Raw genomic sequence first — 57671 nt, 5'->3', positions numbered from 1 at the left:
CCTTTGACATCTCAGCATCTGATGTTCAATGGCTGACCACTGGTTTCTTGCTGGTCAATGGGATCATGATCCCGATCACCGCATGGCTGATCAACAAGTTCAGCTCGAGAAGTCTTTACTTAACGGCAATGAGCATCTTCCTTGCAGGAACGATCGCTTGTTTTGCTGCACCGAACTTTTCTACATTATTGATTGGCCGCTTAGTGCAAGCTGCCGGTGTAGGGATCTCGATGCCGCTTTTGCAAAATATCATGTTGTCGATCTTCCCACCAGAAAAACGCGGTTCAGCCATGGGCATGTCAGGAATCGTTATTGGGTTAGCACCAGCCCTAGGCCCAACGTTATCTGGTTGGATCATTGATCATTATGACTGGCGCTATTTGTTCGGAATGGTCATTCCGATCGTCGTTTTAGTCTTAGTCTTAGCGCTCTTTCTAATGAAGAGTGTGATTGAATTGTCGCATCCGAAAATCGATCTGTTCTCAGCGATTTTATCAACCCTTGGTTTTGGTACATTGCTCTATGGCTTTTCAAGCGTCGGCGACAAAGGGTGGGGCAGTATGGAAGTAATCGGTTTTCTAGCAGCCGGTGTCTTTTTCATTGCTTTCTTTGCATGGCGTCAATTGCACATTGAGCATCCATTCTTAGAGTTGCGCGTGTTCAAATCAACGACCTTTACCTTGGCGTCGATCCTTTCAGGGGTCACGAATATGGCGATGATCGGTGCTGAAATGGTTCTCCCATTGTATATCCAAAACATTCGTGGTGAATCAGCGTTTCATTCAGGATTGATGTTATTACCAGGTGCGTTGATCATGGGGATCATGATGCCGATCACTGGTGCGATCTTTGATAAGTATGGTGCAAAACGTTTAGCTATCACCGGGATGTTTATCTTGACTGCCGCAACCTTACCATTTGCTTTCTTAACAAAAGATACACCGATTTTGCATATCATCATTCTTTATGGGATTCGGATGTTCGGGATCTCAATGGTGATGATGCCAGTAACGACTTCAGGAATGAATGCCTTACCTGGTCATTTGATCAGTCACGGTACCGCGGTAAACAATACGTTCCGTCAAGTAGCCAGCTCAATTGGTACGGCTATCTTGATCAGTGTCTTGACGAACGTCACCAAGGGCAACTTGCCAAGTGATTCTTTGCTGGATGCAACGCCTTTGGCATACAAAGAAAAAGCAATTGAAGCGACTTTATCTGGCTACCATGCCGCCTTTTATGTGGCAGCGGTCTTTAGCTTCTTAGGATTCTTGATCGCCTTCTCCTTAAAGAAAAAAGAACCACGATTGACGGTTCTTGAAGGAGGTGCGGACAAATGATCTTGCTTTTGATCGTTCTTAGCGTGTTAGGGTTTGCGGTACTGAATGTCTTTGCCAAAAACAAGCTGCAAACAGGTTTATCATTGGTCTTAGGTCTAGTCTTCGTGGCAAGTGTCGTCGCATTGATGGCCAATTTGACCTATCATTTTGGAATGGAAAAAGAAACGACTGCTAAAACAACCCCACTGGTTTCTAGTGCCGATAACGAGAATTTTGATTTGCTATTGTATCAGCCATTAGGAGATGGTACGGAAAAAATCTACCTGTATAAAACGGATGCTGATCAAGAGGAACCAAAACAAACCGGTACTGATAAAGTGACCAATGTCGTGGAAACAGGGGCTGATTCAGCTCAATTAGAAACAAAAACGACGCGCTGGGTCTATAAAAGTGACCTATCACGCTTCTTGTTCGGAATCGCTGATAACGATGGCCAATATGTCAGCCGTACCAATACGTTCTCATTGCCAGATTCATGGGAAGTCTTGAGTGTGGATCAAGCAAAAAAACTGGCTTCTTTAGCGAAAGAACAAGCGGACACCATGAAAACACAAGGACAAGCCTATGTTCAAGAAAAAATGCAAGCTGCATTAATGGCTGATCCAACTATGGATGAGGCAGCCCAAAAAGCAAAAATCGCTGAATTGACAGAAGCTTATCAAAAAGAAGCGATGGCAAAACTGCTGGAAGAAGCAAAAAAGTAAAAACGAGCAGATAGTCAGGGGACGGAAGAATCCAATCGGATTCTTCTGTCCCTTTTTTATATGGAACGTGATACTTTTGAAAAACGGCTACCACTAAAAAAAATCCCACACACTAGAAGTGAGTGGGATTTTCTTTAGTCAAATGAGCACGCGGCAATCCGGTCGAAAGCTTCTTTTAACAAGTCTAACGATTGGGTGGCAGCTAAGCGAACATAGCCATCGCCGGTCGTTTCTCCAAAGGCTTTCCCAGGGATCATCAGCACACTGGTTTCTTTTAATAATTTCTCGACAAAGCTGACAGAGTCCAAGCCCGTTTGTTCAATGTTGATAAAGGCATACATGCTTCCTTTGACTGGGGATAAGGAAAGGAAGGGAATCTCAGCAACCCGTTGTTCAATGTAAGTCAGTCGTTCCGTAAAGACAGCAACCACTTGGGGCACGAGGGTATCATAGTGGTTCAATGCGTAAATACCTGCCCGTTGTGAAGGAGTTGGTGCCGAATAGGCGATCGCCTCATTGATCAGTTTTGCCGTAAGATTGATCGATTCAGGTGCGATCATGTAACCGATCCGCCAGCCAGTCATGGCAAAGGCTTTTGAGAAACTGCTGAATGTGATGGTGTTCTCAGGTGCGAAGGCTGCCATCGGTACAAAGGTGTCATCAAAGCAAAAGGCTTCATAGACTTCATCTGAGAGGATTAGTAAGTCATGTTCAATGGCAACTGCTGCGATTTTTTCAAAAGTTTCTGGAGAAAAAACAGCACCAGTAGGATTGTTGGGTGAATTGATAATGATTGCCCGGGTTTTCTCAGTGATAGCGGCCTTTAAGACCTCGACGTCGATTTGAAAGCCATCTTTTTCAAAGGTCGGAATAAAGACTGGCACACCACCGACTAGTTCGACTTGTTGTTTGTAAGGGGAAAAATACGGTTCGTGAATAATCACTTCATCACCGGGATCAATGATGGCAGCCAAAGCTAAGTACATGCCATGCAATGCACCGACAGTTCCTCGTACTTGGCTAGGAGAAAAAGTAAGCTGGTATTGCTTTTGATAAAAATCAACGACAGTTTGGATAAAATCAACACTGCCGTCTGAAGCGGTGTATTTTGTATGACCCGCTTTGACGTCAGCAAAAGCTGCATCAATGATTGTCGCATCTGTAATCAAATCAGGATCACCAATCGACAAATCAATCAAATTCGGGGTTTTCTTCGCAAGAGTGGCGATCTCCATTAAAAGATTTTCTTCTGGTTGTAAAAAACGTTCTGCAATCAACGGACGGTTCATTTTGTCATCTCCAATTTCTATAAAACTTTGCTTAAAAAATCCTGTGTCCGCGCATTTTGCGGATGCTCAAAGATTTGTTCTGGTGTTCCTTGTTCTTGAATGATACCGTCAGCCATAAAGATGACACGATCGGCAACTTCTTTAGCGAAGCCCATTTCGTGGGTAACGACCACCATCGTCATGCCTTTTTCAGCTAAAGCTTGCATGACCGTCAACACTTCTCCGACCATTTCTGGGTCCAATGCTGAGGTTGGTTCGTCAAAGAGCATTACATCAGGATCCATTGCCAACGCTCTAGCAATAGCCACCCGTTGCTGCTGCCCGCCAGAAAGGCTAGAGGGGTAACTATCCGCTTTTTCAGCTAAGCCAACTTGCTCCAGCAATCCTTTCGCTGTCTCTTCGGCAGCGGCTTGCTCTTGCTGTTTGACTTTGATCGGGCTGATAGTCAGATTCTCTAAGACCGTTTTATGAGGGAATAGATTGAAGCTTTGAAAAACCATTCCCATTTTTTGACGGATCTGATCGATTTTCACCCCTTTTGCCAATAAATCGTTGCCTTCGAAGGTGATTTTCCCACCGGTCGGCTGTTCAAGAAGGTTCAAGCAGCGTAAGAAAGTACTTTTTCCACTTCCTGAGGGTCCGATGATCACAACGACTTCACCAGGTGTCACTTCAAGATCGATTTCTTTTAAGACGGTATTCTCGCCAAATGTTTTCACTAATTTTTCAACTTTAATCACTAGTTTTCATTCTCCTTTCAGCAACACCCAAGAGACGTGAGAGGGCGAAGGTCAATACAAAGTAGATCAATGATACGATAACGTATGGTAAAAATGGTTTGAAGCTGGCCCCTTGAACGACGCCTGTTTGGAAAATCAGTTCAGACACACCGATCACCGATACGACCGAAGACTCTTTGATGACCGTGACAAATTCATTTCCTAAAGCAGGCAAGATGTTTTTGATGGCTTGCGGGAAAATGATGAAGCGCATCGCTTGGATCTGATTCATGCCTAATGAACGAGCGGCTTCCAGCTGTCCTTTATTGACGGCATTGATCCCAGAACGAATGATTTCTGCCACATAGGCGGCACTGTTTAGTGCTAAGGCAATACAGCCAGCAGCTAACTTCGAAAGCTCTAAGCCTAACACGCCTGTTCCAAAGTATACAATAAATATTTGTACTAACAAAGGTGTTCCCCGAACATATTCAATATAGACAGCGGCAATGACTTTCAATGCTTTTGACTTAGAAAGCTTCATAAAGGCTAACAAGCTGCCACCGATAGAGCCGAATAATACCCCAACCAAGGCTAGGAAGATCGTATAGCCAGTTCCAGTGATGTAAAAAGGCAGATATTTTTCCCAAAAGCTTTGCTCTTCATCGATCGTGCCTTCTTCGGTAAACATCAATCGATAGGCATCTTCTTTGTATTGGCTTAAAAGATCATTACTAATGATAGTTTCAATGGAGGAATTGAGTTTTTCCAGTAAAACTGGCGCTTCTTTCGAGATGGCGATCGCGGTCTCCTTCACGCCGTTTTCAAACGTGACATTTTCGGCTAATGCCAAGGTATCATTCGCCGTCACATAAGCTTCAGCGACGGGACCTTCCATCACGATCGCATCGATCTTGCGTGATTTTAGATTGGTGATCAAATCAGGCACCCTTTGCAAAGAGGTGACGGTCGAGCCAGTCAATTCTGTATTTGCCAGCTCTTCTTGTGTGGTTTGTCGTTGTGCACCGACAGCTACACCATCAAAATCAGCCGTCGATTGGAAACGATCCGCGTCTTCTGCTCGAACCAGGACGGTCTGTTGGACTTCCATATAGGTGTCAGTGAAATTGACTTCTTTACGGCGCTCATCCGTAGCAGCCATTCCAGAGATGACGACATCGATTTTGCCCGTTTTTAGAGCCCCTAACAGCGCGTCGAACCCAAGCTCCTCAATCTTCAGATCGACCCCTAAGTCATCTGCAATTTTTTGGGCAATCGAGATATCGATCCCCACGATTTCATTTTTTCCATCAACATTGGCACGGAATTCATATGGTGCATAATCGGCAGACAAACCCACGACCAATACACCATTTTCTTTGACTTTTTCATAGATTGGATCGGTTTCTTCTGCATGTGCTTGTCCGACAAAGAAAAACGGCAGCAACGCTGTGATGATCCCTAATAAAACAGTACCCTTACTAAACCTTTTCATGTAAACGCCCCTTTAACTTTTTCTGCGCATCTATTAAAAATGCAAATAATATCTAATAAATGTATAAAAATACATATAAGTGATAGAAACTATCATAGCATAACATCAGTTGAAGTCAATAAGTCAGAGAAAAAAAGTCAAAAATTGTTGTAGAGCGTAAAACCATTTATTCAAATTACTTGCAATCCAAGGAAGAACAAAGTGGAGAAGGAGCAGCAGCCATTTTCTAAACACATCTATTTGAAAGGATGCTTAGAAAATAACGGATAATGAAGAAAGAAAGTAGCTTCGCTTAAACGAGAAACAGGATGTGCAATGACAAAATAAAAAGTGGTTTTAAACAAAGTAGCAAAAACGAAACATAAGACATTTTTTGGATTTCTTGCGATAATAAAAGAGAAGAGGAGGCGATAGAATGAAGGTCGTATTGATTCGACATGGTGAAAGTGAAGCAAATTTTGAAAATTACTGGACAGGGTGGCTAGATGTTTCTCTGACCGAAAAAGGCCGACAACAAGCTTGGGCTGCGGGGGAACAGATCAAAGCATTGGGGATTTCCTTTGATTTTGCCTTTGCATCTGTGCTGCAGCGAACGATCATCACCTGCGATGCCGTTCTGGAAGCCAGCGATCAGCTTTGGGTCCCTGTGAAAAAAACATGGCGCCTAAATGAACGTCATTATGGCCAATTAGTAGGGGTCAATAAAGATGAGATGGTGGCAAAGTATGGAAAAGAACAGGTGCAAAAATGGCGACGTGGATATGATGAACCGCCTTTATATGTGGAGGAAAATGATTTAGACCGACGCTATGATTCTTTAGACCCTCGCTTGATACCTAAGGGAGAAAATCTGGGGATGGTGGTGGCGCGAGTAGTCCCTTTTTGGCAAGACCAGGTGGTTCCGTTACTTAAAGATCATAAGAATATTCTCATTACTGGTCATGGGAACAGCTTGCGGGCGTTAGTCAAATACTTGGAAGACGTGCCAAAAGATGCCATGGATACGATCGATATTCCTAACGCACAGCCGATCATTTATGAGTTTGATAGCCAAGCGAACATGATTGAACGGGCGTAATAACGAACATTTAAAGAATAAACCACATTTTCGTTTGATGTTACATCGAAAATGTGGTTTTGTTGTGCTATAATAAGAAAAATTTTATGAAAGGCGGGAGGATATGAAAGCCGTATTAACCGTTATTGGAAAAGACAAGGTTGGGATCATTGCTGGTGTTAGCCAGAAATTAGCAGAATTAGAAATCAATATTTTAGATGTGTCCCAAACGATCATGGAAGATTACTTCACGATGATGATGCTTTTAAACATGGATGCCAATCAGGATTTTGATGGTGTTCGTGAGGAGCTTCACCAAATTGGTCGTACATTAGGTGTAAAAATCAGCATTCAAAATCAAGAGATTTTTGATACCATGCACAAATTATAGGAGGCACTATGGAGACAAATCAAATACTTGAAACCATTCGCATGGTGGAAGAAGAAAACTTAGATATTCGTACCATCACAATGGGGATCTCATTATTGGATTGTATTGACGCCGACATTGATCGTACTTGTGAGAAAATTTTTCAAAAAATTACAACAAAAGCGAAAGATCTTGTCAAAGTCGGCGAAGAGATCGAAAGTGAATATGGCATTCCGATTATTAACAAGCGGATTTCGGTTACCCCTGTAGCGATCGTAGTGGCAGCTTGCCAGCCGACACCCGCAGACTGTATTAAAGTTGCGAAGACCTTGGATCGAGCGGCGCAAGAAGTCGGAGTCAATTTCATCGGCGGCTATAGCGCACTAGTAGAAAAAGGCTATCAAGGCGGCGACCTTGCATTGATCGAATCGATTCCAGAAGCCTTGGCTCAAACCAATTTTGTCTGTTCGTCGGTCAATATTGGATCAACGAAAGCTGGGATCAACATGGATGCAGTACGTCTGATGGGAGAAACAGTCAAGAAGACGGCTGAGGCATCAGATATGGGCTGTGCGAAGCTCGTCGTCTTTGCGAATGCAGTGGAAGACAATCCCTTTATGGCGGGGGCTTTTCATGGGGTCGGTGAAGCTGATGTGGAAATCAACGTTGGTGTCAGCGGACCTGGTGTCGTCAAACGTGCCTTGGAAAAAGTCAAAGGCGAGTCCTTTGATGTCGTGGCGGAAACAGTCAAAAAAACAGCTTTCAAGATCACGCGGATGGGGCAAATGGTCGGGCGCGTGGCTTCCGAGCGCTTGGGCGTTCCATTCGGGATCGTCGATCTTTCGCTGGCACCAACTCCTGCAGTCGGTGATAGTGTGGCATTGATTTTAGAAGAAATGGGTCTAGAATCTGTCGGTACCCACGGAACTACAGCGGCTTTGGCCTTGTTAAATGATGCAGTAAAAAAAGGCGGCGTAATGGCATGTAACCATGTTGGGGGTCTGTCGGGTGCCTTTATCCCCGTTTCTGAAGACGCAGGGATGATCAAGGCTGTAGAAGCTGGTTTATTGAATTTAGAAAAACTTGAAGCCATGACGGCGATCTGTTCTGTCGGTTTGGATATGATTGCGATTCCAGGAGATACTTCTGCTGAGACGATCGCCGCAATGATTGCGGATGAAGCAGCGATCGGCGTCATCAACCACAAGACGACAGCTGTCCGAATCATTCCAGCGAAAGACAAAAAAATCGGCGACCGCATTGAATTTGGTGGATTATTAGGGACGGCACCAGTGATGAAAACCAATCCTGCGCAGTCTACTGATTTCATTTTACGTGGGGGACGTATTCCCGCTCCGATCCATTCATTCAAAAATTAATTTGTACTCCTTTAATAGGAAAATATGATAAAATGACCTTTAAAAGACCAACCAAAATGCTGTCTTTTAAAGGTTTTTTAGTCATGTAACTATTTTTTTCATGCTTAAGGCGGATGTTTTATCATTTGAAATCGAATACAATGAAAGATAACACGATGAAAAGGGGTGGTAAAATGAAGAAAATCTTCCAACTTGGGATGTTGGTTTTTGTTGGTTTGATGGGATTTTTTGTCCTTCAACCATCAATTGCCTTTGGACAGACATTTGTTCGTGATGATGCCGGGGTCCTTTCACAAGAGACGATCAAACAGATCGATGCTTTGAATAAAGAGGGCTTCCAATCATTGACTGGAGCGCCAGAATATGCTGTGATCACGATCCCTTCTTTAGATGGGCAATCGATTGAAGAGCGTAATTTGGAACTGTTCAATGAGTATGGTTTAGGAAATCCAGAGGACAATAATGGACTATTGTTTCTCTTTGCCATTGACGATCGTGAATTTCGTCTGGGTTATGGCGATGGACTATCCTATGTCTTCAGTGATCTATCGGAAGATGATTTAGTGGATGAAGATGCCAAAGACGCATTACGAGATGAAGATTATGATACAGCGATATTGGCAGCTTCTAATGAAGTCTATCAGCGAATGAAAGAAGCGGATGAAACGATTGGTTTAGGGACGATCTATCAAGATGGCAAGCAAATGTTAGCAGAAAAACAGGCACAAGAAGCAGAAGCCACTAAGCAGATGTGGTTCACTATTGGAAAAATCGTCAGTGGTGTCGTAGCAGCAGCAGCTGCAGGCCTTGTCGGGTTCATCAGTTTTCGCCATCTTAAAACCAAACGGCGTTTTGAAGAGCACCTGCCATTGCCGAAACATCTGTTAGAAGATAGTCACTTCCAACAGAAAGATTTCTTGAAATGGGCTAGCAATAGAAAGAACTATCAGCGTTACCATCAGTATCAGACAGCAAAAGATTGTCAACAAGCATTTACGCAGTATGTGACGAGGACTTATGTGCCAGCGAAATTGACTTCGGTCACTGGATTGTCGACAGCGGATAAACGAATCATCCAACACGGCTTGACGAATCCAGCAATTGGCGCCTATTTTTCAAACTTGCTGATGAAGAAACAAACCACGGTCAAACATTTCGGTCAGGTGATCCTTACACAACATGACACCTTAAAAACCTATGAAGCCCAATTAGGCAGGGAAGTGTCTGAACGGATGGCAGACTATGATTTAACTGATGCGGTGTTACCCGAGAATCTGCCTTTAGCAGATGCTTATCGAGCAGAAATAGCCAAGCAAGCCAAAGAAGAGATCAGAAGACGCAATGAGCAAGGGCGATACTTAGCTCAACTTGTGACGGAAAAAGCGACCTATCCTGAGATGGTACAAGCCATTCCAAAAGAAGTTTCTGATGTTCTAGCGGAAGTGAAAACAGATGCCTTGTTCCAAGTTGACTTGAAACAGGTTTATCAAAATCACCCAGATTTAGCGAACAAATTATCCTCATTTGATGCTTCTGATCGAGCAGCCGTTTTGAATAATGCTCGCCAAGAGTATGACCCCCATGGTATGAATATGGCGTTGTTCTTTGTGATGATGAATAATCATGTGACCCATCAAGAACAAGTCATTGCCGATACGCAAAGTTCTTCGAATGATTTTGGCGGCTTTAGCGGAGGAAGCAGCAGCGGTGGCGGTGTTTCTGGTAGCTGGTAATTTTTCGTAGTGAGGAACGTTCATTGTTCTGCAATGCATTCGCTTGCATGTAGGTTTGTGCAAGCGGAAGGATTGTATGGTCAATGGCGTTTTTTCTTGTAGAGGAAATCCCTTGATAAATAAGACAAACCAAACAAAGTGTGGTAAACTTTTTAGAGTTACTGAAAATGAATGGAACTTTCATTCATTTGAAAAAGGGAGAAAACGAGGGATATCATGTACCAATCTTACATATGGGATTTTGACGGAACACTTTACGACAGCTACCCAATCATGTTAAAAGCTTTTATCAAGACATTGAAGGAGTATGGCTTTGATCCAGATCCAGCGGAGATTTATTATATACTGAAAGATTCATCATCCAAAAAAGTTGCTGAAAAATACAACTTAGATTTTCAAGAGTTCACTAAAGCATTCAAAGCAAATGAAGCGCTGGATGATCGTTTGCCGCTTTCCTTTGCAGGAACCAAAGAAACATTAGAAGCCGTGGTTGCGGCTGGCGGAAAGAACTACATTTTGACCCACCGCGATGTCGTCTCGACGAAAGAACTGTTAGAAAAAGAACAGATGGCAGACCTGATCGTTGAGATCGTTGGCCCAGAAAACAACTTCCCCCGCAAACCGGATCCAACTTCCCTGATTTATCTTGTTGAAAAGTATCAACTAGACAAAGATCAGACTGTCATGATCGGTGATCGCACGATGGATGTTTTTGCAGGACAAGGAGCAGGTGTCAAGACGATATTTTATGATATAGAAGGTCTCTTAAAAGATGTATCTGCCGACCATACCGTCCAATCAATGGCTGAAATACAAGAAATCATTAAGTCTTGAGAAATCAAGGCTTTTTTTGTGGTGAAAATGTTCTTTCCTGTTCATTGATAACGATCATGAAATTACTTGTCACAAAAGGTATGAGAACGTCGACTTTTTTTAAAATCGCTGGGTGAAATACCATAATAGGCTTTAAAGACTTGAAAGAATTGACTGCGATCAGAGTAACCTAACAAGATAGCAATTTGATCGATCGAATGATCAGTATGCAACAAGTATTCCTTAGCTTTTTCCATTTTTTGCATCTTGACATAATCAGAAAATTTCATGGATGTATTCTTTTTGAAAAAAGTGGATAGATAAGTGGGATTGTAATGAAAATGACGTGCCAATTTTTTTAGTGTGATCGAATTTAAGTGTAGCTCAATATAATCAATGATTCCTTGAATATCCACCGATTCTTTTTTGAAAAGATTGCAGGAGGTAATCATCTCGTAGGACTGGCTGATGTCTTCAATCATGATTGCCAAAAACAAAGTAATGATTCGAGGGTTTTTGTCTTTTTTTTGCCACTCGTAGTAAAAATTGTTGAAAGAGTTTAACGGTGAGGTGTCTCGGCTTTTAAAATATATGTAAGGTGTTTTCATCGGTGTCTCGTAAACGAATGGAAAGAAAAAAGGACTTACTTCTTCGTTATTTTTTAAGGCTGGAAAAAGATCTTTTTTAATAAATTTAGGTGGTGCTTGAATAATCATGATCACATCATTGTCTGACTGATCGATATGAAAAGGAACGGAAGGCGAGATCATTACGAAGTCATACCGATTGATTTTAATACAAGTATTTTCAATAAATAACGAACCCTGACCACTTCTTACATAAATAAAAATGGCCTCCTCGTAGAATTTTCTTTGAATCACTGTAGGGGAACCCTTCAATTTAGTCATTTTAAAGGACTGTTCGCCTTTAAGGGTTTGTGGCTGAATTTTTTTCTCCTCGTTCATTATATGCACCCCTTTGCTAATCTCTCCCACTCAGTACAGGTGAAATTATAGCAAATTTTAGAAAGGATAATTTTCGTTGAAAGCGCTTTGACAATATTGGAACATATGATGCCAAGAAAGTGTCATTTATGCTGATTTTTCGAAAAAAAAACACTCACTGAACCAAAGAATCCCCCTCGTTTCCTCACCGTATACAGGCTATACTTTTCGTTATAGAAAACGATTTCAAAGGAGGTCATGAAAGAAGATGTCAGAAACAGTTTTAGAGCTTAAAGGTATCACTAAGACATTCCCTGGTGTCAAAGCACTTGATAATGTCCATTTCAAATTAGGCAAAGGCGAGATTCATGCACTGATGGGAGAAAATGGTGCAGGAAAATCAACCTTTATCAAAGTAATTACTGGCGTCCACCAGCCGGATGAAGGTGATATCTATCTTAACGGCAAGAAAGTATGTTTTAAAAATACCACCGAGTCAAGAGAAGCGGGAATTGCTGCCATTTACCAACACATCGTCGCATATCCTGATTTGACTGCTGCAGAAAATATTTTCTTGGGGCATGAGGTGACGAACGGTTTACTAAAAACACTTAACTGGAAGGCAATGAATGAGCAGGCGGATCGTCTTCTCAAAAGACTGAAAGCTAATTTTTCTGCAAAAGATCGGATGGGAGAGCTCTCAATCGCCCAGCAGCAGATTGTTGAAATAGCAAAAGCGCTCTCGCAGAAGGCCAATATCATTATTATGGATGAGCCTACTGCAGCTTTGACTGCTTCTGAAAGTGAAGAGCTTTATCAATTGGCGGAACGCTTGCGAGATGAAGGTAAGTCGATCATTTTTATCTCTCATCGTTTTGAAGACATGTATCGCCTTGCTTCAAAAGTCACCGTTTTTCGGGATTCACAATATATTGGATGTTGGGATGTGAACGGAATCGCCAACCATGATTTAATCGTGGCGATGGTTGGCAGAGAAATCAACCAACTCTTTCCAAAACAAACGCTGACTCCCAAAGAAGAAGTACTTCGTGTGGAGCAGCTGTCGAAGATTGGCTATTACAAAAATATTAATCTCAGTGTTCGAGCAGGAGAAATCGTAGCTCTGACCGGTTTAGTAGGGGCTGGAAGAACTGAAGTAGTGGAATCGATTATTGGAATCAGCCAAGCGGATCAGGGAACGATTTATCTGGATGGGGAAAAATTCGTTCCGAAAAACCCAAACCATGCGCTCTCTCATGGAATCGGTCTGCTACCGGAAGACCGTCAAAAAGAAGGGCTGATTTTAGATTTTTCGATCGGTGATAATATTACTCTTTCCAACATGCGAAAAATTAGCAATTCAATTTGGCTAGCGCCCAAAAAAGAAAATCAGTTGGCTCAGGAGTTATCGAATAAGCTGGGAATTAAGTGTCGAAGTATCTCAGATAAAGCTTCCACGTTGTCAGGAGGGAATCAGCAGAAAATCGTTGTTGCAAAAATGCTTACCTCTTCTTTGAAGCTGATCATTCTCGATGAACCGACGAAAGGAGTAGATGTCGGAGCTAAAGCGGCTATCTATGAAATTGTCAGCGATCTTGCTTCTAAAGGTTATGCAGTTCTAATGATCTCTTCGGAGATGCCTGAAGTTTTGGGCATGGCTGATCGTATCTATGTCATGAAGGAAGGGAAAATCACTGGCGAGATGTCAGTGGAAGAAGCCACACAGGAACGTATTCTGTCCCTTGCGATGATCGCCCAGGATGTTGAGAAGGTATCCAGCAGCTCTGAAAAAATAAAGGAGGTTATGTAATGGAACTTAATGAGTTGCAAAAGCAAAACGGATTTGGTATCAAGCGATTAAAAGATAAACTTCCTAATTCACGGGAACTTGGATTGATCTTATTTATTTTAGTAGCATCAGTATTTATCCAAACTCAAAACAGCAGTTTTCTGACAATGGTCAATTTGACCGATATGTTGACCAACACTTCTATTTTGGCTATTTTGGCTGTGGGAATGATGATGGTTTTGATCACAGGTGGAATCGATCTTTCTGTGGGGGCAGTTGTTGCTTTATCTGGGATGTCCTCAGCGGTTTTTATCCGAGATTTTCCGAACATCCCGGTTATAGTTGCCGTGCTCGTGGGGCTTTTCGTGGGGCTTTTCTCAGGACTGGTCTTAGGCCTTTTGATTGCTAAAGGAAGGATCCTGCCGATTATTGCCTCACTGGGGATGATGAATGTCTATCGCGGTTTAACCTACATCGTTGGTGATAATCAATGGGTCAGTGCTTTTCAAATGACTGATGCTTTTAAAGAGATCGCAACAGGTTCATTTTTAGGTATAAATCATTTGATTTGGGCAGCTTTCATCGTTCTGGCAGTCTTCTATTATATTTTGAATTTTACTAGAAGTGGACGTCGCATGTATGCTGTGGGATCCAATGAAGAGGCTACGGCGATCACAGGGATCAGTAAAGAAAGAACGTTGATTCTTGTATACATGCTCAATGGTTTGCTTGCTGGCTTAGCGGGTGTTTTATGGGTCAGTAAGTTTGCTTCTGCACAAGGAGATACTGCTTCTGGGTATGAATTAAACGTGATTGCAGCTTGCGTATTAGGGGGTGTTAGTGTTAATGGAGGCGTAGGGAAAATTTCTGGCTTGATTACGGGGGCATTACTTTTCGGTATCTTGAATAATGCTTTGCCGTTGTTAAATGCGTCAACCTTTTGGGAGGATGCGATTCAAGGAGTGGTCATCGTTGCTGCTATTGTAATGAATGTATTAATGAAACGCCGGTCGGATGCTACCGCACTGAAAAGGAGAGAATTGTAATGGCTAAAAGAAAAGAGACCGTTCCAGATTATGAAAAATCCCCATGGATGAGATTTCTTTTTTCTTGGGAATTTATTCTGCTTTTGATACTGGTGGGGATCCAAATAATGAACAGTATGATTTCACCAAATTATTTAAACGCAGGTTCCATAAGTACAGCGATGATGAATTTACTTGATAAATCTTTTATGATTTTTCCTATGACGATGATTTTACTTCTGGGGGAGATCGATATCTCTATCGGTTCAACCGTTGCTTTATCAGCAGTCGGCATGGGACTGGTTTATCAGCAGACCGGATCTATGGTAATAGCCATCGTTGTCTGTCTTATACTGGCATCTGTCTGTGGTTTGCTTAACGGGATCCTCGTCAATTTATTTCCTGAGTTGCCAACGATGATCATCACTTTGGCAACGCTAACGATTTACCGAGGGGTTGCTTATATATTATTGGAGAATCAGTCGATCTCAGGCTTTCCGGATTGGTTCCAACAATTGGGATGGGGAAAATTAGGGGAGATACCGCTGATTGCTCTTGCCTTTGGTTTTACAGCAATTGTTTTTTGTTTGATTATGACGAAGACAGCTTTTGGAAGAGAATTATATGCGATGGGAAGCAACAAAAAAGCAAGTTTGTTTTCAGGAATCAAAACGAAAAAGAATCTTTTAATCGTCTATACACTAATGGGGGCTATGGCTGGAATCACCGCTTTGTTTTTGTCTTCAAGAATGTCTAGCGTTCGGGCAGATATTGCCTCTGGTTACGAGTTGGAAGTGATTTCCATGTGTGTCCTTGGCGGAATCAGTACTAGTGGAGGCAAAGGAAAAGTTTTTGGTCCGATTTTAGGAACCTTTATCATTGGTTTCTTAAGGTATGGTTTGGGAATCATCAATCTGCGAGCGCAGACGATTACGATGATTTTAGGTGTATTGCTGATTATCAGCGTTTTAATTACTAGGTTTGATCTATCAAAAATCTCAACTAAATGGATGAAAAGAGGGACAATCAATGAAACTAAGTAAATGGATCGGTTTATCAATCGCCACAGCTGTCATGTTTTTAGCTGCTTGCGGCGATGGGCAGGAAAGTGCTGGAAATGTAGAGAATTCATCAGGAACTTACGCAATCGTGGCTAAAAGTGCTGGCAACCCGTTTAATGAGAAACAGATTGAGGGCTTCAAGAAGGCGATTGAAGAGCAAGGGTATCAAGTCATTGAAAAAACACCAGATCAGCCCACGGCAGAGCAGCAGATCAATATAATTCAAGAGTTGATCACACAAGGCGTGGATGGAATCGCCATCGCAGCAAACGATGAGAACGCATTGCAGCCTGCATTAAAGCAAGCAATGGATCAAGGCATTGCTGTCACGAGCTTTGACTCTGCAGTCAACCAAGAATCAAGACAGGCTCATGTAAATCAAGCCGACCCGAAAGCGATTGCTGTTGCAATGATGGATGCTGTCTTAGATCTGGCAGAAGGAGAGGGACAATTTGCAATTCTTTCCGCCACCAGTACTGCCACGAATCAAAATACTTGGATTGCTGGGATGGAAGAACTGATGGCAGAAGATGAAAAATATGCCGGACTTGAGCTTGTAAAAATTGCTTATGGAGATGACCTGAGAGATAAATCTACTTCTGAAACAGAGGCATTATTGCAATCTTTTCCTGATTTAAGGGTGATCATGTCACCTTCTACCGTCGGTATCGCAGCTGCCGCTAAAGTTGTTCAAGACAAAGGCGTTTCGGACAATATTAAAGTCACAGGACTGGGGCTGCCTTCTGAAATGGCAGCATACATTGACAATGATGTCTGCCCATATATGTATCTTTGGAATCCTATCGATATTGGCTATATGACCGGTTATTTGTTGACCGCATTGGCACAAGAAGACATTAGCGGTTCCGTAGGGGAAACATTTGAAGCAGGAGATTTAGGAACGAAAGAAATCACCCAAGCACCTGATGGCGGCACAGAGTCCTTCCTAGGAGAGCCGTTCCGATTTGATAGCAGCAACATCGACGAATGGAAAGAAGTCTATTAAAAAAATGGCAAAAAGAGTGCTTGAGGGAAACAAGCACCTTTTTGCATCTTAATCTGATTTACGGTAGTTTAATGGAGTCATACCAGTTCTTTTTTTGAAGAGACGACTGAAGTAAGATGAGTTTTTGATGCCGATTACCTCACTGATTTCTTTCATACTGAGTGAGGTAAATCGCAGCAGTTCTTTTGCATAAGATATTTTAGCTAAGAGATGGTATTCGATTGGCGGTACTCCTTGAAATTTCGTAAATTCTTTGCTGAGATGAAATTTATCACGATTGAAAGCTGTGGCTAGTTCGTCAAGGGTAACGGTTCTAGTGAGATTTGCTTCTAAATATGCACGAATCTCTTTTATATGGTAGGGAATGTCATCTTCAAAATCATTGGAATGATACTTGTTGAGGATAACCTCATTTAAGAGTTCGTGGATCAACAAAGATACTTTGAATTCGCTCTTACCACTTTTTTGCAAGAGCTGGTTTTGTATTTTTTGGATGATGGCTGGAATTTTTGAATTTGCAGACTGACATTTATTTGATCCTGATCGAAGAAAATAGTTGTAAAAAGTTTCTGTACCAAGACCATAAAAATGAATCCAATCCATCTCCCATGGCTCATTACTGGAGGTGAAATAATGCTGGTATCTTTTGCAATCGATCAAAAAGAAACTATTTTTTCAAGAGTATAGGTACTTCCTTCATAAAAAAGTGTTCCTTGCCCACTATGGGTAAATTTCAATAGGTAGGAAGGGTAATTTTCTCTTTCAGTAAAATAAGGTTTAGACACCTTGAAATGACCAGTTTCTTGAACGTAGAAAAGCAGTTCTTTACACATCTGGCTAGGTGTTTCTATTAAATAAAGCGAATCTGGTGACCAATTTCGGTGATCATTTTGCCAGTAGGACATAAGTTTCCTCCTAATTTTTTCTATTTTAAGAGTAAACGGATAATGTAAGGGTTGTCAAGAGACTAAAATTCCCCAAAAAGAAGTATGGTCGAAAAGAATATGAGAATCATATATTATAAAATTGACAGGTAATAGTGAAGGAGTGAAGATGTGATGATCAAAAAAGCGATCCGAATGAAATCGCTTGATGGGTATCAAGAACTTTATAAAAAACGTCATGACGAGTTATGGCCTGAAATGGTAGATATGCTTTCCCAGCATGGTGTTCAAAGCTATGAAATCTACTTAGATCCTAAGACAAATGATTTGTTTGGTATTTTAGAAATAACAGATGAGGAGCTTTGGGCACAAGCATCAAGGACGAAGGTCAATCAAAAATGGTGGGCATTTATGGAGGATATCATGGAAACAAATCCTGATTCTTCTCCCGTTTCTGTGTCATTGTTGAATGTCTTTCGTCTGGAAGAACATAGAAAAAATAAGTAATCAAAAAATCTGTTTAAAAAATCCCAAGAGTTCTGGGAAGCGTTGGATGTCTTTTAATTCTTAACTCTGACCTCTTATTCATGGTTAGGTCCTTGAAACTCAGTGAAAATCAGCGAATTATAAAAACCTCTTACAGGAAATGAGTTGTAAGAGGTTTTTAGATGTGCCTGAAAATATAAGAGCTGCATTTATTAAAGAACTGCATGATCTTCTAGTCTCGGCACAACAAACCAAAAACAAGTCACGCCATTTTTCGACTCAGCACCATATTCGAAGGCATGAGAAGTCAAAATGGTTTTTACGATCGCTAAGCCGATGCCGGTTCCTTCTTTATGTCCTGCTTGATGTTGGACGCGTTGGTATCTTTCCCAAATAAGTTCGAGTTGTTCTGGAGGGATATCTTTTCCAGGATTGATGACAGCAACTTTTGTTCCTGCAGATGTATTCGTTAATTTGATTAAGAGTCGTTCATTTTTAGGTGTATGGTTGATGCCGTTGTTTATTAAATTACGCAAAACCTGTTCCATTTTGATGCGATCAAAAAGAGCATTTCCATTCTTACTATCTGCTTCAAAATCTACAGTGATGTCATATTGATTGGCGATCCCTCTTGCGTAAGCAACGACGGAGGAAACCACCTCGTATGTATTCCAGATTTCATTTTTAAGATGTGTGTAGCCTGCTTGCATGATAGAGAAATCCATGATGTCATCGACCATAGCACTCATGCGGTGGGCTTCGCTGATAATTAGGTTCATATGTTCTTTTCGAAGGCGTTCGTCGCTTCCAGATACATCACGTACCATCTCCCCATAGCCAGTGATCAACGCGAGGGGGGAGCGTAGTTCATGAGAAACATTGGCAATCACTTCTTTGCGCAACACGTCTACTCGCTGAAGTTCTGTGCTTAAGTCCGCAACTGATTCAGAAAGTGTACCTAATTCATCACTACGGTTAAGTTTGGGTACGGAATAAAGCTCGCCGTTGGTTAAGCGGATGATGGCTTCTTTGATGGTTTTGATCGGGCGAATAAAATGCTGTGCTAAAAAAAAGGAGATCGTTGACGCAAAAATAGTTAATATGATGGTGAATAGAAAGAGTTGCTGTCGATTTAAGCTTTGAAGCGCTTCGATTTGAGTGATCGTATTGGAGAGCAAAAGGGCAGCTGGGCGTTGGAAAAGAGTGGTAGGAACGCCAATAAGAATGGCAGAAGACTTTTCAAAGTCTTCTACAGCACTCAAGCTCTCACCATCAAGGACAGTTGGTGCGTGAGATAACAACCAGTTGTATTCGTTGCTCAACCCATCTATGTTTAATTGTTGGCCATTGTTAAATGCCGCCAGAATTTCGCCATCCGCGTCGACTAAGAAAAGAGTCCCAACGATCGTTTTACTGAGGAAAAGTAATGGCTCTTCTGGTAAATCATCTGGATCTACTGCCATTTCTTCAATAGCGGCAGCTGTTTCCTGAACTGTTTCTAAAAGTGATTCTTTCGTTACATTGATATAATTTGGTTCAAAGAGCAAGATTTGAACAGTCCACAAAAAAGCGATGCCAATGATGACCAGCAGCATATTGGCGGACCAAAGCCGCACGAGTAATTTACTTTTGATGTAAGTAAAACCTAACCGACTAGTCTTCATAATCAAATTTATACCCAACGCCCCAAACCGTTTGGATCAACTCTCGGTAATCCCCTAGACGCTCTCGCAAGGACTTGATGTGTGTATCCACTGTTCTGGTATCACCGAAATAATCGAAGCCCCAGACACCTTCTAAAATTGATTCTCGGCTCAAAGCGATATGATTATTTTTCGTCAAATAGACCAGCAGATCGAATTCTTTTGGCGTAAGCGGCAGAGGATTCCCTTTGATCGTTACAGTATGAGAAAAAACATTGACTTCGAGATCGCCAAAAACGATCTTTTCGAACTGAAACTGATTGCTTCGTTTCAACACAGCTTTGATGCGAGCCATCAGCTCTTTAGGGCTAAATGGCTTGGCAATATAATCATCGGCACCAAGATTGAAGCCAAAGAGTTTGTCATACTCTTCCTTTCGAGCGGTAATCATGATGACTGGCGTGTTACAGCTACCTCTGATTTCCGAAAGCGTCTGAAAGCCATCTTTTCCCGGCATCATGACATCTAGGAGGATCAAATCGAATGAATGATTGGTTAATTTTTCCAATGTTTCTTTTCCATCCGCTGCCTCAAAACATAGATAACCTTCGATCTCCGCATAAGTTTTCACCAGGGCACGCATATGGGTGTCATCATCGACAATCAATATTTTTTGCAATTTTATTCACATCCTTAAAAATAATTTATATTTTTTAAAGTATATCACAGCATAATCGCTGAATTAATAGGAAAATGACTCTTTGAAAAATAATTGTTCTTTCCCTCACAAGATCATCACAAATACCCAATACTATAGAGGTATATTCGATCGAAAGGGGCGCTTTGGCGATGTATGACTATCATATAGTCAAAAAGAAAAAAGCGAAGAAAAATCGTAAGCTAGTCGGTCATTGGTTATACATAATCAGTCTTGCGCTTTTTATGGGGTTTTCTGCACGTTTGATTTACATTGTTCAAGTCGGCGTGATTGCTGGCGTCTCTTTGTCTGAAAGAATAGAAAATTTGTATTATAGTTCACGATCCATCGAAACAAGCCGAGGGGCGATTTTTGATCGGCAAGGGACAGTGATCGCACAGGATATTCTTTCCTATACTGTTCGAGCGGTTCTTTCTGAAGATTACATTGACAATGGCCGACCCATGTATCTAGACAGAGCGCGCTTTGAGGAGACCGCAACGATTCTTTCGGAGTATTTACCTATTTCTAACGAGCAAGTTTTGTCAATCTTGTCAGATAGTGCGAATCAAACAGATCCGCCTGTCTTTCAAGTGGAATTTGGCAATGTTGGCAGTGGTCTAAGTGTGACTACTCGAAATCAAATCGAAGCGGCGTTTGATGCAGCTGGAATCAACGGTATCTATTTCGATGCTCGTTCAAGTCGCAGTTATCCGAATGGTATCTTTTCTTCACATTTGATAGGGACAACGTCAGATGATGAAGAGATTCGAGTCGGAGTTTCTGGATTAGAATATGTACTGAACGACTTTTTGAAGAATCAAAATGGGCGAGAGTCTTTTCAAGTCAATGCTTCAGGGAATCCTGTTCCTGCAACCAATCAAATGGTAGAAGAAGGCGTAGATGGGAACGATGTTTGGACGACATTAGATGCTCATCTGCAGTTATTCACTGAATCAGTGATGGATGAAGTTATGGAACAAACACGACCAGAAAATCTAACGGCTTTATTGATGGATGCGAAAACTGGGGAGATTTTAACGATGGCTCAAAGACCTAGTTTTCATCCAGAGACCCAAGAAGGAATTGCGGATGAGCACTTTATTTGGCGTAATCTTTTTACGGAAGAGATGTATGAACCTGGTTCGACCTTGAAGCTGGCAACCGTTGCGGCAGCGATTGATGAAGGTGTTTTTGATCCGACGGAACGCTACAATCCTGTGAGTATGCAGATTGAAGATCGAGTCATCAATGACCACGACTCAGGAGCAAATGGTGAGTTGACGATGCGGCAAGCGTTAGCTTGGTCAAGCAACACTGGGATGGTTCGACTTCAGCAACGGATCGGTTTTGATAATTGGGCACAGTATTTAACTGATTTTGGACTAGGGAAAGTTACAGGAAGTGAGCTTCCTGGGGAAGTGCCTGGGATCTTACCTTCAAGAAATCGGGTGGATTATGCCATGAGCTCCTATGGCCATGCGATCGGCGTCAATCAGATGCAGATGATGCAGCTATTTAGTGCATTTGCCAATGGTGGCGAGATGATACGTCCGCAATTGATTCGGCGAGTAGGGGAAGAGACCCAAGTTTTTCCAGAAGTCGTTTCCCAGCCTATTTCACAAGCAGCAGCTGATGCTGTTTTAGAATACATGACCGATGTAGTGACGGATGAACGTTATGGCACCGCTTATGATGTATACCAACTGACGAACCATGAGATTTCTGTCAAAACTGGGACTGCTCAGATCGCCAATGAGAATGGTCAAGGCTACATGACGGGAGAGTTTGATTATATTTATTCGGCGGTCTCCATCTACCCAACCGATGATCCACAGTTTATTCTTTACCTCACTATCAAGCGACCAGAAGAATACGATCGACATACATTAGCTAAAATCGCCAATCCCTTGATGGAGCGTTCGATGGCGCTGCAAAGTTTTCGTGAGTAAAAAAAGTTTCTTAACAGGAGCTTAAAAAGACCTAGATCATCTAAGAAATTTCATGATGCAGCTGGTCAACTTCCCACAGGAATGATAGTCTTTAGAAAAGACAGGAAGGGTGCATCAGCGATCCAATCTAGGGATGAATGAATGGATAAATGATCGCGCTAAAGCTAACACATAAAGATTCATTGACGGAGGTGTCATATGAAAAAAATAAAATTCTTGATCAAAAGCATTTTTCTCATCGGGCTTCTTTATTTTGCAAGCCAGATGATCACATGGCAAGACGGGCGCTTGGCATTTCGTGATGCCCGACTCAACGAGATCACTCAATCTCTCTCGTCCCAATTTTCTCTTTCACAAGACACTTCAGCAAGGCCAGCGGCAGAAACGCCTGCCCAGACATATTTATATAATGAATCACGACAAGTGATCGAAGAAACCTTTGGGGAAGCGATCAATGAATCAGCGAATCGGTATGGACTGAACTGGACTTCCTATCACGATGATTTTCGTAACTTCATGATGGTGATGTATGATGAACATGATATTGCGCAAGGGATCTATACGAATCAAGACACGATTCTTATCGATGACACGCTAGGTATCGGGTCTTCAAAAGCAAGCGTTCGTAATCAGATGGGGACGCGTCAAGAAAGTCTACAACGAGGATCACGACGGTATCGCATCGATTCGGATGCCGACTATGATCTGTTCTTGCAAGACGATCAATTGATTACTTTTTTCTATGATGTTCATGCCGAAGATACAGTGACTGCGATCCAAATCATCAATCGCTCCCTAGAAACACGCCATGCGAATGATTTTCGCCAAAATCAAGCCGCCATTTTAAGCGGCTTACGAACACAGTTATTTGAATTAACGAATGCCACCCGAGTGAAATTTGGTTTGTCACCCCTTGGTTTCAGCGAAGCAACCAGTGAGACTGCCGTGAAGCATAGCCAAGACATGGCAGAACATCGATACTTTGACCATATCGGGTTAGATGGATCGACTCCATTTGATCGGATGCAAGAAGACGGGATCAGTTTCACTGCTGCAGGGGAGAATTTGGCATTTGGCCAGGCCAGCAGTATTTACGCCCATCAAGGTTTAATGAATTCAGAGGGACATCGGGCAACGATTCTAAACGATGAGTATCAATTTCTCGGGATCGGTATTGCGATCGATACCAGCGAACAGCCATATTATACAACGTTGTATCACCGAGGATCGGCGTCGTAAATTCCTGAATTGCTTGAAACTGATTAGTTAAAAAACACTGCTCATTTGAGATTGCTGCGTTAGCAGCATCAAGTGAGCAGTGTTTTTTTGTCGATAAAATGGTGTGCATCAGTATTATTTAGTTTTGACGGTAGGCATGAGGAGAGCACTGATACTTCTTTTGAAACAGCTTATAGAAGAATGAGACATTTTTATAGCCGACTTGGTGTGCGATTTGTTCCACAGGTAGGGAAGAGTTTCTCAACAATAAACTGGCTTGATTGAGTTTTAATTCTTGAAGGATCGTCACAAAGGATCGACCAAGCTGCTGACTGATACGGCGACTCAAATAGCTCGGGTTGTATCCAAATGCATCCGCAACCGAAGCTAGTGTGCAAGTAGCGAAATGTTTCTCCAGATAGTCCAACACTTCTCCGAGGTACAGTTGGTCACTTTTTTGCGACTCGATCCGTTGTTTTTCCTGGAAGTTACGAACGAGTTCGGAAAAAATAACGATCATATAGGAATGGATGACTTCATGAGAACCGAAGGAGGGATTGAAGAACTGGGCCAAGACCCCGAAAATCGCATCAATCAAATAGTCGTTGTTACTCGTTTCAAACACTAGATATTGATTGTGCTTTTGGCTTTCAGATAATGCATTGATGGCAAAATCGGCGATCATGCTATTGGATGCTAACCGGCTGAGCATCTGCGTGGAAAAGTACTCTTTGCTGATCAAAAAGTTAATAACAATGTCGTCTTGATTTGTTTCGATAATTTGGTGGATCACCCCAGTATCAAGTAAGCAAAAGTCACCTGCCTTTAGGATCACTTTTTTCTCATTGATCATGATCGTGACTGTTCCAGAAAAAACATAATTCATTTCGATAAAATCATGCTGATGTAGTGGTGTAGAAGAAAAGCGTGCATGTTTTAAAATCAAGAGCTGGCTTGTCTTAAGAAATCCGCTATCCTGCGGTCGTTTTCGTATGAGACGAGAAAGGTGTTTTTCGAAGGTATATTGGTAAATTGGCTCATTTTTCTCAGTGTAGACTTTCTTGAAATCCTCATAATTGTATGGAAGGGTTTGCGTCTTTTTAAGGGCTATTTCTTCAGTAGTCGTCAATTGTTGTAACTGCTGCAGAATGTTTTGTTTATCCATCGCTTTCTCCTTAGGTAAAAAATAGTTAATGAAATAGTAGAATATCGTCATTGAAGACAGGTAGAGATAGTATATAATACTTGTATGGTAGCGTTATCAATTATCATAATCCGGATGATAATAATAGTCAATAGTACCAGCAAATTCGAAAGAAATGGGGAATCACCATGAACCACGACAAACCATCATTAGGGGATAAGATCCAAAGTACCCTTGGTCCATTTGCAAGTAAAGTCAATGGGAATATTTATATTACTTCAGTTAGGGATGCAATGTTAGCTTACATGCCATTCACCTTTATTGCGTCAATCTTTTTAATTATTGCTTTTTTTCCGATCCAACAAGTGACCGATTTTATTACTATGGTGTTGCGAACAGAAGATGCTAGTGTCTGGCAAGAGAAATTGCTCTATGTCAACAATGCCACACTCGCAATCGGTGGTTTGCTAGTTGTCATTTCCCTCGCAAAATCACTGGCAGAAAAACTTGAAACAAACATTTTGCAATGTGTCTTAACTGCTTTTGTTTCCTTTTTACTATTAACACCGTTGGATGCAATGGAAGCAGGGACTTTTTTAGATATCACCCGTGTTAGCGCGCAATCGATGTTTTTAGCGATTATTGTCGGTATTTTTAGTACAGTTCTTTATAAAAAAATTGAGGGCAAAGGAATCAAAATCAAAATGCCAGCAGCGGTACCACCAGCTGTTTCTGGTCCATTCGAATCGGTGATTCCATCTTTTCTTGTCATCACGACGATTTGGGTCATCCGACTCATCATCGAAGCCTTATTTAACAGTGATGCCATGACGCTGATCAATGGGACCCTTGGGATTCCATTAACTATGTTAGGTGGCTCCCTAGTTGGAATGGTCGTTGTGAAAATTTTCGAGCAATTCTTGTGGTTTTTTGGCCTTCATGGAACCTCGATCATTCAAGCAGTGATGGACCCAATCCATCAAGTCCTTGAAGACCAAAATCGTGTGGCATCAGTGGCGGGAGAGATTCCAACGAATATTATCAGTATGAGTTTTCGGAATCATTTTGCTTCGATTGGCGTCGTTGGTGCAATCATTGCTATTTTGATCGTAGCAAAAAGCAAACAGTACAAAGAGGTTGGAAAAATTGCTAGTGTTCCTTATATTTTCAATATTGGTGAACCAGCTTTGTTCGGGATACCGTTGATGTTGAATTTCAGTTTTCTCATTCCCTTTGTTTTTGCGAATGCCGTCACAACGACCGTCGCTTACTTTGCCTTTTATTTCGGGCTAGTCCCGATCCCAACAGGGCTTGCGCAAATTCCGTGGACGACGCCACCGATCATTAGCGGCTATTTCGTCACTGGTAGTATCATGGGCGCATTGTTACAAATCGTCTTGATCGTGATCGCAACAATGATTTGGTTGCCATTTATCAAAGTTGCTGATAAGCAGATCTGTATTGAAGAAGCACAATAACCCACGAAAGGAGCAGCGTATGAAAGAAACGATAACCATCAACGGTAAGACAAAGCCATTAACAGTGGATTTAAATGATCCGGTCCTTATTGAGTGGTCGATGACCAATCACCAAGGCTATCGATTGCAACTTTTCAATGAACAGCAGCAAGCAGTGTATGACGTTTCCAACATAGCCGCTTCTGAGAATAAACTGGCGGTCCACTTGCCACAGCATCCGCAGCGAAAAAAATATCAAGTCAAATTGACAGCAGGAGCAGGAAACGATGTCACCGTTTACAGCAGTGTGTTTTTCACGATAGAAAAGCGTGAGCAACCTAAAGAAACCATGGGCAAGTGGATTACTCGCTTAGATGATCCAATTAAAAAAGAACGGTTTTACTTTTCAGAAGAGAAAAATAGCTGCTTGTCCCGCTCCTTCACACTGGAAAAGTGTCCTTCCTATGCAGTGATCGATTGCTGCGGGCTTGGTTTTTATCGCTTGTCTGTTAATGGTAAAACGGTATCAGATGTTTATTTAAACAGTGATGTAACGAACTATGATCAAGTCGTCTACTATGATACTTATGAATTAACTGATTTTTTACAGGAGGGAGACAATCGGATCGAAGTTGAACTTGCGAATGGCTGGTACAACCCAGCTCCGATTGAGATTTTAGGTCGGTATAACATCCGCAAACAACTAGCGATCGGTAAACCCTGTTTCTGGGGGGAGCTTCAGTTAAATGACGGAGGAGAGAATCGCTACATTTACTCAGACAATCAGTGGCAAAGTAGTTTTGGGCCTTATTTGCAAAACAATCTTTATATAGGAGAAATCGTTACCGATGTACCTGATCCTCGTCCAGAAGGAAAAACGGTACAAATTGCTGGTCCCGCGGGACGTTTTAAGCCAAGCTTTATTCCTAAAATCAAGCGCACACAATCGATCGTTCCCCAAAAAATGACCGAAACTGCAGCGGGACTGCTTATTGACTTCGGTCAAATCATCAGCGGTCAATTTGCTTGTACACTTGAGAAAGATTTCATTGGTCAGATCAGAATCAGCTATGCAGAAAGATTAGATGAGCAAGGCAACCCTGATTATACATCTACGATCAGTGGAACTTATGGCGTCTACGATCCCTATGAAGGGAAGCAGCCAGATGATCCCATCGTTCAACGAGACATCATTGAGAAAACGGCAGCGAAGACGTTCGTTTTTGAAAACCGCTACACGTATCATTCCTTTCGCTATGCGTTGATCGAGACGAAACCTACTGACAACCTTCAAGCGATTGTGGGCGCAATCAAAGCCTATCGCCTGCATACGGATGTGAAATCGTTGGTAACCCTTGAAACCTCCGATCCCTTCTTGAATCAGTTATGGGCGGTTGGCCAAGCCACGCGGTTGAACAACATCCACTCGTATTTTGAGGACTGCACCCGTGAGCGGTTCGGATATGGCGGAGACATCGTCGCTTTATTGCCAACACAGATGGCAGATCTGGCGATTGAGCCGTTGTTGGAAAAAGTGTTGTGGGATTTTGCCAACGACCAACGACCGGATGGTGCAATGACTGCAACTGCGCCATTTGTAGGAATCATGACAAATGGTCCATCAAATGGTGGTGGTGCGTTAGGGTGGCAATTGGTAGTTCCAGAGCTTGCTTTGGCATTGGTGAAGACCTATGGGAAACAAGCAGCGGTTGCCAAGCTGCGTCCACACTTGGAACGGCATCTCAACTATTTACTCGCTTTTGATTTTGATTATATCGCCCAGTGCTGCCTCGGTGATTGGGGAGCAATTGATGAAACTCAGCAAAACGGGGTCATTACTTCGCCAGATCAGTCCTTTTGCTCTGCCTGCATGTATCTGCTTTTACTACAGCGTTACCAAGAATTGATCGACTTGAGGATCATTGGTAACGAGGACTATTGTCAGCGAGTGACAGCAGCGATCCAGTACACGACACAGCAAATCAAACAGCAGTTTTCTAAAGGAAAGGAGCAATACGGTGCGGATACCTTGTCTAGCATGATCTTTGCAATGAAAACAGGACTCAGTGAAAAAAAACAAATCTTGCCAAAATTAGTACAAAGGATCAAGCAGCAAGAGGGTATTTTCTCATTCGGCATCTTCGGGATGGCATGGAGTTATCAGTTGCTGGCTGAAGCTGGCTATAATGATATTATTTTTGATTGGTTAACGAGGAAATCTGCGCCTAGTTATGCTGCAATGCTGGCAAGCGGAAACGGCACTTTGATGGAACATTTTCCAACGCCGCAACATTCAGCCACTTACGAGGGTTCGTTGAATCATGCCATGTTTGCTTCTTATGGGTATTGGTTTGTCCGTCATTTATTAGGCATTCAGATGACAAGCGCTGGGATACTGATACAACCAGCCTTCGATGTACCTGTAGCCCATGTCAAAGGCTCCTTACAAAGTACGTTTGGATTAGTAACTTTAAGCTGGGAAAAGACTGATCGTACCGTTCGCTTAACGGTGGAGTTGCCACGAACATGTGGCTATGAAATCAGTCAGATGAAAGGTTTTAGAAAAGTCAGCGAGAAAATAGAGGATGAGGGGAGCCGAAAGAAAGTTACCTGTCACTATACGATTACTTCTTAGCTGGTGAAAAAGTCGACACGTGGAAAGTGTTGACTTTTTTTCTGTCCTTGATTACTTTTTGCGTATTTCATCTATGAGGTGGTGAAAATGGATCAATGGAAGCTGCTCAAAGACTATTGGCGATTTGCAGTTGGTGGTGCTGTTTTGCTGGTTTTGCTGATCATCTGGTTTGTACAGTTCTCGCAAAACAAAGAAACAAAGTGGCAATCAATGGCAGATGCAGCAGGTCAATCATCTGAAATGGGGGAAGGTGGAACCCTTCAAGAAGATGGTCTTCACGATGAAGAGTATGAGATCGTTATCGATGTCAAAGGAGAAGTGCACCAACCGGGCATTTATCGTTTAAAATCAGGTGCGCGGATGTATGAATTGATCGAACAAGCAGGTGGTCTGACAGAAGAGGCGTTAGAAACAGCCATAAACTTAGCACAGGTGCTGCAAGACCAACAGATGGTGATCGTCCCGCATAAAGAGGATCAAGCGTTTATGGAGATGAATGCTTCAGGAGTAGGTGGCAGCCAGACAGCAGTGACACAAATCAATCTGAATCAAGCCAATGCGCAGCAACTGCAAGAACTGCCAGGCGTGGGTGCCAAAAAAGCAGAAGCAATCATCGCTTACCGCGAAGAATATGGCTTTTTTAAACAGATTGATGACCTAAAAAAGATCACAGGCATCGGAGAGAAGACCTTTGAGTCCTTGAAAGAGATGATTACAGTGACGGACTGAACCAAATAAAAGTAAGAAATACTAAGAAATGACGGTTGAAAATTCAAGAAATTCGATTAGAATAGAACTAATCAATCGCAAAGGAGCAAATGAATGAGCAATACGAGAATCCCTTGGGACCAGTATTTTATGGCGCAAGCTGTTTTACTTTCTTTACGCAGTACGTGTTCCCGACTTGAAGTCGGCGCTACATTAGTCAAAGATCGCCGAATCATCGCTGGAGGCTACAATGGGTCAGTCAGTGGCGATGTACACTGCATCGACGATGGCTGTTATGTTGTCGATGACCATTGTATTCGGACGATTCATGCAGAAATGAATGCCTTATTGCAATGTGCAAAATTAGGGGTGTCAACAGACAATGCGGAAATCTATGTGACGCATTTCCCTTGCCTTCCCTGTACGAAAGCAATTTTGCAAGCAGGGGTCAAAACGATCCATTATTTGAATGACTATCGTAACAATCAGTATGCAATGGAATTGATTCAACAAGTAGGTGCTTCCGTCCACCAAGTTGAACTTGATCCGGTGTATTTTGAAAAACTTTCATTTGGTGTGCTGAATGATGCACAACCAACAAAAGAGAACTGATTCATTTTTATTTCTTAGTATTATTTTTGCTTGTTCGGTGACTGCTTACTATGTGCAGTCCATCTTACTGGGACTCATTGCACTTTATTATTTCGTGATGCTTGTCTTAAGACGACAAGCATTTTTGTGCATGATTTGTTTTGTCGGACTGTTGCTGTTAAGTGTCCGCGTCTGTCTTTCTCGGACTGGAAACATACAAGAAGGTGAGTATCAAGGGGTAGTCAATGTGTTGCCAGACACGATCAAAATCAATGGCGATCTGCTTACGTTTGAAGCAAAATCTTCCGCAGGTAAAGTGATTGGCCGTTACACGATTTCTTCAGAGACTGAAAAACAGCAATGGCAGGATCGATCCGATTGGGGAAGAAAGCTGCTGGTGAAAGGATTTTTTTCTCTTCCTGAAAAACCACGAAACCGCCACGGGTTTGACTATTCTGCCTATCTAACCAGTCGATCAATTATTGGCACAGTCCATATCGAGCAAGTTGTAGGAATGGAAGCAGCAGACTCAGGCTTTTCGCTTGCAAAAATTCGAGCAGAGGTTATTTCTTCTGTGCAACGAATCTTTCCTGAACGCTCAGCAGCCTATATCAATGCGTTGCTCTTTGGTTTTAAAGACCATGACTTTCAAGAAGTACGTCAAATGTATCGTGCTAGTGGCTTATTGCATTTCTTTACGATCTCAGGAATGCATGTCGTCTTATTTTTCAAGTGGTTTCGCGGATGCTTCTGCCGATTGGGGTTTACGCAAAAAGAAATGCTGTTGCCAATGGGGGTCTTTTTCTTGGTCGTAATTGGGATTTGTGGCGGCGGCATTAGTGTCTGGCGTGCTGTCTTGGCATTGTCGGTTACTCAAGTGACCACTCTTTATCAACAACGGCTATCCGCAAGTGATCATTATGGGATCGTCTTAACGGCTCTTTTATTCGTTGATCCCAAAGTATTGCTTCAAACATCGGGGCAACTAAGTCTTTTGATGACCTTCCTGATAGTAATGCAGCGACCGATCAAATTGACGTGGTTTTGGCGCAGTCAGTTCCTCACGGTGTTGGCTGCGCCTGTCATTGTCTCGCTCTTTTATGAATTTCCATTATTTGGGGGCTTTTTGACGTTTGTCTTTTTACCGTTTTTTCAATTGGTTTTGCTGCCAGCCTGTTTCTTAATGTTCATTGCTGCGACGCTTTTCCCAACCACCAGTGGGCTGATTGCCCTTTTTGAAGGGCTTTTATTACTTATGGAAGTTGTCGTGGGCGCTGTAGGAGGCGTATCGATAACGGTGGGTGCCGTTCCTGCAGGATTGGCAGCTAGTTGTTGTTTGCTTGGCCTGCTCTGTTACCAAAAGAAACGGTGGCTGTTGGTGATCTGTTTTTCGCTTGTTGTACCAATCGTCTTTCAACAGAATCGCGTTTTACCCACCATTAGTTATGTCGACGTTGGTCAAGGCGATAGTATCGTTTTACAGGCAGAAAAAAATCGCGAAGTTTATGTGATCGATACTGGAGGTTCTCTATCTTTTCCGAAAGAAAACTGGCAAGAGCGCAAACGACAAGCTGCCGCGGAATCTACATTGATTCCTTTTTTGAAAGGGGAGGGAGTCAGGAAGATTACTGGTTTGTTTCTAACTCACGGGGACACGGACCATATGGGAGATGCGCTAGCATTGATGAAGGCGATCCCTGTTGAAACGTTATATCTTGTACCAGGAAGTGAACAAGATCACCGCATCGCCAAGCTTTTAAACGAACTGCCTAATCAGACAAGCGTTGTTTGGACGACGGTTGGCCAAGTGGTGGGTGATTTCCTTCAGTTGCAAGTATTGGCACCAGAATCAGGTGAAGGACAAAACGAAGATTCGATGGTGATTAAAACCAAGGTAGGGGATAAAACATTTTTGTTTACTGGCGATCTCGAACAAGCAGGGGAAAAAAGGTTGATTCATGATTATCCGAATTTAAAAGTTGATGTATTGAAGCTAGGGCATCATGGCAGTCGAACCTCGACGGCACCTGAGTTTGTTGCGGCAATCGATCCCCAATTCGGGATCGTTTCAAGTGGACGGAACAATCGGTACGGGCATCCTCATGAAGAGGTGCTTGAAACATTGGCAAATCAGACCGTTTTGCGAACCGATCAGCAGGGCATGATCCAATTTATTTGGTCTGAAAAACAACAATCATTTTTGATAAAAACGCTGCTAGACTATCCGTTTGACTAATGGTAGGATAAGAATGAAAGCGGGGGGAACGATGGAATTACAAAAAGCGTTGCAAGCAATTCGAACCAAGGAGTTGCAATCGATTTATCTGGTCATCGGCAGTGAAATGTTTTTACAAGAGCAAGTTCGCACGGCCTTTTTGGAGCGTTTTTCCGTTGGGAAAGATGATCTGAATTTTGCTTCCTTTGACATGGAGAAAGATCCCCTTGATATGGTGATCCAAGAAGCCCAATCGTTGCCTTTTTTTGGCGATCAGCGATTACTGTTCGTTGAGCGGCCATTTTTCTTAACGGCTGAAAAAAAGAGCAATGCACCTGAGCATGACCTAGATGATTTTTTGAATTATATCAAAGACCCATTGGAATCATCGGTAATGGTGATTTTTGCAGATGTCGATAAATTAGATGAACGGAAAAAAATTACTAAGCAATTGAAAAAAGCCGCAGTTGTGATTGATGTCGCACCTATGAAAGAAGCCGACGTGCGTCAGTATCTCCAACAGTCGTTGGAAAATGATGGCATCGAAATGAGCCGAGAGGCGTTTGATTTGTTTTTACGGTTAACGGATCTGCACCTATCAAAAGCGATGCAGGAGTTACAGAAACTACGGCTGTATGCAGGAAATGGCAATAAAATTACGAAAGAGATCGTCTTGCAGTTGATCCCTAAGACGTTGGAACACAATGTCTTTGAATTAACCAGCGATGTCTTAAAGGGGAACGTATCGGATGCGTTGCGCTTGTATGACGATCTATTATTGCAAGGGGAAGAGACGATCAAGATCAATGCTATCTTGATCAGCCAAGTCCGTCTGCTGTTACAGGCGGCGATTTTGATGAAAATTGGCTACCAGCAAGCCAATATCGCAGAAACGTTGGGGATTCATCCGTACCGAGTGAAGTTAGCGATGCAGCAAGCTCGGGGGTTTGGAGAAAAGCAATTAGCGGCACTATATAGTGAATTGATCGAAAATGATTACTTAGTAAAAAGTGGTCAGATGGACAAAGAGTATTTGTTCCAGCTATTTGTTTTAAAACATGGCAAACAGTAAGACAAAAAGAAAGGCGCAGCAATCGATGATTGCTGCGCCTTTCTTAATTTGCTTATTTTGCAATTTTTTTACTTAAACGAGATTTGTCGCGACTAGCTTTGTTCTTGTGGATCAATCCTTTAGTCTCAGCCATATCGATTGCTTTAACAGCATCTTTATATAACGCATCTACGTTATCAGCACCAGCTTCAACAGCTTGATCAAATTTTTTGATTGCTGTACGCATTGTGCTTACTTGAGATGAATTCTTAGCATTAGCCGCTTCGCTTGTGCGAACACGTTTGATTGCAGATTCAATGTTTGGCATGTATTTCACCTCCGAAAAAAAAGTTCAATTACGTTTAGAAAACGTATAAATCAACACTAGTCATTATACCTAATGCCAAGAGTGATTGCAATAAAAGTTGTAAAGAAATTTTACTTAACACAAAAATTTGTTTTTTGGCCGCGCTATTTTTTGCTTTATGGATTTTAAAAATGCTTCTTTGCACATTTTTTACTGAATAGTTATAAAAAGTTTACACAGAAACAGCTTTCTATGCTATGATTACTTCGGAATTTTTAAATGGGGGAATCTATGTGAATATCGCTTTGTTTCTAACGATTGTGTTGTCATTAGGGGTGATTTTCGTCAACGGCTGGACGGATGCGCCGAATGCTATTGCAACCGCTGTCTCCACGAGAGTCTTACGCCCGAATATCGCCATTGGCATGGCAGTCGTCATGAATTTCTTAGGTGTGCTAGTGATGACGTATTTTAATGCACAAGTTGCAGAAACCATCAGCAACATTGTGACTTTTGATTCAGGCGGGAGTTTTCGGGTCTCACAGATCGCATTAGCCGCTGCCTTGTTTTCAATTGTTGTTTGGACGGTCGCAGCTTGGTATTTTGGGATCCCAACCAGTGAATCCCACGCGTTGATCGCAGGACTGACTGGTGCAGCCATGGCCCTTGGTGGGTTACATGCAGTCAATGGCGAGGAGTGGCTGAAAGTTTTGATCGGTCTTGTCGTTTCTACGTTGATGGGCTTCATTGGTGGCTTTCTGATCACGAAACTGATCGTATGGCTCTTTCGCGATACCCAACGGCGAAAAGCCAACAAAATTTTTACAGTTGGTCAAGCCATTGCGGCTGGTGCCAATGCGTTCTTACATGGTGCACAAGATGGCCAAAAATTTATGGGTGTCTTCATGTTAGGGCTTTTCTACAACAATCTTGCTGAAAAGACCGGCAATGGCTTTTCGATCCCACTCTGGGTGATGGTTCTTTGTTCCTTGACCATGGGGATCGGTACTTCTGTCGGTGGGATGAAAATCATTAAATCAGTAGGGATGGATATGGTAAAACTGGAAAAATACCAGGGCTTTTCTGCAGATGTTACCGCTGCGATCTGTTTGTTCTTGTCTTCCGTATTTGGTATCCCAGTTTCAACGACCCATACAAAAACGACTGCCATCATGGGGGTAGGGGCTTCTCGACGTTTTTCTAGCGTTGATTGGCGCATCGTTAAAGAAATGATCTATGCTTGGATTTTAACGTTCCCTGGTTGTGGGTTGATTGCGTTTCTAATGGTGAAAATTTTATTGCTAATTTTGTGAGGAGATAAAGTAATGGCACGAAAAAAAGGATTTGATTATTTTGCGGCAATGGAGCAGTTGGCAACAAATGGCCATCTAGCTGCGAAACGTTTTTCGCTGTTGATCAATGATTACACTGAAACAGCGTTAAGTGAAGCGGCAGCTGAGATTCATGGATTAGAAAAGGAAGGCGATCAGGTGATCGCTGAGCTAACGAATGAGTTGTACGACTCATTTATCACACCGATCGATCGCGAAGACATCCTGGTCATCTCTGAGCGCTTAGATGATATTTTGGATGGCATTATGGGACTGACTTATTTATTTGAGAATTTGGTCATTACGAAGATCCGCCCTGAGACGAACTTATTTGCTGAAATGATCGTTCAAGCGACACAGGGGGTCGAAACAGCATTAAAAGAGTTTCCGAAGTTCAAAAATTCAAAAACATTGCGTCAAATGATCAACGATGTAAATACGATTGAATCAGAAGCAGATCTTTTGTATTCAAAAATGAAAAAAGCGTTGTTTACGGATGAAAAAGAAGTGCTGGAAATTATTAAGTGGAAAGATATTTATGATCGCTTTGAATCGATTATCAACGACACCGAAAGTGCGGTTGATATCATCGATGGTATGGTGATCAAAAACACGTGAGGAACTAGAGAGCATTCAAACGAAAAAAAAGAGCAACTATTGCGGCAGTTACCTGCCCAAGAGTTGCTCTTTTTGCTTATAATTGGATCAGCCAATAGCCGATCAAAATGATTCCTAAAACGATGCGATACCATCCAAATACGGTAAAATCATTCCGTTTGATGTAGTTCATCAAGAAACGGATCGCGATGATCGAAACGATGAATGACACGATGGTTCCTGTCAATAAGATGACGGTTCCTTGGAAATCAAAGGCATTGCCATCTTTCAAAAACTTGAAGATTTTCAAGGCACTGGCACCAAACATGGTGGGAATACCTAAGAAAAATGAAAATTCAGCAGCAACATAACGAGAAGCGCCGATCATGATAGCACCTAAGATAGTAGCACCAGAACGAGAAGTTCCTGGGATCAATGCCAATACTTGGAACATCCCTACGATCAATGCCGCTTTGTAGGTGAATTTGTTCAAATCGGTACATTTTGGTGCTTTATTTTTGTTGCGTTTTTCTACCACGATAAAGCCGATCCCATAAACGATCAAGACGATCGAAACGGAGAAAAAGTTGTAGAAGTGCGCATCTAACCAATCATCTAACGGTAATCCGATAATAACCGATGGCAAGACCGCCACGACGACTTTAAACCATAACGTCCATGTATCTTTTTTCTCTAACTCATTTTTCTGCGGTGAAAAAGGGTTTAGTTTATGGAAATATAAGTAGACGACTGCTAAAATCGCACCCAGTTGTATGACAACATTGAACATCGTCATAAACTCGGGAGTTACATTCAATCCGATAAATTCGTCGGCTAGAATCAAGTGACCCGTGCTGCTGATTGGCAGCCATTCCGTGATCCCTTCAATGATCCCAAATAAAATCGCTTTTATGAAATTTGTAAAAAACATTGGTTCAGTCCTTTCTATGACAAAATACAACTCTTAGTATACCGTTTCCTGATTCGAATACCAATCTTTTTCCTAAAAAAAGGGGGCAGTTTTTAAAACAAAAACTGCTCCTTTCTTAAAGAAATTGATCAACTGCCAAAGGTTTCTCTTAGGATAAAAGTTCTTGAGAGAGTGCTAAGCCTTTTTTGATGTAATCGGTATTGCCCACTTCAGCAATCGTAAAGCTGCCATCTTCGTAGATCAGTCGAGTGACCGAGCCATTTTCAATATCCATGCGAACATTGTTCTCATCATTGATCAGATGCAAAAGAAAAGCGATCGTTAAGCCGTGAGACACAACTAGCGCATTGCCGCCGCCTTTTTTCTCAACGCGGTAGGCGATATCTTCAAACCCTGTTTTGACACGTTCGGTCAACACATCAAAGGTTTCCGCCCAATTGGCTGTATCTGCGTGATAGATCGCATTGGCGATCGCCTCAAACGAGACATGATTGGCAATCATATCATCGTAATCAGGAAAGTCAAGAATCCGTGGCAGAACGCCCCACATTTCTGCATCATAGGCACCTTCAAGTGAGCCAAAGCACCATTCACGAATCCGTTTGTCGATATGATAAGGGATCTCTGGTCCTCTGACATGTTCACCCAGTATCAGACGCATCGTTTCGATCGCGCGGCCGCTGTCACTGGATACTGCTTCCACAAAATCCACATCTCGTAACCCGAGTCCTAAATAATGGATGCCTTGTTCACCAGTACGAGTCAATGGGGTGTCGCACCAGCCTTGCACACGCTGCAATGTGTTGAACATGGTTTTCCCGTGACGCACGACATACAATTCCGTTTTTGCCATAAGTAGTAATTCCTCCTTTGGTTCGTCATTCGTTTATGCGTTAAAAAACGGATTGGTCCGTTTCTCAATCTCGATCGTCGTTGGTTCCCCGTGGCCAGGATAAACGGCCATCTGATTCGGTAAAACAAAAAGTTGCGTTTGGATGCTGGTCAGCAATTGCTCAAGGTTGCCAGTTGGTAGATCGGTCCGACCGATGCTGCCTTTAAATAAGGCGTCTCCAGAAACGACAAACTTGTCAAAAATAAAACTGACGCTGCCGATGGAATGACCTGGGGTTGCAACAACCTTAAAGGACATGCCAGCTATCTCGTACTCTTTCAATTCTAGCTCGAATTCTGCTGGACGTGCGGTGATGGTTCCTAATTCAGGATGACGACCAGAAAGGTTTTTCATAGGATCACTTAGCCATTCTTGCTCAAGTGGACTAACGTAAACGGGGATCTGATAATAATCCCGCAAATGGTCAACTGCACCGATATGGTCATAATGAGTGTGGGTCAATAAAATCGCTGCTGGTTTTGCGCCTGTTTTTTCGATCTCAGCGATCAATCTCGCTGCTTCTGCTCCAGGATCAATAATCAACAAAAAATCTTCTTTCCAAATAAGGTAACAATTTTCTTGAACGGGTCCTGTCACTAAACCAATGATTTTCATGCTAAAACCTCCTAGGATCACAAATACTTGTGTCTGACTATAAGTATAGCTTAAAGTATAAGAGGAAACAAAGAAAGGTTTTTAGGAGTGGAAAATTAATGATAGAAACAATGAACACAGAAGACAATCGTCAGGCGATCTGTCAATGGCTGAATCATTCAACGAAAAAAACAGAGGCAGTGAGTGCCTTTTCCGATCAAGAGCAGCTTTCATTTGCATTTTTTGACAATCACGATCAACTTGGTGGGTTGATTGGGAAACGGACAGGTAATACGATTCATATTCAATTGTTTGCAGTTGATCCAAACCATCAGAATCAAGGGGTGGGGAAACAATTGATGGAAGCACTTTTCGATCACGGTAAAAAAGCGGGATGTCGTTCCGTGACAGTTACCACCCAAGACTACCAAGCGCCACAGTTCTATCAAGCAGTCGGCTTCGAACAATTTGCTGTGCTTTCTGACACACCTGTACTTGGCACGGATAGGCTTTATTTCGTGAAGATGCTGTGACCACCCTTTGGCAGGTAGGTGATAAGGCTAACCAATAGTTTGATGAGAGAAAAGCTCAGAATTATTGTGGGAATTCGAAAATTTTTCTAAGAAACCGCATTAGCAAAAAACTGCTGTTATACTAATTAAAATAAGAAAGCGCGTGTTTCGTTTGAAACTGGTCTAATTTTTTCCTGCAGCAGAAACATTCGTCGTGACTAAGTTCGGGGAAAGTAATTGTTCAGGACCTTGTGTTCGTTTTGATTGGTATACATCAACTTTTTGTAAGAAGGTGTTTTTTATGAAAAAATCGCTCCAATTCTTTTTCACTGTATGCTTTGCTGTGCTTCTTTTAGCGAGCTGTGGTGAGGAAGAGCTATCCATCGATGATTCGAAAGAAGTTTCTGAAACTGTTACTTCCGCCTCAAAAGCGGTTGAAAATGGCGACCTTGATCTGATGTTGATCCAAGATGAGAGTGTCATCTTTCCGCAAAGCCAAGGGGTTTATGATTTCCATGAGAATGAGTTGACGATCGTTAAGCAGTATTTGCCGATGGCAGACTTAGAAGATAGTTCAGCCAGCTCAAGTGATGTTGCCTTGTATAAAGGACAAATCGAAAGTGATTTTCAGCGTCATTTTTCCCATTCAGAGGTACAGTTGTCCAACGATCCTTATCAAATTTATGAGATCACCTATCAAGATGCCTCATACACCGTCGAAGGAAAACGTTTGACGATCATGGCAGATGGGCGAACCTTTGAGTTCACCTTAGATCCCCATAATCAGAAGGCCTATGATCAAAATGGTGTTAGCTATGACATTCAGGTCGATCAATAAATTTTCTTAAAAACATATTCCTGCTTTACTTGCTTAGGTGAGTAGAGTAGGTTTTTTTGGTAACCTTTCGTCAAACCCATTTTCTGGAAGTGGAAATGGCGTTGATTACCTGATGAGAAGGCATTTTGCCACAAGTGATTTTTTTAGAGATCAAACCTGTTTGGATAGGATACTCTCCGCAGAGGATGAAAAGCTGTTTCTGTTCGCTTTTCCAAAAGTAATCTATCCGCTATAATGGCAAACGAGAAGGTGAACACGTGTATAAAGGAAAAGTTGCGGTTAGAAAAATCGTAGAATTTATTTTGCGCCGAGGCGATATTGATAGCCGCAAAGTCAGTAATCATACCGCGCAAGAAGGCGCCCGTATCCATCGCCAACTACAAAAAGAGGCTGGGGATGCGTATCAAAAAGAAGTCTTTTTCAAACGAGAAAGCCAAATTGAGAAAGATTCGATCACTGTCGAAGGACGTGCCGATGGTCTCTTTTTTGATGCAGCTGTTAATTCTTGGGTGATCGATGAGATCAAAACTTCAGAACCAGCTTTCGAAGATATCCCTGAAGATCAAATCGATTTGTTTTTTGCCCAGGGAATGGTTTATGCTTATTTGTTTTTACTACAAGAAAATGAACAAGCAGCGCTTAATGACAGTGAAAAACAAGAGAAACCAGAAGCAGAAGCTAATGCTGATGGAGAAAATGATCCGAGGAGACCCATCGATCGGATCGCCGTACAATTGACTTATTATCAAACCACTGAAAAGCTGACCACCCGTACGAGAAGAACATTTCAGTTCTCAGAATTAGCTGTTTTTTATGAAGAATTACTTCAGGAATATCATAAATGGTTAGTTTTTCAAGAGAATTGGCGCCGTGTCCGCAATACGTCTTTGCAGCTGCTGTCTTTTCCCTTTGAAACCTTTCGCAAAGGGCAGCGAGAGTTAGCAGCAGCGGCGTATAAAACACTAAAAAATGGCAAGCGACTTTTTGCGGAAGCGCCAACGGGAACTGGAAAAACCATGTCAACGCTGTTTCCCGCATTAAAAGTTCTCGGGGAAGAAGGGGCAGATCGGGTCTTTTATCTGACGGCGAAGACGATCACCAGACAAGTGGCTGAAGATGCGTTGAGCAAGTTAGCAGACAACGGTAGTGAAACCAAGAGTGTCACGATTACCGCCAAAGACAAAATCTGTTTTTTAGATGAACGAAACTGTACGCCAGAACACTGTGCGTATGCGCAAGGCTATTACAATCGAATCAACGAAGCATTATGGGATCTGTTGCATCACGAGAACCAAATAACCCGAGAAGTGATCGAGACCTACGGAAAGAAACATACGGTCTGTCCCTTCGAGCTTTCACTGGATGTCAGTGTCTTTTGCGATGTCATTATTGGTGATTATAATTATTTGTTTGATCCCACCGTTTATTTGCGAAGATTTTTTGAGGAGCCGGATGAAGAATATTTCTTTCTAGTGGATGAAGCCCATAACTTAGTTAACCGTTCGAAAGAAATGTATTCCGCAACGATCTCGCGACAGCCATTTAAGGAATTAAAGAAGAAGCTGCCGAAGGATCAACAGAAATTAAAACGCGCACTAAACAAAGTTGATAAAGAATTTGCGGCTTTAGCCCAATTAGCAAAAGAGGAGGGATGGTCATACCATCATCAAGCGGCTCCTCATGAAACAATGGTCAATCAGCTATACAAATTAGCTGAATTGATGAAGGAATGGTTGCCAGCGAATCCTGAGCATGAATTGCAAGAAGAAGTGCTGCAAGTGTATTTTGAAGCTAACCATTATTTGAAGATCAGTGAATTTTATGATGATCACTACGAAACGACGGTGGAGATCGACCGCTATGATATCAAACTAAGGCAATTTTGCATCGAACCAGCGCCGTTTTTGGAATCCGTGTTAGATAAGGGCAAGGCCAGCCTGTTGTTTTCTGCGAGCTTTACCCCTTTGTCGTATTATCAAGAAGTATTAGGGGGCGGCGATGAAGCTTTGCGTTATCGCTTGCCAAGTCCTTTTGATCCGAAAAATCAGGGGATTTTTATTGCGGACTATATCCAAACGACGTATCGCCAACGTGAAGCCAGCATTCCTGCGATCGTTGATGCGATCCAGCAAATGACGGCAGCGAAAGCGGGAAACTATATGGTCTTTTTCCCCTCTTATCGTTACTTGGATGATGTGGCGGCAGCATTTTCTCAGCAGGCGCCAGAGGTGGAGGTCTTGATTCAGGGGACTGCTATGAACGAAGCAGAGCGCGAGGCATTTCTTGCGCAGTTTCAATCTTTTGACTCGCAAAAATCATCCTTGCTGGATAAAAGTCAAGATGAACCAAAGAGTCAATCAAAAACATTGGTGGCATTTTGTGTCCTTGGAGGAATTTTTTCTGAAGGGATCGACCTAAAAGGCGATCGCTTGATCGGTGCCGCAGTGGTAGGAGTCGGACTACCGCAAATCAATCACGAGCAAGAATTGATTCGGGAATATTACGATGAGAAAAAGGCAGCTGGCTTTGCGTATGCCTATCAGCTGCCAGGGATGAATAAAGTCCTGCAAGCAGCCGGTCGAGTGATTCGGGATGTCAGCGATCGCGGCGTGGTGTTATTGCTGGATCAGCGCTTTCGGACACCGCGTTACCAAGAACTTTTCCCACTGCATTGGCAGCATGCCTTGCAGATTCGTCGGCCGCAAGAGTTATCAAAGGCATTGACTCATTTTTGGCAAGAAAAAAACTAGAAGCAGAGCTTTCAGGAGCGGTTGCGCAAAATCAGTAGATAAAGCTGATTTTGCCTAACCATCACGTTAGACTCTGTTCTAGTTTTTTTGATTAGCGATAATTTGTAAACTGTAAGTCGATCGTCAAGGGCAGTTTACGCAACAATTGGATCACCTCTTGGAGATCGTCACGACTTTTGCCTGTTACCCGAATTTGATTGTCTTGAATTTGGGTTTTAACTTTTAGCTTGGCGTTTTTGATCGCTGTCGTTATTTTTTTGGCGTTTTCTTTATCGATGCCATTGATCAATTCTGCCGTTTGACGAGCTTTTGCCCCCAAGGCATGCTCCGTTTCGCCAAATTGAATATTTTTCGTTGGTACATTCCGTTTGATCAGCTTCGCAAAGAGCACATCTTTGATTTGCTCCAACTTAAATTCGTCATCTCCAACGATCGTCAGTTTGCCCTCAGTCATCTTGATTTCTACCGTGGAGCCTTTAAAATCAAATCGGTTTTTCAATTCTTTTTCCGCCTGTTGAATGGCGTTTTTCACTTCTTCTGTGTTGATCTCAGATACGACATCAAAACTTGCTTCTTTTGCCAAAATCAATCACTCCTCTCATCTCTTACCTATGATTTTAACATGGAGGCGAACGATGCGGGAATGAAAAGTAAATTTTTGCAAATAATTGTTTCATTTTTTCACACAAACTGCTATTCTTTGGAAGGAGATTTTTAGTGAAGGAGCTAGATCATTGTGAGTAAGTTATTAACGAAGCACGAACAATCAGAACGATTGAAAAAAATAGGGGTTATTTTGCTGTCAGGTATCACTGCAGCCATTGCTTTAAATTTCTTTTTGATTCCCGCAAACGTTCTTTCCGCTGGGATGAACGGGGTCGCCCAATTGATCGTGGCACTTGCCTTGGAACATTTTGGCGTTCACCTTAGTACAGGGCTGTTTATTTTCCTCTTAAACTTGCCTATCTTTGTTCTCGGGTTCATCAAACTCGGGAAATCATCGACACTGTTGAGCTTTATCAATGTCGTTGTCGTTTCCGTATTAACAATTGTCCTTCCGCAAGGAGCGATCACCGACAATATTTTGGTTAATGCTTTGCTAGGTGGCGTACTGTTGGGCGTCGGCGTTGCGTTTTCACTGAAAATGGGTTTTACCACCGGCGGAATGGATATCCTTTCGTTGATATTATCAAAAACGACTGGAAAAACAGTCGGTAAATATATGTTTATTTTAAACGGCATCATTGTCATGGTCTCAGGTTTCGTCTTTTCTTGGGAAAGTGCCTTGTACACGATCATTTCGATTTTCGCGATGAGCTACGTCGTGGACATGCTGCACACAAGTCATCAAAAGGTAACGGCAATGATTATTACGACCAATGCGGAAGCTGTTGGGAAAAATATTTCTAAGCATGTGTTTCGCGGCATGACTTTGTTCCCCTCAGTCGGAGGGTATTCAGGCGTACCTGGCAATATGATCATGATGGTCGTGACGCGCTACGAGATCTACGATTTAGAACAAGCCGTTTTAGAAGCTGACGGCAATGCGTTTATTAATTTTGTGCCGACCCAATCGATTACAGGCCGTTTTGCGACAGATGATGAACAACGGACCTTTAAAACGACAGGGGTCTTCCCAGAACTGAAAATACACAAGAAAAGCCGTCCATAATCAAGGATCGTCCATTTACAAATCTTGCAAAAGAAGGTATTATTTGAAACAAGAATTAAAGGAGGTCTTCAACCGTGGCATATACTGAAGTAGAAGCAGAAGCAATCAAAGAGCGTGTCTTGGCTGCCTTGGAAACCGTGATTGACCCTGAGTTGGGGATTGATATAGTGAATCTAGGCTTAGTTTATGAAGTCGAATTTGATGCAGAAACAGGCAACACCGTAATCAAAATGACCTTAACAACAATGGGCTGTCCCTTAGCCGACGTATTGACTGAATCGATACACGAAGCATTAAGCGATATTCCAGAAGTCAAAAATCCAGAGGTGAAATTAGTCTGGTATCCCGCTTGGACGACCGATAAAATGAGTCGTTACGCACGGATTGCTTTGGGGATTCGTTAAGGATTTTCAATCATAGAAAGTTGTTTCATATTTGTTAACTAGATGGAACAAGCTGTTTTCTTAGGTGTCGGACAGTTGGCAAAATGAGGATATAAACACAGAACTCTTTTATTAACTTTGAAAAAAGTTGGTAGAAGAGTTTTTTTATAGAGTACTTTCTTAAATAAACAGTTACTTGGTGAAAAAGTTATGCTTTTTTACTAAAAGCATTAAATAAAATCATATGTTTTAAAACTTGAAAGCTCAACGTATTTTCCATTCATATGACAACTCAAAGTGAGTTAGTATTTAACTTTGCCGAAATAGTAATACTTTCTATAAACCTTCGATCATTTTGACAAAAAGAGAGCACAGATTAAATTCTTATTCATCCACATTGATAACCTTAAGGTGCATCCCAAAAAACATGTCTAAATAAAAGTTTCTGAATTTAGTCAGAGGCTTTGGGATAAGATGAATTTTCCTTAAGGAGTCAATGTAGAATGAAGAAGGATGATTCTAGGAATGCTTTTTCAAAGGTCATGTGATTTCATCCTATCAACTGACTCTTGGTTAACAAATATACAAATGTGTTCTATGCAACCATACATATAGGAAAACGATAGCCAAACTTCAGTTTCGGTCAATCATTTAGCGAGTTACATATTTTTATTAGAGATTCGAGATTAATTAATTGAATTGATGTATAATTATAGTTAAGTTGTAAAAATGATTTGATTGATTCCCTTGATCATAAAAACAAAAAGGAGTGTGTTTTGTGGATTTTCTATTTACTTTATTTGCTTTTATTTTCGTCGCAGTTATCTTATATCATATTGTCGAATTCTTAAAGGATCAATCTACGCCAGAAGTGGCAGTACTTGCCACGCTAGTAGACAAACGAATGACTAGTAGCACGAATACTGCTGCAAACGGCTTTACGAATCAATCCATTACCTATTATCTTTTATTTGAAATCGCAAGTGGCGAAAGATTAGAATTTAAAGTAGGGTATGGAAAATACAAATTATACGTCATCGGAGATACTGGAGTGTTGAGGTATCAAAGAAAAAGGTTTAATTCACTTGATAGGTAAAAAATTTGTATGTATATAGTATGTGTTTATTCGTTTTCAATTTCAAAAAAAGTTGAACAGTCAATTAAAAAACTCCTATTCAAGTGTCTTATCATTTGAAATGATTTGAATTGTACGCTTTCGATGGAAAACGCAAGTATCATCGAGTAACACTTGAGAATTTCTACTTATGAGGTCGCATAAATAAAACCAAAACCGAAGGAAATTTCCTGCGAGGAATGGCTTAATTTAGTTCACCCATTCGATTTATTGGCGGAAGTGATGAGCTACGGATAGTTTTTAAATACTCATAAATAGAATAGATTTCTTCACCAAAACCTCGTGACTCATTGTTACGAGGTTTTTTGTTTTTTACGTGACTTCAGAAATAATTGCAAAAAGGAAAAATCGTTCTTGGTTTTTCACAAACATTTTCTCTTTCAAGTAACAAATATGGAACTTGAAATGCTAAAAGTGTTACTTGTGAGGTACATCCGACGCACCTTACAATGAACATGTAAAATAAGAAAGAATGAATGGAGTTGAACGTTTGTGAAAAAAATGAAGGCTGCGTTGATGTATGGACCAGGAGATATTCGCTATGAACAAGTAGAGCGACCCTGCTGTCCAGAAGGAGGTTTTCTATTGAAGGTTAAGGCAGTTGGTTTGTGCGGATCTGATATTCGCAATTTGCTGACTGATTCAAAAGCGGGGCGCTACCCTCATATTTATGGACACGAAATCGTTGGTGAGATCGTCGAAATTGATGAAAATGTGACGAAGTATCAAAGAGGGCAGATGGTTTATGTATACCCTATGGCTCATTGCCTACGTTGCGAAAATTGTCGTAATGGGAAGCACGAATGTTGTACGGAAGCTGAAAGTTACACCGATCTTCAAGGCGGTTTTGCAGAGTATATAGCATATAGTGCTACAAGAGTAGAACGAGGAGCGATTTTTGAAGTGCCAGAAGGACGAGAGCCTATCGCGGCAACATTAGCTGAACCCTTATCCTCCACTTATGCATGCATGGAGAATATTCAGGTTTCGTTAGGTGATTCGGTCGTCATTATTGGTGCAGGTCCAATTGGGGTCTTTTTAGCGATTCTAGCAAGGATTCGTGGAGCAAGTAAGGTGATCGTGATTGATAAAAATGCTGACAGACTAGCTCTTATGGAAGCGTTTGGTGTAGATCATAGGATCGATTCTTCAAAAGAAGATCCTGTTGAAAAGGTGAAAGAGTATACGAATGGACATGGCGCACATAAAGTGATTTCAGCCAATCCATCAATAGAAGCACAGCAACAAAGTATTTTTATGGCTAGAAAATGTGGGACGGTCGTCTTTTTTGGTGGTGTAGCAAAGAATCAACTAACGCCTATAGATACGAATGCAGTTCATTATAACAATCTTTGGATTTATGGTCATTATGGTGCAAATAGTATTCAAGTCGAAAAAGCTTTCCATTTATCCTTATCAGATCAGTTTCCTGCTGAAAAAATTATTTCTCATGTGTTGCCTTTAACTGACATCAATCAGGCCATCGAATTGACAAGAGAAGGGAAGGCGTTAAAAGTCGTTTTACTACCAGAAGAAGAGTATAAAATTCATTCTATTTTGAAATCTCAAAAATAGAGTAAGGAAAGGAGGAGAAAGAAAATGAATAAAAAAATTGAGATCTATATTGCCTGTGGTAGTGGGATCGCCACGTCCACAGTTGTTCAAGAGAAAGTCAAACAAATCTTGGCTCAGAGCAACATTCAGGCTTCCATCACCAAAGGGAATATTAGTCAAATTCCCTCAAAAGCAGAAACGGTGGATTTAATCTTGGTGACTACTCGATATGTCAAGCCAGTAAAAGTACCGATTCTTCCTGTTTTCAGTTTGATCTCTGGAATCAACGAAGAGCAGACCGCGCAGAAAATCGTTGAAGAGTGCCATCGAATTATTAAAGGGGGATAAAAATGGAAGCTATATTATCAGTTATTCAGAACATCATGGATATGGGGGCATCGGTTATGCTACCCGTTGTCATTTTTATTTTGAGCTGTGTCTTTAGGATGAAAATTGGCAAAGCGCTAAAAACAGGGCTTTTAGTCGGCATCGGCTTTCAAGGGTTGGGACTTGTTGTAGGACTCCTTGGTACTTCCTTGCAACCAGCCATCGATTATTATCAGGAAATGGGATCAGGATATACCACGATGGATGTTGGCTGGGCTGCTGTTGGAGCGGCTTCGTGGTCAGTACCTTTTGCAGCAATTGCTATTTTGATGATCGTGGGGTTGAATGTATTGTTTATTCTTTTGAAATGGACAACGGTCATGAATGTCGACATTTGGAACTATATTCATTTTTTGATTCCTGGAGCATTAGCGTATGCCTTGTTTGATAGTTTTTGGCTAGGTTTGACTGTTACGGTTGGCTTATCAATTGTCACTTTATTCGTGGCTCAGTGGTTTGCTCCTAGATGGGAGGCGTATTACGGACTGGAAGGCACGACTTGTACGACATTTTCATTTATTACATTCGCTTATCCTTTTGGACTATTAGTAAATAAACTGATCGATCTGATTCCTGGTCTTAACAAAATCGATATCAGTTTGGAAAAAGTGGAAAGTAAAATTGGTTTTTTTGGAGATCCAGCAGTTATCGGTTTGTTGGTGGGAACTTTTCTAGGCGTATTGACACGCCAAGAATTTACGGTAGCGATTTCTATGGGGGTTGGAGTTTCGGCGGTGCTAGTACTGATACCCAAAATGGTCTCTGTTATGATGGAAGGCTTGACTGCGATCGGAGAAGCTGCCAAAGAATTTATGAAGAAACATATTGGCGAAGGGAAAAAATTATATATCGGAATGGACATTGCTCTTGGTCTTGGAGATCCGACAGCGATCACAACAACAGTGATTCTGATTCCGATAGCAATATTCTTAGCATTTATTATCCCTGGTATGCATTATTTTCCAGTAGGTGTTTTAACAGTAATCGTATATATGATTCCACTGCTAGCATTAGCATCAAATGGCAATCTTTTTCGAACACTCGTCACTGGCTTTTTCTTCTTAATCATCGTTCTAATTGGAACAAACACCTTTGCACCTGAAGCAACCGAAATGATGAATGCGACCGGTGTGCCTGTGGAAGGTGTTGTGACAGATAGTTTCTGGGGCTACAATTTAGCAAATATTATAATCAGCTTATTTCATCGAATCGTTGGGTAATTGACCGAATGAATAAACGAATTATTGACAAAATAAATGGCTTAGTGGGAGAGAAATAGTGTATGAAATTTAAAGCAATCGAATTGAATGAGCGCTCAAATATAGAAGTGATTAAACAATGCGGACTTGAACTGCTTAACGAAGGGATCGTCGGGAATAGTTTTATTGAGTCTTGTATCGAACGCGAACATCATTTTCCTACTGGTTTGCCAGTTGACCCGCCAGTGGCGATTCCGCATACCTTTGATCCCTCTGTGAAAGAATCTTCTGTTTGTTATGCAAGACTAAAAAAGCCTGTGACTTTTAAACAGATGGATACTCAAGTAGACGACTTAGCAGTCGAACATGTATTTTGCATGGCACTAAAAGATGAGCATACCTATATTGATTTTCTTCAAAAATTGATTTTAAGCATCCAGTCTCAAAATTTTATTGTTCAATTAAGCAAGTGTGAACCTGAAAACCTTGTTGATTTTCTAAGAGAGAATTTGTCTATTCATTAAGGAGGAGTGCTGTGAGGAAAATTACTGCTGAAATCATCTATCTCCTACTATATAACAAAATAACGAAAATTAGATTGGAGCAACTTTATAAAAACTTGAATCTCTCGCCAAAGAAATTCACGAGTGAAATCAAAGTCTTGAACTCGTTTCTAAATACTCACGATATGCCGCAAGTGAAAATTGAAAGCGGATACTTACGGGTTCCTGATGAACTAGATTTGTCAGAAGCTTATCAGCTTGTTTTAGAATTGTCCCCTTACAACTATTCCTTGAATCCTGATGAAAGACGCACATTACTTCTGATCAATTTATTGATAACAGAAGATGTTCTTACGATGGATCATTTTGCTGATTTGTTTTACGTCAGTCGATTAACAATCATCCGCGATATCAATACGTTGAAAAAACAAGAAGTGATCATGAGTAAATATATCGAAACGCTTAGGGGTGAAGGGGTTATCCTTAAGATGAATCAATCGGAGAAAAGAGAGTATTTGTTTACATTATTTTTAGAAAATATAGACGCAAAAGGATACATCAATTATGTCGGAATGCAAATCCTTCGGACATTTGACGGGTCAATGGAGTATTTAGACTTTTTGGGATTCATTTTTAACGAGTTAAAGTATGCAGAAAAGTATCAGCAGTTTGATCTTTTCGTCTATATTTTTATCGTTATCAATATGCCTCGCAAAGAACAAGGTGAATCTCCCAAATTTGTCGTTATGTCGGAAAACCTGAGCATACTCATCGATCAAATTGAAAAAAGATTTGATCGAACGATCTCTTTCGAAGACAAACAGGCAATAGCAGAATTTTGTCATTTGAAAAAGCGAAAAAATGCGAAGGATGCTGAATTGTATAATTTGGTCATCTATTTTCTGAATAAAATTGATGAAGATTTAGGGACGACTTTAAAGTACGAATTTGACTTAATTTCTGATCTATACAATCACTTACAAATTATTGAAGAAGAGAACATTATTTTGGATATTGAAAATATCGGTCTTTTGCGGCATCAGTTTATGGATATTATCGTAGCAGTAAGGGCTAATAGTGGTGTCATTGAAAACTACCTGTCCCGATCCTTCAATGAATCATTTATTACTACGATCGCTATTCATATCGCAACTGCCTTAACCCGACAAGAATATAAGATGAGCAAAATCGATATCTGGATCGTGTGTGAAAATTTATCGATAGCGAAAATGATTGCTATGAAAATTAGTCGATACAAGCAGTTCAAAATTATGAATGTGCTAACATTTGGTACTTATCGTAAGATGTGCTTCCGTCAAAAAGCCAATCGTTTAATCTTAACTGCTGATTCTTTGCCTTTTTTGGAAGAGGATGTTTTAAGAATAACACCTTTTGTGACCCAAGAAGATATCCAAAAAATAGTAAAGATGGTTGACCGTTTGTTTATGATTAATGAAGAAGAGACTGAAGAAAAATTTGTTCAATTTGTCAAACAACCACAAAGGAGATTGCATGATTACTTGTTAAATTCTCATGTTATCAGAATCGACCAAAAATGTTCTTGGGAGCGTTCTTTACGCTTAGCAGGGGAAGTATTGACACAAAATGAGTGTATCGAGCAGAGCTATGTAGAAGAAGTCGTTGAAAACGTGAAACAAAATGGACCTTATATCGTAATAAGTGAAGGTGTTGCTTTGGCTCATGCGAACAATCGGGGAAATGTCCACCGTAGCACGATTAGCCTTTTGACGAATAAACAAAAAATCTCTTACGGATCTGAGGATTATTTTCAAGTGACTTATGTTTTCTTCGTCGCTCTTGTAAGAAGTGAAGAATACTTAGAAATTGTTGAAGATATAATGTTTCTTGGAAAATATGGATTAATTGAAAAATATTTACGTTTTAGACAGGAGGAAGCCGATGGATTATTTAAAAGAACGGAAATTCATATGTAAGATCGCCAAATCTTTATTTGACAGGAAGCTAACGGATGCTGCTGGTGGCAATATCTCTATAAAAGTTTCAGAAGATCATTTCTTGATGACACCTACTTTGGCATCTGTTCAGTATCTTTGGGAATTAGAGGCAGCGCAAATTCTTTTGGTAGATAAGAAACTATCCCTCATCGAAGGTACTGGTCGCTTGACCAGGGAAATCAATATGCATATGAGTTTTTATCACTCAGATCCACGGATCAAAGCAGTGATTCATGCTCATCCATTAAATTTGATGGTTTACAGTTGTATAGGGACTGATATGCCCATCGTCTGTGAAAACCTTCGTTTCGGACCGGATGCGATCCGTTGTTTGGATTATGCACCTGCAACAACTGAAAAGTTAGCAAACTTTGTTGGTGACTACTCTCAAAACATGGCGACAAATAAAGAAAGACTACCATATGGAATGTTACTGCGAGAACATGGGGTAATTGTTGGAGCCACTAATTTGGCTTTTGCAAATGATTATCTGGAAAGACTAGAAACAAATGCTTATGTGCATTTACATTCGCAAGCGCTTCTCCAGCAGGGCTATGAATATTATACTGATAAAACAAACGTTACCTATGAATCCCATGAATGAAGATTGGAGGAGAGTAGATGAGGGCTGGTTTCTTAATTGGACTGAATGAATTTGAGATTCGAGAAATGGATGTTCCACAATGCCATCAGAATGAAGTGATTGTAAAAGTTGAAGCTTCAGGAATCTGTGGGTCAGATATCCACAAAATGAGTAAAGGTTGGAAATACCAGTTACCTATGATCATGGGGCACGAGATGGCTGGGACTATTGTAAAAGTTGGTCGTTCTGTTCATCATTTAAAAAAAGACGATCGAGTTGCTGTTGTCCCATTTATTCCTTGTCATAACTGTGCATATTGTGCTATCGGGAAGTATCAATTATGCACGGACTATATCATGATGGGCTCGCAACGGTTTGGAGGATTTGCTGAATACGTCTCCGTGCCAGCGAGCAATATCGTGAAAATAGGAACTAAGTTGACGTTTGAAGAAGCGTCCATGATTGAGCCTCTTGCTGTCTCAGCGCATGGTGTTTATGGAATTGAACCTAGAGTGGGCGATGTCGTTGCCGTTTTTGGGTTAGGAACGATTGGGTTGCTGACGATCCAATGGTTAAAAATTGCGGGTGTGAAAACGATCATTGGCATTGATATTCAATCAGAGAAACTGGAACAAGCATTAGATTTAGGTGTCACCGATACGATCGATCCTAGTGTTCAAGACCTTGAAAAAGAGATTTCTCGGATAACGGATGGTTTAGGCGTGGATATTGCAATGGAATGTGCAGGTACTAAAATAACTGAAGAACAATGTCTCTTAGTGACAAAAAAAGGCGGGAAAATTGGATTTCAAGGGATCGCTTATTCTGATGTTTTGATTAAGCAACGGGCATTTGAAAAAATCTTTCGCAGTGAATTAACCATTAAGGGTTTTTGGAATAGCTATTCTGCACCTTTCCCAGGTAAAGAATGGTTTGATTCGATCACCTTTTTAGAAAGCGGACGCTTAAGTGTCAGTCATATGATTTCCCATCGCTTTCCGTTAGAGGATCTTCAAAGAGCATTTGATTTAGCGGTAAATAGAAGTGAAAGCTTTAATAAAATCATGATCATGCTCTAAAAAACCAACATTTGATTACAGAACAAACAGATTGTTTTCAAAAACCATATTTATTCAGCAAGCTTTAACAATCTGCTATGGATATGGTTTTTTGATTTGCTACAGTGATTAAAGAGGTTGCTCCTTCTAAAACCTGTCCCAATCAAAGACACCGTTGCATTTTCAGAAATGAAACGGTAAACTAGTTGAAAAGATTGGAGGAATGAATCAATGTTAGCTACGAATTTCGGGAAATTTACATACGAAAATCCGTTTATGAACGCCTCAGGAGTCCATTGTATGACGATCGAGGAATTAGATGAATTAGCGGCATCAGCAGCTGGATCATTTGTCACAAAGAGTGCAACGCTAGAAGCACGTGCCGGAAATCCAGAACCACGTTATACCGATTTACCGTTAGGAAGCATCAATTCAATGGGATTACCAAATCTAGGGGTGGACTACTACTTAGATTATGCCATCAAAAAACAGCAGGAAATGACTCAGCAAGCGCCTTTCTTTTTCTCTGTCGCTGGTATGAGTGTGGCTGAAAACATTGAGTTATTGAAGAAGATCCAAGAAAGTGATTTTGAAGGAATCACTGAGTTGAATCTTTCTTGTCCAAACGTGCCAGGAAAACCACAAGTTGCCTATGATTTTCCTTTGACCGATCAAATTCTTGAAACAGTCTTTGGTTTTTTCACAAAACCTTTAGGTGTCAAATTGCCGCCATACTTTGATTTGGCTCACTTTGATGAGATGGCTAAGATATTAAACAAGTATCCGTTAACCTACATCAATTCAATCAATAGTATTGGGAATGCTTTATTCATCGATCCTGCTACTGACTCGGTAGTCATCAAACCAAAAGGTGGTTTTGGTGGTCTCGGAGGCGAATATGTGAAACCAACGGCATTAGCCAATGTGCGGGCTTTCTATACACGTCTCAAGCCAGAAATCAAAATTATTGGTACAGGTGGGATTCGTAATGGTCAAGATGCGTATGAGCATTTGTTGTGTGGTGCCTCTATATTGCAGATCGGCACAGAGTTGCAAAAAGAAGGGCCGGCGATCTTTGAACGATTGACGAAAGAATTAGAAACGATCATGAAAGAAAAAGGATATCAATCAATCAGTGAATTTCAAGGCAAACTAAAAACGATTGATTAAAGCGACTATTGACGACTTTCTATCATCATCTGTTTCTTTTTATAGAAGAAAGTGATAGAAGAAAGGTGGGGTTAAATGGAGAAATTTCGTAAAACAACTGAGGACGATTTAACGGAGTTAATGGCGCTGATTGAGGAAGGAATTGCTTTTTTAAAAGCTCAAGGATCACCACAATGGCAAAATGGCTATGGCCCAAAAGAAACTCAAATCAAAGAAGATATTGCAAAAGGCGAAAGCTATGTGTTAGTGAAAGATGGGAAAATCGCAGCGTCTGCGGCACTGGTTTCTGGTGATGATCCTGTCTACAACGCAATTACCGGCGCAGGGTGGGATGGAAATGGTCCGTATCTATCCATTCATCGCGTCGTTGTCAGTTCTCATTTTAAAGGGCAAAAGTTAAGTGCCAAATTGCTGCAAGCTCTTGAAGTGGTTGCATTAGAGCAAGGAATCGTTGATTTGCGTATCGATACGTATAAAGCCAATATTGGGATGCAAAAGAATATCCAAGCAGCTGGCTATCAATATAAAGGAGAGGTAACATTTCCTTTTCCGAATGGAGAGCGATTGGCTTTTCAAAAACGTTTGATCACAAACTAAACATTCTTTTTCTATTCTTGTCACTTGGCCGAAAGAATGGAAAAAGTGTGTCAAAGTGAATTTTTGGTATGAAAATGTGGATAATGGTTGTCAGAATCCTTTCGGCTTGCTAAGATAAGCACGTAAAGGACGGTGCCAAATGAAGAAAAGAATCAAAAAGAAAAAAGCTTATAAAAAATACATCCATGATATTTTTGCAGGGTATGAAGAAATGCTTGAAAATCCAGCGATCGATGAGAAGAAGTTCTCTTATTTGAAAGAAGAAACAACCTTAAAACGAGACGATCAAAATCAAATCCGTTTCCGTACGATCGATATTGATTAAACTACCTTTTGGTAGTTTTTTTCTTTATTTTTGTTAATTGGAAAAATTTCAGAAAAAAAGCTTGCTCTTTCATTCATAGAATGATAAAGTATTCAACGTTGGCAATTGAGCCAGCGGGTCAAAACAACAGTTGAAAAATCTTCAAAAAAAGACTTGACCAAAAATAAAACAGATGATATTATAACGAAGTCGCAATAATAAAACAGTTAATTGATGTTGATAAATCAACAAAATTAATTAAAAAAAGTTGTTGACAAATAACAAATCATTTGTTATTCTAATTAAGTCGCTGAGACAGCCGCTACGAAGTTGAAAAACAACGAGCGAAAAAAACTTTTAAAAAGAGTTGACAATCAAATGTCACTCTGATATGATGCAAAAGTTGCTAACACAGCACGGTAGACCTTTGAAAACTGAACAAAGCAAGCAAACGAACCAATGTGTAGGACGTTTCAATTTATTGAAACAAATACATGCAAGCAATAGCTAGCAAAGTTAATTTTTATGAGCTTAATGACCGTATGGTCATTCAAACAAATCATTATGAGAGTTTGATCCTGGCTCAGGACGAACGCTGGCGGCGTGCCTAATACATGCAAGTCGAACGCTTTTTCTTTCACCGGAGCTTGCTCCACCGAAAGAAAAAGAGTGGCGAACGGGTGAGTAACACGTGGGTAACCTGCCCATCAGAAGGGGATAACACTTGGAAACAGGTGCTAATACCGTATAACACTATTTTCCGCATGGAAGAAAGTTGAAAGGCGCTTTTGCGTCACTGATGGATGGACCCGCGGTGCATTAGCTAGTTGGTGAGGTAACGGCTCACCAAGGCAACGATGCATAGCCGACCTGAGAGGGTGATCGGCCACACTGGGACTGAGACACGGCCCAGACTCCTACGGGAGGCAGCAGTAGGGAATCTTCGGCAATGGACGAAAGTCTGACCGAGCAACGCCGCGTGAGTGAAGAAGGTTTTCGGATCGTAAAACTCTGTTGTTAGAGAAGAACAAGGATGAGAGTAAAATGTTCATCCCTTGACGGTATCTAACCAGAAAGCCACGGCTAACTACGTGCCAGCAGCCGCGGTAATACGTAGGTGGCAAGCGTTGTCCGGATTTATTGGGCGTAAAGCGAGCGCAGGCGGTTTCTTAAGTCTGATGTGAAAGCCCCCGGCTCAACCGGGGAGGGTCATTGGAAACTGGGAGACTTGAGTGCAGAAGAGGAGAGTGGAATTCCATGTGTAGCGGTGAAATGCGTAGATATATGGAGGAACACCAGTGGCGAAGGCGGCTCTCTGGTCTGTAACTGACGCTGAGGCTCGAAAGCGTGGGGAGCGAACAGGATTAGATACCCTGGTAGTCCACGCCGTAAACGATGAGTGCTAAGTGTTGGAGGGTTTCCGCCCTTCAGTGCTGCAGCAAACGCATTAAGCACTCCGCCTGGGGAGTACGACCGCAAGGTTGAAACTCAAAGGAATTGACGGGGGCCCGCACAAGCGGTGGAGCATGTGGTTTAATTCGAAGCAACGCGAAGAACCTTACCAGGTCTTGACATCCTTTGACCACTCTAGAGATAGAGCTTCCCCTTCGGGGGCAAAGTGACAGGTGGTGCATGGTTGTCGTCAGCTCGTGTCGTGAGATGTTGGGTTAAGTCCCGCAACGAGCGCAACCCTTATTGTTAGTTGCCATCATTTAGTTGGGCACTCTAGCGAGACTGCCGGTGACAAACCGGAGGAAGGTGGGGATGACGTCAAATCATCATGCCCCTTATGACCTGGGCTACACACGTGCTACAATGGGAAGTACAACGAGTTGCGAAGTCGCGAGGCTAAGCTAATCTCTTAAAGCTTCTCTCAGTTCGGATTGTAGGCTGCAACTCGCCTACATGAAGCCGGAATCGCTAGTAATCGCGGATCAGCACGCCGCGGTGAATACGTTCCCGGGCCTTGTACACACCGCCCGTCACACCACGAGAGTTTGTAACACCCGAAGTCGGTGAGGTAACCTTTTGGAGCCAGCCGCCTAAGGTGGGATAGATGATTGGGGTGAAGTCGTAACAAGGTAGCCGTATCGGAAGGTGCGGCTGGATCACCTCCTTTCTAAGGAATATTTCGGAAGACTACACATCGTTTGCCTTTGTTCAGTTTTGAGAGGTTTACTCTCAAACAAAATTTGTTCATTGAAAACTGGATATCGAAGAAATAATCAAAACAAGTAACACACACCGAGTTGAAATGTTAAAAGAGTTTTTTAATAAGTTCAACGCTTATTTTCTTGAGCAACCTTCTATCGCTAGAAGAAGTACTCAAAACCGACCGTAAGGTCAAAGGTTAAGTGAATAAGGGCGCACGGTGGATGCCTTGGCACTAGGAGCCGATGAAGGACGGGACTAACACCGATATGCTTTGGGGAGCTGTAAGTAAGCTATGATCCAGAGATTTCCGAATGGGGGAACCCAGCATCTTTTATAGGATGTTACGTCTGCGTGAATACATAGCGCAGTCGAGGTAGACGCAGAGAACTGAAACATCTAAGTACCTGCAGGAAGAGAAAGAAAATTCGATTCCCTGAGTAGCGGCGAGCGAAACGGGAAAAGCCCAAACCAACAAGCTTGCTTGTTGGGGTTGTAGGACTCCGATATGGTAGTCTATTCAGATAGTCGAAATACTTGGAAAAGTATGTCAAAGAGGGTAAAAACCCCGTAGGCGAAATTTGGATAACACCTAGGAGGATCCTGAGTACGGCGGAACACGAGGAATTCCGTCGGAATCCGGGAGGACCATCTCCCAAGGCTAAATACTCCCTAGTGACCGATAGTGAACCAGTACCGTGAGGGAAAGGTGAAAAGCACCCCGGAAGGGGAGTGAAATAGATCCTGAAACCGTGTGCCTACAACAAGTTAGAGCCCGTTAATGGGTGATAGCGTGCCTTTTGTAGAATGAACCGGCGAGTTACGATAGCATGCGAGGTTAA

At 41.6% G+C, this 57671-nt stretch carries 52 protein-coding genes and 2 rRNA genes (2 of these 54 running past the window's edge); 40 read left to right on the top strand and 14 right to left on the bottom strand.

Annotated elements, in window-relative coordinates:
• On the top strand, positions 1 to 1340 hold the 3' portion of the coding sequence (locus IGI69_RS09055) for an MDR family MFS transporter (RefSeq protein WP_010749631.1). Its footprint begins 139 nt before the window's first position; 1340 of the gene's 1479 nt are visible here — the last part of the coding sequence; its start codon lies off the left edge, out of view; it ends in the stop codon at positions 1338 to 1340.
• On the top strand, positions 1337 to 2044 hold the full coding sequence (locus IGI69_RS09050) for a DUF4811 domain-containing protein (RefSeq protein ID WP_005230129.1): 708 nt from the start codon (positions 1337 to 1339) through the stop codon (positions 2042 to 2044). The genes IGI69_RS09055 and IGI69_RS09050 overlap by 4 nt, the downstream gene beginning before the upstream one ends.
• Before the next feature lie 134 nt (positions 2045 to 2178).
• On the opposite strand, the gene IGI69_RS09045 is transcribed toward IGI69_RS09050, so the two are convergent.
• From IGI69_RS09045 to IGI69_RS09035, 3 genes are read right to left on the bottom strand one after another with little or no spacing between them, the layout of a single operon-like run.
• Positions 2179 to 3333: a pyridoxal phosphate-dependent aminotransferase gene (locus IGI69_RS09045; protein ID WP_438740541.1), complete on the bottom strand. Its 1155-nt coding sequence runs from the start codon at positions 3331 to 3333 to the stop codon at positions 2179 to 2181.
• A 17-nt stretch (positions 3334 to 3350) separates the two neighbouring features.
• Entirely contained in the window at positions 3351 to 4073 is a 723-nt protein-coding gene (locus tag IGI69_RS09040) for an amino acid ABC transporter ATP-binding protein (protein WP_005230134.1), read from the bottom strand.
• Positions 4066 to 5547, bottom strand: coding sequence for an ABC transporter substrate-binding protein/permease (locus IGI69_RS09035; RefSeq protein WP_438740539.1), 1482 nt, complete (start codon positions 5545 to 5547; stop codon positions 4066 to 4068). Before IGI69_RS09035 ends, IGI69_RS09040 begins: the two co-directional genes overlap by 8 nt.
• Before the next feature lie 415 nt (positions 5548 to 5962).
• Here IGI69_RS09035 and IGI69_RS09030 point away from each other — a divergent pair, with 415 nt between their 5' ends.
• The 5 genes from IGI69_RS09030 to IGI69_RS09010 all read left to right on the top strand — a co-directional run bounded on the left by IGI69_RS09030 (position 5963) and on the right by IGI69_RS09010 (position 10920).
• Positions 5963 to 6625, top strand: coding sequence for a 2,3-bisphosphoglycerate-dependent phosphoglycerate mutase (locus IGI69_RS09030; protein ID WP_438740537.1), 663 nt, complete (start codon positions 5963 to 5965; stop codon positions 6623 to 6625).
• A gap of 103 nt (positions 6626 to 6728) precedes the next feature.
• Positions 6729 to 6995 carry an ACT domain-containing protein gene (locus tag IGI69_RS09025; RefSeq protein WP_005230142.1) on the top strand — a complete coding sequence of 89 codons (267 nt, stop codon included), beginning with the start codon at positions 6729 to 6731 and terminating at the stop codon, positions 6993 to 6995.
• Positions 6996 to 7003: 8 nt separating this feature from the next.
• Positions 7004 to 8353, top strand: coding sequence for a PFL family protein (locus tag IGI69_RS09020; protein WP_438740535.1), 1350 nt, complete (start codon positions 7004 to 7006; stop codon positions 8351 to 8353).
• A 140-nt stretch (positions 8354 to 8493) separates the two neighbouring features.
• Positions 8494 to 10086: a TPM domain-containing protein gene (locus tag IGI69_RS09015; RefSeq protein ID WP_438741518.1), complete on the top strand. Its 1593-nt coding sequence runs from the start codon at positions 8494 to 8496 to the stop codon at positions 10084 to 10086.
• A 216-nt stretch (positions 10087 to 10302) separates the two neighbouring features.
• Positions 10303 to 10920, top strand: a complete 618-nt coding sequence (locus IGI69_RS09010) for an HAD-IA family hydrolase (protein WP_005230151.1) — start codon at positions 10303 to 10305, stop codon at positions 10918 to 10920.
• Positions 10921 to 10982: 62 nt separating this feature from the next.
• Here the strand turns inward: IGI69_RS09010 and IGI69_RS09005 are convergent, their stop codons facing one another.
• Entirely contained in the window at positions 10983 to 11864 is an 882-nt protein-coding gene (locus IGI69_RS09005; RefSeq protein ID WP_438740532.1) for a helix-turn-helix domain-containing protein, read from the bottom strand.
• Between the two features lie 247 nt (positions 11865 to 12111).
• Here IGI69_RS09005 and IGI69_RS09000 point away from each other — a divergent pair, with 247 nt between their 5' ends.
• Genes IGI69_RS09000 through IGI69_RS08985 form a run of 4 tightly spaced genes read left to right on the top strand, consistent with a single transcriptional unit; the run spans position 12112 to position 16724 of the window.
• Complete coding sequence (locus IGI69_RS09000) at positions 12112 to 13653, top strand: sugar ABC transporter ATP-binding protein (RefSeq protein ID WP_438740530.1); 1542 nt, start codon at positions 12112 to 12114, stop codon at positions 13651 to 13653.
• On the top strand, positions 13653 to 14678 hold the full coding sequence (locus IGI69_RS08995; RefSeq protein ID WP_438740528.1) for an ABC transporter permease: 1026 nt from the start codon (positions 13653 to 13655) through the stop codon (positions 14676 to 14678). Before IGI69_RS09000 ends, IGI69_RS08995 begins: the two co-directional genes overlap by 1 nt.
• Positions 14678 to 15700: an ABC transporter permease gene (locus tag IGI69_RS08990; RefSeq protein WP_438740526.1), complete on the top strand. Its 1023-nt coding sequence runs from the start codon at positions 14678 to 14680 to the stop codon at positions 15698 to 15700. The genes IGI69_RS08995 and IGI69_RS08990 overlap by 1 nt, the downstream gene beginning before the upstream one ends.
• Entirely contained in the window at positions 15687 to 16724 is a 1038-nt protein-coding gene (locus IGI69_RS08985) for a rhamnose ABC transporter substrate-binding protein (RefSeq protein WP_438740524.1), read from the top strand. The genes IGI69_RS08990 and IGI69_RS08985 overlap by 14 nt, the downstream gene beginning before the upstream one ends.
• Positions 16725 to 16772: 48 nt before the next feature.
• Here the strand turns inward: IGI69_RS08985 and IGI69_RS08980 are convergent, their stop codons facing one another.
• On the bottom strand, positions 16773 to 17327 hold the full coding sequence (locus tag IGI69_RS08980) for a helix-turn-helix domain-containing protein (RefSeq protein WP_142973293.1): 555 nt from the start codon (positions 17325 to 17327) through the stop codon (positions 16773 to 16775).
• Positions 17328 to 17380: 53 nt separating this feature from the next.
• The gene (locus IGI69_RS08975; protein ID WP_438740522.1) at positions 17381 to 17629 is read right to left on the bottom strand and encodes a hypothetical protein; all 249 of its coding nucleotides are present in this window, start codon (positions 17627 to 17629) and stop codon (positions 17381 to 17383) included.
• 153 nt (positions 17630 to 17782) lie between these two features.
• Here IGI69_RS08975 and rhaM point away from each other — a divergent pair, with 153 nt between their 5' ends.
• Positions 17783 to 18115, top strand: coding sequence for an L-rhamnose mutarotase (gene rhaM / locus IGI69_RS08970; protein ID WP_438741515.1), 333 nt, complete (start codon positions 17783 to 17785; stop codon positions 18113 to 18115).
• A 191-nt stretch (positions 18116 to 18306) separates the two neighbouring features.
• Here the strand turns inward: rhaM and IGI69_RS08965 are convergent, their stop codons facing one another.
• Positions 18307 to 19758, bottom strand: a complete 1452-nt coding sequence (locus IGI69_RS08965) for a sensor histidine kinase (protein WP_074535265.1) — start codon at positions 19756 to 19758, stop codon at positions 18307 to 18309.
• Positions 19748 to 20416 carry a response regulator transcription factor gene (locus IGI69_RS08960; protein WP_201705005.1) on the bottom strand — a complete coding sequence of 223 codons (669 nt, stop codon included), beginning with the start codon at positions 20414 to 20416 and terminating at the stop codon, positions 19748 to 19750. Before IGI69_RS08960 ends, IGI69_RS08965 begins: the two co-directional genes overlap by 11 nt.
• A 170-nt stretch (positions 20417 to 20586) precedes the next feature.
• Here IGI69_RS08960 and IGI69_RS08955 point away from each other — a divergent pair, with 170 nt between their 5' ends.
• Entirely contained in the window at positions 20587 to 22386 is a 1800-nt protein-coding gene (locus IGI69_RS08955) for a penicillin-binding transpeptidase domain-containing protein (protein ID WP_438740519.1), read from the top strand.
• Positions 22387 to 22584: 198 nt separating this feature from the next.
• On the top strand, positions 22585 to 23625 hold the full coding sequence (locus tag IGI69_RS08950; RefSeq protein ID WP_060792178.1) for a CAP domain-containing protein: 1041 nt from the start codon (positions 22585 to 22587) through the stop codon (positions 23623 to 23625).
• Positions 23626 to 23743: 118 nt separating this feature from the next.
• On the opposite strand, the gene IGI69_RS08945 is transcribed toward IGI69_RS08950, so the two are convergent.
• Complete coding sequence (locus IGI69_RS08945) at positions 23744 to 24769, bottom strand: AraC family transcriptional regulator (protein WP_438740516.1); 1026 nt, start codon at positions 24767 to 24769, stop codon at positions 23744 to 23746.
• 167 nt (positions 24770 to 24936) lie between these two features.
• On the opposite strand from IGI69_RS08945, the gene IGI69_RS08940 reads away from it, so the two are divergent.
• From IGI69_RS08940 to holA, 6 genes are all read left to right on the top strand, one after another.
• Positions 24937 to 26226, top strand: coding sequence for a PTS sugar transporter subunit IIC (locus IGI69_RS08940; RefSeq protein ID WP_074535268.1), 1290 nt, complete (start codon positions 24937 to 24939; stop codon positions 26224 to 26226).
• A gap of 19 nt (positions 26227 to 26245) precedes the next feature.
• Positions 26246 to 28840 (top strand): family 78 glycoside hydrolase catalytic domain, encoded by a 2595-nt coding sequence (locus tag IGI69_RS08935; RefSeq protein ID WP_438740514.1) that lies wholly within the window; start codon positions 26246 to 26248, stop codon positions 28838 to 28840.
• Between the two features lie 87 nt (positions 28841 to 28927).
• Positions 28928 to 29569, top strand: coding sequence for a helix-hairpin-helix domain-containing protein (locus tag IGI69_RS08930; RefSeq protein WP_438740512.1), 642 nt, complete (start codon positions 28928 to 28930; stop codon positions 29567 to 29569).
• A 93-nt stretch (positions 29570 to 29662) separates the two neighbouring features.
• Entirely contained in the window at positions 29663 to 30160 is a 498-nt protein-coding gene (locus tag IGI69_RS08925; protein WP_005230159.1) for a ComE operon protein 2, read from the top strand.
• Positions 30132 to 32375: a DNA internalization-related competence protein ComEC/Rec2 gene (locus IGI69_RS08920; RefSeq protein WP_438740510.1), complete on the top strand. Its 2244-nt coding sequence runs from the start codon at positions 30132 to 30134 to the stop codon at positions 32373 to 32375. Before IGI69_RS08925 ends, IGI69_RS08920 begins: the two co-directional genes overlap by 29 nt.
• A gap of 31 nt (positions 32376 to 32406) precedes the next feature.
• Positions 32407 to 33426, top strand: coding sequence for a DNA polymerase III subunit delta (gene holA / locus IGI69_RS08915; RefSeq protein ID WP_438740508.1), 1020 nt, complete (start codon positions 32407 to 32409; stop codon positions 33424 to 33426).
• A gap of 52 nt (positions 33427 to 33478) precedes the next feature.
• Here the strand turns inward: holA and rpsT are convergent, their stop codons facing one another.
• Positions 33479 to 33733, bottom strand: a complete 255-nt coding sequence (gene rpsT, locus IGI69_RS08910; RefSeq protein WP_005230162.1) for a 30S ribosomal protein S20 — start codon at positions 33731 to 33733, stop codon at positions 33479 to 33481.
• A 236-nt stretch (positions 33734 to 33969) separates the two neighbouring features.
• On the opposite strand from rpsT, the gene IGI69_RS08905 reads away from it, so the two are divergent.
• Both IGI69_RS08905 and IGI69_RS08900 read left to right on the top strand, forming a co-directional pair.
• On the top strand, positions 33970 to 35025 hold the full coding sequence (locus IGI69_RS08905; RefSeq protein ID WP_005230169.1) for an inorganic phosphate transporter: 1056 nt from the start codon (positions 33970 to 33972) through the stop codon (positions 35023 to 35025).
• 12 nt (positions 35026 to 35037) lie between these two features.
• Complete coding sequence (locus IGI69_RS08900; RefSeq protein ID WP_142968148.1) at positions 35038 to 35661, top strand: DUF47 domain-containing protein; 624 nt, start codon at positions 35038 to 35040, stop codon at positions 35659 to 35661.
• A gap of 76 nt (positions 35662 to 35737) precedes the next feature.
• Here IGI69_RS08900 and IGI69_RS08895 read toward each other — a convergent pair whose 3' ends face one another.
• From IGI69_RS08895 to IGI69_RS08885, 3 genes are all read right to left on the bottom strand, one after another.
• On the bottom strand, positions 35738 to 36571 hold the full coding sequence (locus tag IGI69_RS08895; protein WP_005230172.1) for an undecaprenyl-diphosphate phosphatase: 834 nt from the start codon (positions 36569 to 36571) through the stop codon (positions 35738 to 35740).
• A gap of 148 nt (positions 36572 to 36719) precedes the next feature.
• Positions 36720 to 37424, bottom strand: coding sequence for a histidine phosphatase family protein (locus IGI69_RS08890; protein ID WP_005230175.1), 705 nt, complete (start codon positions 37422 to 37424; stop codon positions 36720 to 36722).
• 33 nt (positions 37425 to 37457) lie between these two features.
• Entirely contained in the window at positions 37458 to 38078 is a 621-nt protein-coding gene (locus IGI69_RS08885) for an MBL fold metallo-hydrolase (RefSeq protein WP_005230178.1), read from the bottom strand.
• A 98-nt stretch (positions 38079 to 38176) separates the two neighbouring features.
• Between IGI69_RS08885 and IGI69_RS08880 the strand changes: the two genes are divergently transcribed.
• The 3 genes from IGI69_RS08880 (at position 38177) to IGI69_RS08870 (ending at position 42157) form a co-directional block, all read left to right on the top strand.
• Positions 38177 to 38590, top strand: a complete 414-nt coding sequence (locus IGI69_RS08880; protein ID WP_228095240.1) for a GNAT family N-acetyltransferase — start codon at positions 38177 to 38179, stop codon at positions 38588 to 38590.
• A gap of 280 nt (positions 38591 to 38870) precedes the next feature.
• The gene (locus IGI69_RS08875) at positions 38871 to 39407 is read left to right on the top strand and encodes a hypothetical protein (RefSeq protein WP_438740505.1); all 537 of its coding nucleotides are present in this window, start codon (positions 38871 to 38873) and stop codon (positions 39405 to 39407) included.
• 257 nt (positions 39408 to 39664) lie between these two features.
• Complete coding sequence (locus tag IGI69_RS08870; protein ID WP_438740503.1) at positions 39665 to 42157, top strand: ATP-dependent DNA helicase; 2493 nt, start codon at positions 39665 to 39667, stop codon at positions 42155 to 42157.
• A gap of 91 nt (positions 42158 to 42248) precedes the next feature.
• Here IGI69_RS08870 and IGI69_RS08865 read toward each other — a convergent pair whose 3' ends face one another.
• Positions 42249 to 42740, bottom strand: a complete 492-nt coding sequence (locus tag IGI69_RS08865; protein WP_005230187.1) for a YajQ family cyclic di-GMP-binding protein — start codon at positions 42738 to 42740, stop codon at positions 42249 to 42251.
• A 153-nt stretch (positions 42741 to 42893) separates the two neighbouring features.
• On the opposite strand from IGI69_RS08865, the gene IGI69_RS08860 reads away from it, so the two are divergent.
• The 15 genes from IGI69_RS08860 to IGI69_RS08790 all read left to right on the top strand — a co-directional run.
• Positions 42894 to 43829 (top strand): YitT family protein, encoded by a 936-nt coding sequence (locus IGI69_RS08860; protein WP_086299485.1) that lies wholly within the window; start codon positions 42894 to 42896, stop codon positions 43827 to 43829.
• Between the two features lie 74 nt (positions 43830 to 43903).
• Positions 43904 to 44233 (top strand): metal-sulfur cluster assembly factor, encoded by a 330-nt coding sequence (locus IGI69_RS08855; protein WP_005231940.1) that lies wholly within the window; start codon positions 43904 to 43906, stop codon positions 44231 to 44233.
• 757 nt (positions 44234 to 44990) lie between these two features.
• Positions 44991 to 45308, top strand: coding sequence for a DUF2500 domain-containing protein (locus IGI69_RS08850; RefSeq protein WP_434232969.1), 318 nt, complete (start codon positions 44991 to 44993; stop codon positions 45306 to 45308).
• Positions 45309 to 45848: 540 nt separating this feature from the next.
• Positions 45849 to 46922, top strand: coding sequence for an alcohol dehydrogenase catalytic domain-containing protein (locus IGI69_RS08845; protein WP_395997912.1), 1074 nt, complete (start codon positions 45849 to 45851; stop codon positions 46920 to 46922).
• Positions 46923 to 46946: 24 nt separating this feature from the next.
• A complete protein-coding gene (locus IGI69_RS08840; RefSeq protein ID WP_015509814.1) occupies positions 46947 to 47249 on the top strand; it encodes a PTS sugar transporter subunit IIB in 303 nt (100 codons plus the stop codon).
• Between the two features lie 2 nt (positions 47250 to 47251).
• Complete coding sequence (locus IGI69_RS08835; RefSeq protein ID WP_438740500.1) at positions 47252 to 48508, top strand: PTS transporter subunit IIC; 1257 nt, start codon at positions 47252 to 47254, stop codon at positions 48506 to 48508.
• 62 nt (positions 48509 to 48570) lie between these two features.
• Positions 48571 to 49011 carry a PTS sugar transporter subunit IIA gene (locus IGI69_RS08830; RefSeq protein ID WP_081117255.1) on the top strand — a complete coding sequence of 147 codons (441 nt, stop codon included), beginning with the start codon at positions 48571 to 48573 and terminating at the stop codon, positions 49009 to 49011.
• 164 nt (positions 49012 to 49175) lie between these two features.
• The gene (locus tag IGI69_RS08825; RefSeq protein ID WP_438741512.1) at positions 49176 to 50945 is read left to right on the top strand and encodes a PTS sugar transporter subunit IIA; all 1770 of its coding nucleotides are present in this window, start codon (positions 49176 to 49178) and stop codon (positions 50943 to 50945) included.
• Positions 50911 to 51570 carry a class II aldolase/adducin family protein gene (locus tag IGI69_RS08820; protein WP_438740497.1) on the top strand — a complete coding sequence of 220 codons (660 nt, stop codon included), beginning with the start codon at positions 50911 to 50913 and terminating at the stop codon, positions 51568 to 51570. Before IGI69_RS08825 ends, IGI69_RS08820 begins: the two co-directional genes overlap by 35 nt.
• Before the next feature lie 17 nt (positions 51571 to 51587).
• Entirely contained in the window at positions 51588 to 52628 is a 1041-nt protein-coding gene (locus IGI69_RS08815) for a galactitol-1-phosphate 5-dehydrogenase (protein ID WP_333719206.1), read from the top strand.
• A 210-nt stretch (positions 52629 to 52838) separates the two neighbouring features.
• A complete protein-coding gene (locus IGI69_RS08810; protein WP_438740495.1) occupies positions 52839 to 53777 on the top strand; it encodes a dihydroorotate oxidase in 939 nt (312 codons plus the stop codon).
• Between the two features lie 75 nt (positions 53778 to 53852).
• A complete protein-coding gene (locus IGI69_RS08805) occupies positions 53853 to 54374 on the top strand; it encodes a GNAT family N-acetyltransferase (RefSeq protein WP_016611135.1) in 522 nt (173 codons plus the stop codon).
• A gap of 139 nt (positions 54375 to 54513) precedes the next feature.
• Entirely contained in the window at positions 54514 to 54699 is a 186-nt protein-coding gene (locus IGI69_RS08800; RefSeq protein WP_005230211.1) for a hypothetical protein, read from the top strand.
• A 539-nt stretch (positions 54700 to 55238) separates the two neighbouring features.
• Positions 55239 to 56797, top strand: a 16S ribosomal RNA gene (locus tag IGI69_RS08795).
• A 229-nt stretch (positions 56798 to 57026) separates the two neighbouring features.
• Positions 57027 to 57671: ribosomal RNA gene (locus IGI69_RS08790) — 23S ribosomal RNA — on the top strand; it runs 2270 nt beyond the window's last position.
• Together the 16S and 23S rRNA genes form the textbook arrangement of a ribosomal RNA operon.

The sequence above is a fragment of the Enterococcus sp. DIV1083b genome, assembly GCF_051713705.1.
GTDB lineage: Bacteria > Bacillota > Bacilli > Lactobacillales > Enterococcaceae > Enterococcus_D > Enterococcus_D casseliflavus.
The sequence above is the reverse complement of the archived record's forward strand: the minus strand, read 5'-3'. Positions and strand labels throughout refer to the sequence as shown.

What these genes read in the sequence shown, in the direction of transcription:
- IGI69_RS09010 (WP_005230151.1), top strand. Translation starts at nt 10,303, where the DNA reads ATGTACCAATCTTACATATGGGATTTTGACGGAACACTTTACGACAGC.
- IGI69_RS08830 (WP_081117255.1), top strand. Translation starts at nt 48,571, where the DNA reads ATGAAATTTAAAGCAATCGAATTGAATGAGCGCTCAAATATAGAAGTG.
- IGI69_RS09045 (WP_438740541.1), bottom strand. Translation starts at nt 3,333, where the DNA reads ATGAACCGTCCGTTGATTGCAGAACGTTTTTTACAACCAGAAGAAAAT.
- IGI69_RS08925 (WP_005230159.1), top strand. Translation starts at nt 29,663, where the DNA reads ATGAGCAATACGAGAATCCCTTGGGACCAGTATTTTATGGCGCAAGCT.
- IGI69_RS08895 (WP_005230172.1), bottom strand. Translation starts at nt 36,571, where the DNA reads ATGTTTTTTACAAATTTCATAAAAGCGATTTTATTTGGGATCATTGAA.
- rhaM (WP_438741515.1), top strand. Translation starts at nt 17,783, where the DNA reads ATGATCAAAAAAGCGATCCGAATGAAATCGCTTGATGGGTATCAAGAA.
- IGI69_RS08980 (WP_142973293.1), bottom strand. Translation starts at nt 17,327, where the DNA reads ATGGATTGGATTCATTTTTATGGTCTTGGTACAGAAACTTTTTACAAC.
- IGI69_RS08875 (WP_438740505.1), top strand. Translation starts at nt 38,871, where the DNA reads ATGAAAAAATCGCTCCAATTCTTTTTCACTGTATGCTTTGCTGTGCTT.
- IGI69_RS08880 (WP_228095240.1), top strand. Translation starts at nt 38,177, where the DNA reads ATGATAGAAACAATGAACACAGAAGACAATCGTCAGGCGATCTGTCAA.
- IGI69_RS08940 (WP_074535268.1), top strand. Translation starts at nt 24,937, where the DNA reads ATGAACCACGACAAACCATCATTAGGGGATAAGATCCAAAGTACCCTT.
- IGI69_RS08845 (WP_395997912.1), top strand. Translation starts at nt 45,849, where the DNA reads ATGAAGGCTGCGTTGATGTATGGACCAGGAGATATTCGCTATGAACAA.
- rpsT (WP_005230162.1), bottom strand. Translation starts at nt 33,733, where the DNA reads ATGCCAAACATTGAATCTGCAATCAAACGTGTTCGCACAAGCGAAGCG.
- IGI69_RS08805 (WP_016611135.1), top strand. Translation starts at nt 53,853, where the DNA reads ATGGAGAAATTTCGTAAAACAACTGAGGACGATTTAACGGAGTTAATG.
- IGI69_RS08935 (WP_438740514.1), top strand. Translation starts at nt 26,246, where the DNA reads ATGAAAGAAACGATAACCATCAACGGTAAGACAAAGCCATTAACAGTG.
- IGI69_RS08985 (WP_438740524.1), top strand. Translation starts at nt 15,687, where the DNA reads ATGAAACTAAGTAAATGGATCGGTTTATCAATCGCCACAGCTGTCATG.
- IGI69_RS08955 (WP_438740519.1), top strand. Translation starts at nt 20,587, where the DNA reads ATGTATGACTATCATATAGTCAAAAAGAAAAAAGCGAAGAAAAATCGT.
- IGI69_RS08920 (WP_438740510.1), top strand. Translation starts at nt 30,132, where the DNA reads ATGATGCACAACCAACAAAAGAGAACTGATTCATTTTTATTTCTTAGT.
- IGI69_RS08950 (WP_060792178.1), top strand. Translation starts at nt 22,585, where the DNA reads ATGAAAAAAATAAAATTCTTGATCAAAAGCATTTTTCTCATCGGGCTT.
- IGI69_RS09005 (WP_438740532.1), bottom strand. Translation starts at nt 11,864, where the DNA reads ATGAACGAGGAGAAAAAAATTCAGCCACAAACCCTTAAAGGCGAACAG.
- IGI69_RS08810 (WP_438740495.1), top strand. Translation starts at nt 52,839, where the DNA reads ATGTTAGCTACGAATTTCGGGAAATTTACATACGAAAATCCGTTTATG.
- IGI69_RS08800 (WP_005230211.1), top strand. Translation starts at nt 54,514, where the DNA reads ATGAAGAAAAGAATCAAAAAGAAAAAAGCTTATAAAAAATACATCCAT.
- IGI69_RS08815 (WP_333719206.1), top strand. Translation starts at nt 51,588, where the DNA reads ATGAGGGCTGGTTTCTTAATTGGACTGAATGAATTTGAGATTCGAGAA.
- IGI69_RS09030 (WP_438740537.1), top strand. Translation starts at nt 5,963, where the DNA reads ATGAAGGTCGTATTGATTCGACATGGTGAAAGTGAAGCAAATTTTGAA.
- IGI69_RS09000 (WP_438740530.1), top strand. Translation starts at nt 12,112, where the DNA reads ATGTCAGAAACAGTTTTAGAGCTTAAAGGTATCACTAAGACATTCCCT.
- IGI69_RS08890 (WP_005230175.1), bottom strand. Translation starts at nt 37,424, where the DNA reads ATGGCAAAAACGGAATTGTATGTCGTGCGTCACGGGAAAACCATGTTC.
- IGI69_RS08975 (WP_438740522.1), bottom strand. Translation starts at nt 17,629, where the DNA reads ATGTCCTACTGGCAAAATGATCACCGAAATTGGTCACCAGATTCGCTT.
- IGI69_RS09050 (WP_005230129.1), top strand. Translation starts at nt 1,337, where the DNA reads ATGATCTTGCTTTTGATCGTTCTTAGCGTGTTAGGGTTTGCGGTACTG.
- IGI69_RS08885 (WP_005230178.1), bottom strand. Translation starts at nt 38,078, where the DNA reads ATGAAAATCATTGGTTTAGTGACAGGACCCGTTCAAGAAAATTGTTAC.
- IGI69_RS09035 (WP_438740539.1), bottom strand. Translation starts at nt 5,547, where the DNA reads ATGAAAAGGTTTAGTAAGGGTACTGTTTTATTAGGGATCATCACAGCG.
- IGI69_RS08965 (WP_074535265.1), bottom strand. Translation starts at nt 19,758, where the DNA reads ATGAAGACTAGTCGGTTAGGTTTTACTTACATCAAAAGTAAATTACTC.
- IGI69_RS09020 (WP_438740535.1), top strand. Translation starts at nt 7,004, where the DNA reads ATGGAGACAAATCAAATACTTGAAACCATTCGCATGGTGGAAGAAGAA.
- IGI69_RS09015 (WP_438741518.1), top strand. Translation starts at nt 8,494, where the DNA reads ATGAAAGATAACACGATGAAAAGGGGTGGTAAAATGAAGAAAATCTTC.
- IGI69_RS08835 (WP_438740500.1), top strand. Translation starts at nt 47,252, where the DNA reads ATGGAAGCTATATTATCAGTTATTCAGAACATCATGGATATGGGGGCA.
- IGI69_RS08820 (WP_438740497.1), top strand. Translation starts at nt 50,911, where the DNA reads ATGGATTATTTAAAAGAACGGAAATTCATATGTAAGATCGCCAAATCT.
- IGI69_RS08825 (WP_438741512.1), top strand. Translation starts at nt 49,176, where the DNA reads ATGCCGCAAGTGAAAATTGAAAGCGGATACTTACGGGTTCCTGATGAA.
- IGI69_RS08840 (WP_015509814.1), top strand. Translation starts at nt 46,947, where the DNA reads ATGAATAAAAAAATTGAGATCTATATTGCCTGTGGTAGTGGGATCGCC.
- holA (WP_438740508.1), top strand. Translation starts at nt 32,407, where the DNA reads ATGGAATTACAAAAAGCGTTGCAAGCAATTCGAACCAAGGAGTTGCAA.
- IGI69_RS08905 (WP_005230169.1), top strand. Translation starts at nt 33,970, where the DNA reads ATGATTACTTCGGAATTTTTAAATGGGGGAATCTATGTGAATATCGCT.
- IGI69_RS08930 (WP_438740512.1), top strand. Translation starts at nt 28,928, where the DNA reads ATGGATCAATGGAAGCTGCTCAAAGACTATTGGCGATTTGCAGTTGGT.
- IGI69_RS08900 (WP_142968148.1), top strand. Translation starts at nt 35,038, where the DNA reads ATGGCACGAAAAAAAGGATTTGATTATTTTGCGGCAATGGAGCAGTTG.
- IGI69_RS09025 (WP_005230142.1), top strand. Translation starts at nt 6,729, where the DNA reads ATGAAAGCCGTATTAACCGTTATTGGAAAAGACAAGGTTGGGATCATT.
- IGI69_RS08995 (WP_438740528.1), top strand. Translation starts at nt 13,653, where the DNA reads ATGGAACTTAATGAGTTGCAAAAGCAAAACGGATTTGGTATCAAGCGA.
- IGI69_RS08945 (WP_438740516.1), bottom strand. Translation starts at nt 24,769, where the DNA reads ATGGATAAACAAAACATTCTGCAGCAGTTACAACAATTGACGACTACT.
- IGI69_RS08990 (WP_438740526.1), top strand. Translation starts at nt 14,678, where the DNA reads ATGGCTAAAAGAAAAGAGACCGTTCCAGATTATGAAAAATCCCCATGG.